This window comes from Pseudomonas sp. S36 (assembly GCF_016647875.1).
Taxonomy (GTDB): Bacteria; Pseudomonadota; Gammaproteobacteria; order Pseudomonadales; family Pseudomonadaceae; genus Aquipseudomonas; species Aquipseudomonas parafulva.
This window is the reverse complement of record NZ_JACVVG010000002.1, coordinates 1-57,671: the sequence shown is the minus strand read 5'-3', so window position 1 is coordinate 57,671 and position 57,671 is coordinate 1. Positions and strand designations below refer to the sequence as shown.

General features: G+C 62.2%; 47 protein-coding genes and 2 tRNA genes (1 of these 49 running past the window's edge). 33 read left to right on the top strand and 16 right to left on the bottom strand.

All coding sequences use genetic code 11. The features are described from left to right. Positions 1–88, top strand: partial view of a serine hydroxymethyltransferase gene (locus IAE36_RS01315; RefSeq protein ID WP_201209796.1) — the end only. The gene continues 1,211 nt to the left of window position 1, outside the view; only the last 88 of its 1,299 coding nucleotides appear in the window; the start codon falls outside the window, past its left edge; the stop codon is at positions 86–88. A 9-nt stretch (positions 89–97) separates the two neighbouring features. On the opposite strand, the gene pdxR is transcribed toward IAE36_RS01315, so the two are convergent. Further along, positions 98–1,594 carry a MocR-like pyridoxine biosynthesis transcription factor PdxR gene (gene pdxR / locus IAE36_RS01310; RefSeq protein ID WP_201209795.1) on the bottom strand — a complete coding sequence of 499 codons (1,497 nt, stop codon included), beginning with the start codon at positions 1,592–1,594 and terminating at the stop codon, positions 98–100. Between the two features lie 117 nt (positions 1,595–1,711). Here pdxR and serC point away from each other — a divergent pair, with 117 nt between their 5' ends. The 5 genes from serC to glyA all read left to right on the top strand — a co-directional run bounded on the left by serC (position 1,712) and on the right by glyA (position 7,505). After that, positions 1,712–2,794, top strand: coding sequence for a 3-phosphoserine/phosphohydroxythreonine transaminase (serC, locus tag IAE36_RS01305; RefSeq protein WP_201209793.1), 1,083 nt, complete (start codon positions 1,712–1,714; stop codon positions 2,792–2,794). Positions 2,795–2,914: 120 nt separating this feature from the next. Continuing rightward, the gene (locus IAE36_RS01300) at positions 2,915–4,168 is read left to right on the top strand and encodes a benzoate/H(+) symporter BenE family transporter (protein WP_201209791.1); all 1,254 of its coding nucleotides are present in this window, start codon (positions 2,915–2,917) and stop codon (positions 4,166–4,168) included. Beyond that, positions 4,168–5,010, top strand: a complete 843-nt coding sequence (locus IAE36_RS01295; protein WP_201209789.1) for a YggS family pyridoxal phosphate-dependent enzyme — start codon at positions 4,168–4,170, stop codon at positions 5,008–5,010. Before IAE36_RS01300 ends, IAE36_RS01295 begins: the two co-directional genes overlap by 1 nt. 24 nt (positions 5,011–5,034) lie before the next feature. Beyond that, on the top strand, positions 5,035–6,216 hold the full coding sequence (locus IAE36_RS01290) for an aspartate aminotransferase family protein (protein WP_028632648.1): 1,182 nt from the start codon (positions 5,035–5,037) through the stop codon (positions 6,214–6,216). 23 nt (positions 6,217–6,239) lie between these two features. Continuing rightward, positions 6,240–7,505 carry a serine hydroxymethyltransferase gene (glyA, locus tag IAE36_RS01285; protein WP_060481632.1) on the top strand — a complete coding sequence of 422 codons (1,266 nt, stop codon included), beginning with the start codon at positions 6,240–6,242 and terminating at the stop codon, positions 7,503–7,505. A gap of 57 nt (positions 7,506–7,562) precedes the next feature. Here the strand turns inward: glyA and IAE36_RS01280 are convergent, their stop codons facing one another. The 3 genes from IAE36_RS01280 to IAE36_RS01270 all read right to left on the bottom strand — a co-directional run bounded on the left by IAE36_RS01280 (position 7,563) and on the right by IAE36_RS01270 (position 13,319). After that, complete coding sequence (locus IAE36_RS01280; RefSeq protein ID WP_201209788.1) at positions 7,563–10,367, bottom strand: FAD-binding and (Fe-S)-binding domain-containing protein; 2,805 nt, start codon at positions 10,365–10,367, stop codon at positions 7,563–7,565. 73 nt (positions 10,368–10,440) lie between these two features. After that, complete coding sequence (gene lldD, locus IAE36_RS01275) at positions 10,441–11,586, bottom strand: FMN-dependent L-lactate dehydrogenase LldD (RefSeq protein ID WP_028632645.1); 1,146 nt, start codon at positions 11,584–11,586, stop codon at positions 10,441–10,443. 62 nt (positions 11,587–11,648) lie between these two features. Continuing rightward, positions 11,649–13,319, bottom strand: coding sequence for a lactate permease LctP family transporter (locus tag IAE36_RS01270; RefSeq protein ID WP_201209786.1), 1,671 nt, complete (start codon positions 13,317–13,319; stop codon positions 11,649–11,651). A gap of 254 nt (positions 13,320–13,573) precedes the next feature. Between IAE36_RS01270 and IAE36_RS01265 the strand changes: the two genes are divergently transcribed. Next, entirely contained in the window at positions 13,574–14,341 is a 768-nt protein-coding gene (locus tag IAE36_RS01265; protein WP_201209784.1) for an FCD domain-containing protein, read from the top strand. Between the two features lie 51 nt (positions 14,342–14,392). On the opposite strand, the gene smpB is transcribed toward IAE36_RS01265, so the two are convergent. Further along, positions 14,393–14,875: an SsrA-binding protein SmpB gene (gene smpB / locus IAE36_RS01260; protein WP_028632642.1), complete on the bottom strand. Its 483-nt coding sequence runs from the start codon at positions 14,873–14,875 to the stop codon at positions 14,393–14,395. A 164-nt stretch (positions 14,876–15,039) separates the two neighbouring features. Here smpB and IAE36_RS01255 point away from each other — a divergent pair, with 164 nt between their 5' ends. Further along, on the top strand, positions 15,040–15,474 hold the full coding sequence (locus IAE36_RS01255) for a type II toxin-antitoxin system RatA family toxin (RefSeq protein ID WP_028632641.1): 435 nt from the start codon (positions 15,040–15,042) through the stop codon (positions 15,472–15,474). 60 nt (positions 15,475–15,534) lie between these two features. Here IAE36_RS01255 and IAE36_RS01250 read toward each other — a convergent pair whose 3' ends face one another. Then, a complete protein-coding gene (locus IAE36_RS01250; protein WP_028632640.1) occupies positions 15,535–16,062 on the bottom strand; it encodes an outer membrane protein assembly factor BamE in 528 nt (175 codons plus the stop codon). Positions 16,063–16,159: 97 nt separating this feature from the next. On the opposite strand from IAE36_RS01250, the gene fur reads away from it, so the two are divergent. Beyond that, positions 16,160–16,564, top strand: a complete 405-nt coding sequence (fur, locus tag IAE36_RS01245) for a ferric iron uptake transcriptional regulator (protein WP_028632639.1) — start codon at positions 16,160–16,162, stop codon at positions 16,562–16,564. An 83-nt stretch (positions 16,565–16,647) separates the two neighbouring features. Here fur and recN read toward each other — a convergent pair whose 3' ends face one another. Beyond that, positions 16,648–18,321 (bottom strand): DNA repair protein RecN, encoded by a 1,674-nt coding sequence (gene recN, locus IAE36_RS01240; protein WP_201209782.1) that lies wholly within the window; start codon positions 18,319–18,321, stop codon positions 16,648–16,650. A gap of 193 nt (positions 18,322–18,514) precedes the next feature. Here recN and grpE point away from each other — a divergent pair, with 193 nt between their 5' ends. The 8 genes from grpE to IAE36_RS01200 all read left to right on the top strand — a co-directional run bounded on the left by grpE (position 18,515) and on the right by IAE36_RS01200 (position 28,853). Further along, a complete protein-coding gene (grpE, locus tag IAE36_RS01235) occupies positions 18,515–19,072 on the top strand; it encodes a nucleotide exchange factor GrpE (RefSeq protein WP_028632637.1) in 558 nt (185 codons plus the stop codon). A 101-nt stretch (positions 19,073–19,173) separates the two neighbouring features. Beyond that, positions 19,174–21,099 (top strand): molecular chaperone DnaK, encoded by a 1,926-nt coding sequence (gene dnaK, locus IAE36_RS01230; protein WP_028632636.1) that lies wholly within the window; start codon positions 19,174–19,176, stop codon positions 21,097–21,099. A gap of 191 nt (positions 21,100–21,290) precedes the next feature. Continuing rightward, positions 21,291–22,415, top strand: a complete 1,125-nt coding sequence (gene dnaJ / locus IAE36_RS01225; protein ID WP_028632635.1) for a molecular chaperone DnaJ — start codon at positions 21,291–21,293, stop codon at positions 22,413–22,415. 13 nt (positions 22,416–22,428) lie between these two features. Beyond that, positions 22,429–23,232 carry a 4-hydroxy-tetrahydrodipicolinate reductase gene (gene dapB / locus IAE36_RS01220; RefSeq protein WP_028632634.1) on the top strand — a complete coding sequence of 268 codons (804 nt, stop codon included), beginning with the start codon at positions 22,429–22,431 and terminating at the stop codon, positions 23,230–23,232. Between the two features lie 261 nt (positions 23,233–23,493). Beyond that, complete coding sequence (gene carA / locus IAE36_RS01215; RefSeq protein ID WP_028632633.1) at positions 23,494–24,630, top strand: glutamine-hydrolyzing carbamoyl-phosphate synthase small subunit; 1,137 nt, start codon at positions 23,494–23,496, stop codon at positions 24,628–24,630. 104 nt (positions 24,631–24,734) lie between these two features. Next, positions 24,735–27,956, top strand: coding sequence for a carbamoyl-phosphate synthase large subunit (gene carB, locus IAE36_RS01210; protein WP_201209780.1), 3,222 nt, complete (start codon positions 24,735–24,737; stop codon positions 27,954–27,956). Next, on the top strand, positions 27,953–28,435 hold the full coding sequence (greA, locus tag IAE36_RS01205) for a transcription elongation factor GreA (protein ID WP_174435883.1): 483 nt from the start codon (positions 27,953–27,955) through the stop codon (positions 28,433–28,435). The genes carB and greA overlap by 4 nt, the downstream gene beginning before the upstream one ends. Then, entirely contained in the window at positions 28,413–28,853 is a 441-nt protein-coding gene (locus IAE36_RS01200; RefSeq protein ID WP_201163613.1) for an MFS transporter, read from the top strand. Before greA ends, IAE36_RS01200 begins: the two co-directional genes overlap by 23 nt. A gap of 100 nt (positions 28,854–28,953) precedes the next feature. Here the strand turns inward: IAE36_RS01200 and yhbY are convergent, their stop codons facing one another. Beyond that, complete coding sequence (gene yhbY / locus IAE36_RS01195; protein WP_028632629.1) at positions 28,954–29,262, bottom strand: ribosome assembly RNA-binding protein YhbY; 309 nt, start codon at positions 29,260–29,262, stop codon at positions 28,954–28,956. A 102-nt stretch (positions 29,263–29,364) separates the two neighbouring features. Here yhbY and rlmE point away from each other — a divergent pair, with 102 nt between their 5' ends. From rlmE to IAE36_RS01115, 16 genes are all read left to right on the top strand, one after another. Further along, a complete protein-coding gene (gene rlmE, locus IAE36_RS01190; protein ID WP_028632628.1) occupies positions 29,365–29,991 on the top strand; it encodes a 23S rRNA (uridine(2552)-2'-O)-methyltransferase RlmE in 627 nt (208 codons plus the stop codon). A gap of 204 nt (positions 29,992–30,195) precedes the next feature. Beyond that, the gene (ftsH, locus tag IAE36_RS01185) at positions 30,196–32,103 is read left to right on the top strand and encodes an ATP-dependent zinc metalloprotease FtsH (RefSeq protein ID WP_028632627.1); all 1,908 of its coding nucleotides are present in this window, start codon (positions 30,196–30,198) and stop codon (positions 32,101–32,103) included. Between the two features lie 8 nt (positions 32,104–32,111). Continuing rightward, a complete protein-coding gene (gene folP / locus IAE36_RS01180) occupies positions 32,112–32,963 on the top strand; it encodes a dihydropteroate synthase (RefSeq protein WP_201209774.1) in 852 nt (283 codons plus the stop codon). 16 nt (positions 32,964–32,979) lie between these two features. Continuing rightward, positions 32,980–34,320 (top strand): phosphoglucosamine mutase, encoded by a 1,341-nt coding sequence (glmM, locus tag IAE36_RS01175; RefSeq protein ID WP_201209773.1) that lies wholly within the window; start codon positions 32,980–32,982, stop codon positions 34,318–34,320. Between the two features lie 65 nt (positions 34,321–34,385). After that, positions 34,386–35,141: a triose-phosphate isomerase gene (tpiA, locus tag IAE36_RS01170; RefSeq protein WP_028632624.1), complete on the top strand. Its 756-nt coding sequence runs from the start codon at positions 34,386–34,388 to the stop codon at positions 35,139–35,141. A 4-nt stretch (positions 35,142–35,145) separates the two neighbouring features. Then, complete coding sequence (gene secG / locus IAE36_RS01165; protein WP_201209772.1) at positions 35,146–35,544, top strand: preprotein translocase subunit SecG; 399 nt, start codon at positions 35,146–35,148, stop codon at positions 35,542–35,544. Between the two features lie 18 nt (positions 35,545–35,562). After that, positions 35,563–35,648 (top strand) — tRNA-Leu (locus IAE36_RS01160). A gap of 100 nt (positions 35,649–35,748) precedes the next feature. After that, positions 35,749–35,825, top strand: a tRNA-Met gene (locus IAE36_RS01155). Between the two features lie 129 nt (positions 35,826–35,954). Beyond that, a complete protein-coding gene (rimP, locus tag IAE36_RS01150; protein WP_033694237.1) occupies positions 35,955–36,413 on the top strand; it encodes a ribosome maturation factor RimP in 459 nt (152 codons plus the stop codon). Positions 36,414–36,472: 59 nt separating this feature from the next. After that, entirely contained in the window at positions 36,473–37,954 is a 1,482-nt protein-coding gene (gene nusA, locus IAE36_RS01145; protein ID WP_060481626.1) for a transcription termination factor NusA, read from the top strand. Positions 37,955–37,981: 27 nt separating this feature from the next. Next, positions 37,982–40,507 carry a translation initiation factor IF-2 gene (gene infB / locus IAE36_RS01140; protein WP_201209771.1) on the top strand — a complete coding sequence of 842 codons (2,526 nt, stop codon included), beginning with the start codon at positions 37,982–37,984 and terminating at the stop codon, positions 40,505–40,507. Positions 40,508–40,625: 118 nt separating this feature from the next. Continuing rightward, positions 40,626–41,024 carry a 30S ribosome-binding factor RbfA gene (gene rbfA / locus IAE36_RS01135; protein WP_028632620.1) on the top strand — a complete coding sequence of 133 codons (399 nt, stop codon included), beginning with the start codon at positions 40,626–40,628 and terminating at the stop codon, positions 41,022–41,024. Positions 41,025–41,027: 3 nt separating this feature from the next. Continuing rightward, entirely contained in the window at positions 41,028–41,945 is a 918-nt protein-coding gene (gene truB, locus IAE36_RS01130; protein ID WP_028632619.1) for a tRNA pseudouridine(55) synthase TruB, read from the top strand. A 149-nt stretch (positions 41,946–42,094) separates the two neighbouring features. Beyond that, positions 42,095–42,364 (top strand): 30S ribosomal protein S15, encoded by a 270-nt coding sequence (gene rpsO / locus IAE36_RS01125; protein WP_023533188.1) that lies wholly within the window; start codon positions 42,095–42,097, stop codon positions 42,362–42,364. A 249-nt stretch (positions 42,365–42,613) separates the two neighbouring features. Next, positions 42,614–44,719 (top strand): polyribonucleotide nucleotidyltransferase, encoded by a 2,106-nt coding sequence (gene pnp / locus IAE36_RS01120; protein ID WP_028632618.1) that lies wholly within the window; start codon positions 42,614–42,616, stop codon positions 44,717–44,719. Positions 44,720–44,983: 264 nt separating this feature from the next. Continuing rightward, on the top strand, positions 44,984–45,334 hold the full coding sequence (locus IAE36_RS01115; protein WP_028632617.1) for a BON domain-containing protein: 351 nt from the start codon (positions 44,984–44,986) through the stop codon (positions 45,332–45,334). Positions 45,335–45,442: 108 nt separating this feature from the next. Here the strand turns inward: IAE36_RS01115 and IAE36_RS01110 are convergent, their stop codons facing one another. The 8 genes from IAE36_RS01110 to IAE36_RS01075 all read right to left on the bottom strand — a co-directional run bounded on the left by IAE36_RS01110 (position 45,443) and on the right by IAE36_RS01075 (position 57,108). Then, entirely contained in the window at positions 45,443–48,382 is a 2,940-nt protein-coding gene (locus tag IAE36_RS01110; RefSeq protein WP_201209770.1) for a DUF748 domain-containing protein, read from the bottom strand. Positions 48,383–48,460: 78 nt separating this feature from the next. Next, complete coding sequence (locus IAE36_RS01105; protein ID WP_201209769.1) at positions 48,461–49,330, bottom strand: oxygenase MpaB family protein; 870 nt, start codon at positions 49,328–49,330, stop codon at positions 48,461–48,463. Between the two features lie 37 nt (positions 49,331–49,367). Then, positions 49,368–51,302 (bottom strand): acetate--CoA ligase, encoded by a 1,935-nt coding sequence (gene acs / locus IAE36_RS01100; RefSeq protein WP_201209766.1) that lies wholly within the window; start codon positions 51,300–51,302, stop codon positions 49,368–49,370. A 147-nt stretch (positions 51,303–51,449) separates the two neighbouring features. Next, on the bottom strand, positions 51,450–53,114 hold the full coding sequence (gene pgi, locus IAE36_RS01095; protein WP_028632613.1) for a glucose-6-phosphate isomerase: 1,665 nt from the start codon (positions 53,112–53,114) through the stop codon (positions 51,450–51,452). Positions 53,115–53,316: 202 nt separating this feature from the next. Beyond that, positions 53,317–54,180 carry a pantoate--beta-alanine ligase gene (gene panC, locus IAE36_RS01090; RefSeq protein WP_028632612.1) on the bottom strand — a complete coding sequence of 288 codons (864 nt, stop codon included), beginning with the start codon at positions 54,178–54,180 and terminating at the stop codon, positions 53,317–53,319. After that, positions 54,177–54,977 carry a 3-methyl-2-oxobutanoate hydroxymethyltransferase gene (gene panB / locus IAE36_RS01085; RefSeq protein ID WP_201163602.1) on the bottom strand — a complete coding sequence of 267 codons (801 nt, stop codon included), beginning with the start codon at positions 54,975–54,977 and terminating at the stop codon, positions 54,177–54,179. The genes panC and panB overlap by 4 nt, the downstream gene beginning before the upstream one ends. Before the next feature lie 272 nt (positions 54,978–55,249). Next, positions 55,250–55,729, bottom strand: coding sequence for a 2-amino-4-hydroxy-6-hydroxymethyldihydropteridine diphosphokinase (folK, locus tag IAE36_RS01080; RefSeq protein WP_201209763.1), 480 nt, complete (start codon positions 55,727–55,729; stop codon positions 55,250–55,252). Beyond that, positions 55,726–57,108 carry a polynucleotide adenylyltransferase PcnB gene (locus IAE36_RS01075; RefSeq protein WP_201163600.1) on the bottom strand — a complete coding sequence of 461 codons (1,383 nt, stop codon included), beginning with the start codon at positions 57,106–57,108 and terminating at the stop codon, positions 55,726–55,728. Before IAE36_RS01075 ends, folK begins: the two co-directional genes overlap by 4 nt. Positions 57,109–57,671 lie beyond the last annotated feature (563 nt).

Sequence of the window (57,671 nt, the reverse complement as noted above, 5' to 3'; positions counted from 1 at the left end):
GCGCAGTGGCTCGCTGGACATCCGCACCGAACACGCCATTCGTGAAGGCATCAGCGACCTGACCCGGCGCTTCAGGTTGCCCTACTGAGCCCGCCAGTCAGATTTTCAGGGCGTTGGCCAGGCGCAACATGGCGGCTTCGATCTCGTAGGCGGTCAGTGAGGAATAGCCCAGCAGCCAACCCTGCTGCTTCGGCTCGCCCACGTACAGGCCGCTGAGGCCGGACAGCTGAACACCGGCAGTGGCGGCCTGGCGGATGGTCTTTTCCTCGGACCAGCCGGCCTTGAGCAGGCAGGGGATCTGCAGCCCGCCTGGCGGCAGTTCGGCGGTGACCACTGCACTGAGGTACTTGCCGATGGCGTCGAACATGATCGACCGACGCCCGGCATACAGCTTGCGCATGGCCCGCACATGGGCGTTGTAATGGCCGTCCTCCATGAAGCGCGCCAAGGTCAGCTGCAGTGTCTGCGGGGTGTGGCCGTCCATCATGCTGCGTGCGTAGGCGAAGGGTTTGACCAGCTCGTTGGGCAGCACCATGTAGCCCATGCGCAGGCCGGGGTAGAGGGTCTTGCTGAAGGTGCCGATGTAAAGCGTGCGCTGGTACTTGTCCAGGCCCTGCACGCAGGCTGTGGGTTGCCCGTCGTAGTGGAACTCGCTGTCGTAGTCATCTTCGATGATCCACTTGCCTTTCTGCGCCGCCCAGTTGATCAGCTCAAGGCGCCGCTCCAGCGGCAACGTCGCGCCGGTGGGGTACTGGTGTGACGGTGTGACGTACACGCAACTGGCACCGCTGCGGTCGTCGTGCAGCAGGTCGGTGCGGATACCCCGTTCGTCCACGTCGATGGGCAGTACCCTGGTTTCGGCAATCTGGAACGCCTTGCGTGCGCCATAGTAGCCGGGGTTTTCCAGCAGGATCGGCTTGCCAGCGTCCACCAGCAACTGTGCGCACAGGTACAACGCCTGGCGGGTGCTGCTGAGCACCAGCACTTGGTCGGGCGAGCACTTGGCGCCGCGCTCAAGGTTCAGGTAGGTGGCAATGGCCTTGCGCAGGGGCTCGGCCCCTTGAGGGTCGCCGTGCAGCAGCACGCTGGCGCGGTAGTCCTTGACCACCTGGCGTTGCAAGCGCTCCCACACGTCGGTGGGGAAGCTGCGGGTTTCTGGCAGGCCGGTGGCAAAGGCCTTGATCACTTGCTGGTCACGCACGCCACCGGTGTCGAGGATCATCCGCCCGCGCTGGCTGAGGCCTGCGCCAGGGTCCGTGACGCTGCGCCGAACCTCCTGCGCCTTCAGGCGGCGAGGGTTGGCACCGCGCAGTTCCATGCCCAAGGTGTCGCAGACGTAGCTGCCAGCGCCTTCACGGCGCACCACGAAGCCGTCCCGGTGCAGCTGTACGTAGGCGTTTTCGACGGTGTCGCGGGCACAGCCTAGGGATTTGGACAGCACCCGGGTAGACGGCAACTTCAAGCCTGGGCTCAGGGCCCCGTCCAGAATCAGCGCACGCAAGGCCCGCTGGATGCGTTGATGCAGGTCCAGCAGCTGAAACTCGGCGTCGTTCAGCCGCATCTTCAGCGTTTCCAGCTCGAAGGTCTTTGCCATGTGGTCTGCTCTGTATCCTTGAACTGGCCGGTAGTAGCAGGCCAGTCTACCCTTAGACTCTGGCCCTCGCCACTCCAGGCCCGGCCTGGTCACCGCTTGCACAGGAGCCCCTTCGACATGGCACGATCACACAACTTCAGTGCAGGGCCCACCGCCGTGCCGCTGGAAGTGCTCACCCAGGCGCACGACGAGTTTTTCGACTTTGCCGGCACCGGCATGTCGGTGATGGAAATCAGCCACCGCTCGCCGCTGTTCACTGCCGTGGCAGAAGAGGCAGAGCAGGACCTGCGCGAACTGCTCGAGGTGCCTGCCGCCTACCGCGTGCTGTTCCTGCAGGGCGGCGCCTCGCTGCAATTTGCGCAGGTGCCGATGAACCTGGCAGGTGAAAGGGGCACGGCAGACTACGTGCACACCGGCCTGTGGTCGGGCAAGGCCATCGAGGCGGCGCGGCGCTACTGCGACGTACGCGTGGTTGCCAGTGCCAAGGCCAGCGGCTTCGACCACATTCCCCAGCCTGCACACTGGCAGCTCAATGCCAACGCCGCCTACCTGCACTACACCGAAAACGAGACCGTGCATGGCGTGCAGTTCAGCGACCCGCCGGCGAGCGCCGCGCCGCTGGTGTGCGATGCCTGTTCCAGCCTGCTGTCCAAGCCGATCGACATCGCCAGGCACGGACTGGTGTACGCCGCAGCCCAGAAGAACATGGGGGTGGCTGGGCTGACAGTGGTGATCGTTGACCCGGCGCTGCTGCAGCGTGCCCATGCGTTTACCCCGGACATTCTCAACTATGCGCGTATCAGCGATGCGCGCTCGATGCTCAATACCCCGGCCACCTACCCGTGGTACCTCACCGGCCTGACGCTCAAGTGGATCAAGCGCAGCGGCGGCTTGCACGCCTTGCATCAGCGCAACCAGACCAAGGCGAGCCTGCTGTACAGCGTGATCGATGCCAGTGAAGGGTTTTACCGCAACCCGGTGCAGGCGCCGTATCGCTCCATCAACAACGTGCCGTTCCGCCTGGCCGACCCGGTGCTGGAAGCGGCCTTTCTGCGCCAGGCCGAGGAGGCCGGCCTGCACGGCCTCAAAGGCCACGCCAGCGTGGGCGGCCTGCGCGCCAGCCTGTACAACGCCGTGTCGGTGGACGCGGTGGCTGCCTTGTGCGCGTTCATGCAGGCGTTTGCGCGCCGTCAGGGTTGATGCACCTGAAAAGTGGTCTGGTCTGCCGCTTTGAAGTGTAGGGGTAAAGCCTGCCAATCAATGGCTATAAATAACCGCCCAGCGTGGCCGGATACATCGTCTAGCAAGGAGCCAAGACCTATGTCATCTACTCAACCTCTCTCGTCCCTGCGCCTGCGGGACCTGCTGCACCCGGTCGTCGCCGGGCTCATCTCGGTGATCGTCAATTATGGGGGCACCTTCATCCTGGTCTTCCAGGCCGCCAAGGTGGCCGGGCTAAGCCCCGAGCTGACGGCATCGTGGGTGTGGTCGGTGTCGATCGGGGTGGGGGTGACCGGCCTGTTCCTCAGCTGGGTGAGCCGTGAGCCGATCATCACCGCCTGGTCGACCCCCGCAGCAGCCTTTCTGATCGTTGCCCTGGCGACCACGCCTTATGCGCAGGCGGTGGGGGCGTACATGATTTCGGCAGCCGCGTTCGTGGTGCTGGGCGTATCGGGTTACTTCGAAAAGGCCGTGCGGTTGATCCCCCCGGGGGTAGCGGCTGGCTTGCTGGGTGGCATCCTGCTGCAGTTCGGTATCGGTGCGTTTGCCAGCATGAGCGTCGACCCGGTACTGGTCGGTGTGCTGATCGGCGCCTACATCGTGTTCAAACGCTTCAGTGCGCGCTATGCGGTGGTCGGCATCCTGGTGTTGGGGCTTGTGTTCCTGGTGATGCAGGCGCGGGTGGATTTTTCTGGCCTGGCACTGGAGTTTGCGACGCCGGTGTTCACCCGGCCCGAGTTTTCGCTCAATGCGCTGTTGAGCGTGGCGTTGCCGTTGTTCCTGATCACCCTCACCGGGCAGTACATGCCGGGCATGCTGGTGTTGCGCAATGATGGGTTCAACACCAGTGCCAACCCGATCCTTGGCGTGACGGGGCTGGGCTCGCTGCTGATGGCGCCGTTCGGCTCGCACGCGTTCAATATCGCAGCCATCACGGCGGCCATCTGCACGGGCAAGGAAGCCTCCGAAGACCCGTCCAAGCGTTGGATCGCAGGGGTAGCCGCCGGCATCTTCTACATTCTGGTGGGTGTTTTCGGTGTCACGCTGGCAGCGGTGTTCATGGCGTTCCCGGCCACCTTCATCACCACCCTGGCGGGGCTGGCACTGCTGGGCACCATTGGCGGGAGCCTGGCCAATGCCATGGCCGATGTGAAAGCCCGCGAAGCGTCCCTGATCACCTTTCTGGCCTGCGCGGCCAACATTACCCTGCTCGGGATTGGCGGTGCCTTCTGGGGCCTGGTGATCGGCCTGGTGGCCTACGCCGTGCTCAACGGCAAGCTGCCACGGCGGGGCAAAACCCCTATCGCCCAGCCAGAGCACGTTGCAGTCCCCAGCAAAGGAGCAACCCATTGATGACCCCGCACGCCGAAGACCTCACGACCTTGCATGAGCGCCACGGCCGTTACCCACAGGCCAACAGCGTGGAAGACTTCCGCCGCAACCTGGCAGCGGTGCAGCAACGCATTGCCCACGCGTGCCAGCGGGTTGGCCGCGACCCGGCCAGCGTACGCCTATTGCCGGTCAGCAAGACCTTCGATGAAGCCCACCTGCGCCTGGCATATGCCGCTGGCTGCCGGCTGCTGGGCGAAAACAAGGTGCAGGAGGCGCAGCGCAAGTGGGAAGCCATGGCCGACCTGCAAGACCTGCAATGGTCGGTGATTGGCCATCTGCAGACCAACAAGGCCAAGCAGGTGGCGCGTTTTGCCAGCGAGTTCCAGGCTCTGGACAGCCTGCGCGTGGCCGAGGCGCTGGACCGTCGCCTGCGTATCGAAGGCCGGGAAATGGACGTGTTCGTGCAGGTGAACACCTCGGGTGAGGCCAGCAAGTACGGCCTGGTGCCGGATGACGTGGCAGCGTTTTTACAGGCGCTGCCCGCCTTCCCTACCTTACGGGTGCGCGGGCTGATGACCCTGGCGCTGTTTTCTGCCGACGTTACCCGCGTGCGGCCCTGCTTCGTGCGCCTGCGGGAGTTGCGCGACCGGCTGCTGCCAAGCGCCCCGGCAGGTGTGTCGCTGCAGGAGCTGTCGATGGGCATGTCAGGGGACTTCGAAGTCGCCATCGAGGAGGGCGCGACGGTGGTTAGGGTTGGCCAGGCGATCTTCGGCGCGCGCGCCATGCCCGATGCGTATTACTGGCCGACCGCCGATGCACGCCCGCTTGTAGATGACACGGTAGCGGCCACCGCCAGCCATTGATCCCCCTGTTAAGGAAAACCCGCAATGTCCGCTGCACTTGCTTACCTCATGAATACCTCTGCCCGGCAGCCGGTTGCCTTCAGCCGTGGCCAGGGCGCCTTGTTGTGGGACTCGGAGGGCGTGGAGTACCTGGATGCCATCGCCGGTGTGGCGGTGACCAGCCTGGGGCATGCCAACCCGGAAATCGCGGCGGCCATCGCCGAGCAGGCCGGCGTGCTGCTGCACACCACCAACATGTTCCGCATTCCGTGGCAGGAACAGCTGGGCGAGCGGTTATGCCGGCTCTCGGGCATGCAGCGGGCCTTCTTCTGCAACTCTGGCGCGGAAGCCAACGAAGCGGCGCTGAAGCTGGCGCGCCTGCACGGCAACGCCCGCCAGGTGGCGCAACCCCAGGTGCTGGTGATGGAAAACAGTTTTCACGGGCGTACCCTGGCCACGCTGGCCGCCACCGGTAACCCGGCTGTGCAGCGTGGCTTCGAGCCCTTGATGCCGGGCTTCATCCGTGTGCCTTACGACGACATCGACGCCGTGCGCCAGGTAGCGGCGCAATCGCCCAATGTGGTGGCGGTACTGGTCGAGCCGGTGCAGGGTGAAGGGGGCGTGCACGCGGCCTCCTTGGGCTACCTGCAGGCCCTGCGCCAGGTGTGTGACGAGCACGACTGGCTGATGATGATCGATGAAGTGCAGACCGGCCTGGGCCGCACTGGCACCTGGTTCGGCTTCCAGCACGCGGGTATCGAACCGGACGTGATCACCCTGGCCAAGGCCTTGGGCAACGGCTTCCCCATTGGTGCCTGCCTGGCACGTGGCAAGGCGGCCGAGTTGTTCTCGCCGGGCCACCACGCCTCCACCTTCGGGGGCAACCCGCTGGCATGCCGGGTGGGTTGCACGGTGCTCGACATCATGCAGCGCGACCACCTGCCGCAACGTGCCGCCGCTTCGGGCCGCCGCCTGTTGGCCGCGTTGAAGCTGGCGCTGGGCAGCCACCCGCAGGTGGTGTCCATCCGTGGGTTGGGCCTGATGGTCGGGATCGAACTCGACCACCCCTGTGCCGACCTGGTCAACAAAGCCCGTGACGAGCAACGCATGCTGATCACCGTGACCCGGGGCAACACCGTGCGCCTGTTGCCGCCCCTGATCTGCGACGACGCACAGATCGACGATATCGCCGCGCGCATGGCGCGCTTGTTGTCCCCTCAAGCCTGAATACCCGTAAAGGACCTACGCACATGTACGACGCCTCGCTTACCCTCAACGCTTTCGATCCCGAACTGAACAAAGCCATTCACAATGAAGTGCATCGCCAGGAAGACCATATCGAGCTGATCGCCTCGGAAAACTACGCCAGCCCCCTGGTGATGCAGATCCAGAGCACGGTGCTGACCAACAAGTACGCCGAAGGCTACCCGGGCAAGCGCTACTACAGCGGTTGCGAATACGTCGATGTGGCCGAGCAACTGGCCATCGACCGGGTCAAGGCCCTGTTCAAGTGTGACTACGCCAACGTGCAACCCCACGCTGGCGCCCAGGCCAATGCGGCGGTGTTCCTGGCGTTGATCAGCCCGGGTGACACGGTGATGGGCATGAACCTGGCCCAGGGCGGCCACCTTACCCACGGTAACCCGGCCAACTTTTCCGGCCGCCACTACAACATCGTGCCCTACGGCCTGGACCCTGAAACCGGGCTGCTGGACTACGACGAGATGGAGCGCATCGCACTGCGCACCCGCCCCAAGATGCTGATCGGCGGTTTCTCGGCCTATTCGCGTTACAAGGACTGGGCGCGCATGCGCACCATCGCTGACAAGGTCGGGGCGATTTTCTGGGTGGACATGGCCCACGTTGCCGGCCTGGTGGCTGCCGGTGAATACCCGGACCCGCTGCCCCATGCCCACGTGGTCACCAGCACCACCCACAAGACCCTGCGCGGGCCACGGGGTGGCTTGATCCTGTCCAAAGGCCAGGATGAAGCCTTCTACAAAAAGCTCGACTCTGCGGTGTTCCCGGGCGTCCAGGGCGGCCCCCTGATGCACCAGATCGCCGCCAAGGCGGTGGCATTCAAAGAGGCACTGTCGCCTGAGTTCAGCACTTACCAGGCCAAGGTGGTGACCAATGCGCGGGCCATGGCCAAGGTGCTGCAGGCGCGGGGGTACAAGATTGTGTCGGGCGGCACCGACAACCACATGATGCTGATCGACCTGTCTGCCAAGCCCTACACCGGCAAGGAAGCCGATGCGGCCCTGAGCAGTGCCTATATCACTGCCAACAAGAACTCGGTACCCAACGACCCGCGCTCGCCGTTCGTGACCTCCGGTTTGCGTATCGGCACCCCGGCGGTGACTACCCGTGGTTTCGACGTCGAGGCTTGCGAGCAGGTGGCTGGCTGGTTGTGCGATGTGCTGGATGCCCTGGAAAGCGGTCGCAGTGAAGAGGTGGGCCACCATGTGCGTGAACAGGTGGTTGCCTTGTGCCGTCGTCACCCGGTGTATGGCTGAACCGGCTGCCGGCGAGGGGCCGCCAGGCGGCCCCACAATCCCTGCTCTGCACAGGCCCTACCGCGCCTGAGTCACCCGGTCCACCAGATAAACCAGGCTGTGGTAATCGATGCCGCTGTGGGTCGATAGCCCGATCTCGCAGGTGCGGCTGGTGGAAATGCCTTCACCACAATACTGCACGGCGTCCTTGAGGCTGCGCAGGGAGTGGGCATTGAGTTCAGGTGTGGTGAAGCCCTTGTCGCCGGCAAAACCACAGCAATGAATGCCTTCTGGTATCACCACCTGTTTGCTGCAAAGCCGGGCCAGGTCGATCAGTGCCTGGCTCTCGCCCAGGTGCTGGGTACTGCAGGTGACATGCACGGCGACGGGGGCGTCCTGGGGGGTGAACGCCAGGCGGTCTACCAGGTGCGTGCGGATGAAGCGTACCGGGTCGTACAGGTCCAGGCGCGATTCCCCCAGGTCCTGCACCAGGCGCAAGGTGCAGGGGCTGGTGTCGCAGTAGATCGGGTCCAGGCCGCCACGGCTGGCGTGCAGCAGGGCGTTGATCAATTCCTGGCGCTTGTGTTCGGCCTGTTCCGGGTAGCCTTTGGACGCGAACGGCTGGCCGCAGCACAGGCTGTCGGCATTGTCGGGGAACACCACTTGGTAGCCGGCCTTTTCCAGCAGGGCGCGGGTCTTGTCCAGCAGCGGGGTTTGCTCCTGGTCGGCGAAGGCCGGGCCCATCACCCGTGAAACACACGCGGCCAGGTACACCACCCGCGGGCGGGCGTCGTTGCTGGCCGGGCCCAGGCTGAACGCGCGCAAGGGCTGCGGCATGGCCGGGGTCCATTGCGGCAAACGGCCCTGGCTGGCTTTGCTCAGCGAGGCGCTCAGGCGGCGCAGCCGGGGGGCGCCCAGCAGCTTGCGCGCAGTGTTGGCGGCAAGCAGGGTGAGGCGGGCGCCGCTCAGGGCGGTGTGAAAATGCTCGGCCAGCCAGTCGGCGGCCTTGCGGTGGTCTGCGGCCTGGCTGCGCAGTTTCTTCACCAGCTCACCGGTGTTGATACCCACCGGGCAGCGCTGGGCGCACAGGCCGGTGGCGGCGCAGGTGTCGATGCCCTGGTACTGGAAGGTTTCGCGCAACTGGCGGGTATCCAGCCCTGCGCGTTGCCTGGCCTGGATGTCCCGCCACATCACGATGCGCTGGCGCGGGCTGAGGGTCAGGCCTTTGGAGGGGCACACCGGCTCGCAGAAACCACACTCGATGCACTTGTCGACGATCGCGTCGGCGGCAGGTAGCGGCTTGAGGTTTTTCAGGTGGATGCTTGGGTCTTCACTCAGCACCACGTCGGGGTTGAGGATGCCGTTTGGGTCCAGCAGGCGCTTGAGCTGCCACATCAGCTGGTAGGCGTCCTGGCCCCATTCCAGCTCGACGAAGGGCGCCATGTTGCGGCCAGTGCCGTGCTCGGCCTTGAGCGAGCCGCCAAACTCCACCGCCACCAGTTGCGCCACGTCGTCCATGAACGCCTGGTAGCGGGCCACTTCTTCGGAACTGTTGAAGCCCTGGGTGAAGACGAAGTGCAGGTTGCCTTCCAGGGCATGGCCAAAAATGATCGCTTCGTCGTAACAGTGCTTGTCGAACAGCTGGATCAGCCGGTTAACGCCTTCTGCGAGCTGCTCGACGGGGAACGTCACGTCTTCGATGATCACGGTGGTGCCGGTCTGGCGCACGGCGCCGACGGCGGGGAAGGTGTCCTTGCGGATTTTCCACAGCTGGTTGTACACCGCCGGGTCTTCACTGAAGTTCACCTGCTGCTCCAGGGGGAACTCGGCGATCGAAGCCATCACCTGCTGCAGTTGTTCATGCAGCAGGCTCTGGCTGGCGGCACGGGACTCGATCAGCAGGGCGCAGGCGTTGGCTGACAGGCCCTTTACCCACAGCGGCATGCCTGGCATGCCCTGCACCGAGCGCAGGCTGCGGCGGTCGAGCAACTCCACGGCCGATACTGGCTGGCGCTTGAGAATAGGCACAGCGTGGCAGCAGCTCTCGACACTGGGGAACACCAGCAGGGCGCTGGCTTTGTGCGGGTGGTCGGGCACGGTGTTGTAGGTGACCGCACTGATGAAGCCCAAGGTGCCTTCAGACCCCACCAGCAGGTGCTGCAGGATGTCCAGCGGCTGGTCGTAATCCACCAGCGCATTGAGTGACAGACCGGTGGTGTTCTTCAGCCGGTATTTGTGGCGGATGCGCTCGGCCAGCGCTGTGTTGGCGCGGGTTTCCCGGCCCAGGCGGGCGAGTGCCTCCAGCAGCGGTGCGTGGCTTTGCTCGAAGGCGGCGATGCTGGTGGGGTCTTCGCTGTCCAGGCGCGTGCCGTCGGCCAGCACCAGGCGCAGGCCGGCCAGGGTGTGGTAGGTGTTCTGAGCCGTGCCGCAGCACATGCCACTGGCGTTGTTGGCGACGATGCCGCCGATTTTGCAGGCATTGATCGACGCCGGGTCGGGGCCGATCTTGCGGCCGAACGGCGCCAGCCAGGCATTGGCCTGGGCACCGATTACACCCGGCTGCAGGCGGATCTGCTCGCCGTGGCCACGGATTTCGCGGCCATTCCAGTTGTCGCCCAGCACGATCAGCACCGAGTCGCTGATGGCCTGGCCCGACAGGCTGGTGCCGGCGGCACGGAAGGTGACCGGCACGCGGTCGCGCTGGGCCAACCGCATAAGGCCCACCACTTCATCCTCGGACTCCACCCGTACCACCAGTTTGGGGATCAGGCGGTAGAAGCTGGCATCGGTGCCGAAGGCCAGGGTGGCGGTGGGGTCGTCGAAACGGCGCTCGGCCGGTATCAGGCGCTCGGCATCTCGCAGAAACGCAGCGGGCAGGCTCATGCAGTCTCCTCGCGGGGCCGCGGCATCGGGTGCGCCGCGTGCCCCGTTATTCAGGCGGTGTGTCGGCAGGCGCTCAGGCGCCCAGTTCGCGCACCAGCGAGTCGCGGGTGATCTCGCTGATGGACTTGGTACCGGTCAGCACCATGGCGACGCGCATTTCCTTCTCGAACAGCTCCAGCAGGTTCTTCACCCCGGCCTGGCCGTGCACGGCCAGTGCATACAGGAAGGCGCGGCCGATCAGCACGGTGTCGGCGCCCAGGGCGATCATGCGCACCACGTCCAGGCCACTGCGGATGCCCGAATCGGCCAGGATCTTCAGGTCACCTTTCACGGCGTCGGCGATGGCCGGCAGCGCACGGGCGCTGGACAGCACGCCATCAAGCTGGCGGCCGCCGTGGTTGGAGACCACGATGCCATCGGCACCGAACTTGACTGCGTCGCGCGCATCGTCGGCGTCCAGGATGCCCTTGATGATCATCGGGCCGTCCCAGAATTCGCGGATCCATTCCAGGTCACGCCAGGATATGGACGGGTCGAAGTTGTTGGCCAGCCAGCCGATGTAGTCGGCCAGACCTGTTGGGTTGCCACGGTAGGCAGAGATGTTGCCCAGGTCGTGCGGGCGGCCCATCACGCCGACGTCCCATGCCCACTCGGGGTGGGTCATGGCTTGCAGCACGCGGCGCAGCGGGCCGTTTCTGCCGCTCATGCCCGAGTGGGCATCGCGGTAGCGGGCGCCGGGGGTGGGCATGTCGACGGTGAACACCAAGGTGCGCACGCCAGCGGCCTTGGCACGCTCCAGGGCGTTGCGCATGAAGCCACGGTCCTTGAGTACATACAGCTGGAACCACATGGGCCGGTCGATGGCCGGGGCCACTTCTTCGATCGGGCACACAGACACCGTGGACATCGTGAACGGAATGCCGTGGGCCGCTGCGGCGCGGGCAGCTTGCACCTCGCCACGGCGAGCGTACATGCCGGTGAGCCCGACCGGGGCCAAGGCCACGGGCATGCTCAGGGTTTCACCGAACAGCTCGGTTTGCAGGCTGAGTTCGGACATGTTCTTCAGCACGCGTTGACGCAAAGCAATGCTGGCCAGGTCCGAAACGTTGTGGCGCAGGGTGTGCTCGGCGTAGGCGCCGCCGTCGGCATAGTGGAACAGAAACGGCGGCAGCTTGCGTTGCGCGGCGGCGCGGTAGTCGGTAGAGGCAGAAATGATCATGGGCTCTCGCAGCGTGGCTTGTGAGGTTTGCCGGGCGCACCAGGCGCCCGGCCCCTTTCACTTTAGTGATGAACCAGCATGCCGGTCAGCCAGTAGGCCTGCACCAGGGTGATCAGGCCGACGATAGTGGCGAAGAACAGGCTGTGCTTGACGGTGAAGCGGAACAGGTCGGACTCCTTGCCTACCAGGCCGGTGGCGGCGCAGGCCACGGCGATGGACTGTGGCGAGATCATCTTGCCGGTCACGCCGCCGCTGGTGTTGGCGGCCACCAGCAGGGTGTCGTTGACCCCGATCTGGTGCGCGGTGGTGGCCTGCAGCGAGCTGAACAGGGCATTGGACGAGGTGTCCGAGCCGGTCAGGAATACGCCCAGCCAGCCCAGGAACGGCGAGAAGAACGGGAACGCTGCGCCAGTGCCGGCCAGTACCAGGGCCATGGTCGACGACATGCCCGAATAGTTGGTGACGAAGGCGAAGGCCAGCACCATGCCGATGGACAGGATCGGCCAGCGCAGCTCCCACAAGGTTTCCTTGAAAGTGGTAAGACCAGTTTTCGGGCTGATCTTCAGCACCGCCATGGAGATCAGCGCTGACAGGAAGATCGCCGTGCCGGTGGCCGAAATCGGGTCGAGCTTGAACACCGCCGGCATGGGCGTGGCGGCTGCGACGATGGGCGCGGTCTTGATCACCAGCTGGTCAAGGTGCGGGATGGCGAAGTTGAATACGAAGTTGTACATCGCGCCGCCCGGTGCGAATGCCGCCTTGAACGGCTTCAGGGTCCAGATCGTGACCAGCACGGTAAGGATCAGGAACGGCGACCAGGCCTTGAAGATTTCGCCCAGGCTGTAAGGGCTTGGCTGGCTGCCGGTGGACTGCACCACGGCAGCGCCAACGCTGCCATCTGCCTGGACCATTGCGCGTTTGGGTTGCCATACCTTCAGGAACAGGGTCAGGGCGATCAGGCTGGCCAGGGCCGAGGTGATGTCCGGCAGTTCGGGGCCAATGAAGTTGGAGGTGAAGTACTGGGTAACGGCGAAGCTCAGGCCGGCCACCAGGGCGGCAGGCCAGGTTTCCTTGACGCCGCGCAGGCCATCCATCATGAACACCAGCCAGAACGGTACGAACAGCGACAGCAGTGGCAGTTGGCGGCCGGTCATGGCGCCGATATGGAAGGCGTCGATGCCGGTGACCTGCCCGGCCACGATAATCGGGATACCCAGGGCGCCGAACGCTACGGGTGCGGTGTTGGCGATCAGGCACAGGCCGGCGGCGTACAGCGGGTTGAAACCCAGGCCCACCAGCAGGGCGGCCGTGATGGCCACCGGTGCGCCGAAGCCCGCCGCGCCCTCGAGAAAGGCCCCGAAGCAAAAGCCGATCAGCAGCACCTGCAGGCGCTGGTCGTCGGTGATCGACAGCACCGAGCTGCGGATCACTTCGAACTGGCCGCTCTTGACCGTGAGTTTGTACAGGAACACCGCGGCAACGATGATCCAGGCAATCGGCCAGAGGCCGTAGAGGAAGCCATACCCCGCAGCAGCCAGGGCCATGTCGACGGGCATGTGGAAGGCGAAGATCGCCACCAGAATCGACAGTGCGAGCGTGATGCTGCCGGCCACGTGGCCTTTGAGGCGGAACACGGCCAGGGCAAGGAAGAAGAATACGATCGGGATGACCGCCGCCAGTGCGGACAAGCCAAGACTGCCCAGCGGGCTGTAGATTTGTTGCCAGGTTTGCATATGGGGTGGCCCCTAATTGTTGTTGGTTTCGCACTGGCCTTGGTTAATTGGTAATACCAATTTACAACGGCTGGTCGCTAGGTTAAAAGCGTGCTCAGGGGTGTGTCAATTTGTCCGATGCAAAACTTTGGTCGAGTGCCGATGAGCGGGCTGTTGATCCGGCGCAGAAAACCGCTGTTGGTGGGTGTTTGCCCGGTGTGGATCGGCGAGAATAGGGGCCCCGGATTTCTGCCGGGGTTTGTGGAGAGCATGTGATGGTTTTTGATCAGGTCCGCCAGCGGCGCCTGTCCGACGACATCGTCGATCGGTTGGAAGGGATGATTCTGGAAGGTACGCTGACCTCGGGGCAGCGGTTGCCAGCCGAGCGCGCCCTGGCCGAGCAGTTCGGTGTATCGCGCCCGTCACTGCGTGAAGCGATCCAGAAGCTGGTGGCCAAAGGGCTGCTGATCAGCCGGCAGGGCGGTGGTAACTACGTGGCGGAAACCTTGGGGTCCACTTTCAGCGACCCGCTGCTGCAGTTGCTTGAACACAGCCCTGAAGCCCAGCGCGACCTGCTGGAGTTCCGGCATACACTGGAAGCGTCATGCGCCTACTATGCGGCCCAGCGCGCCACCGAGCCTGACCGTGAGCGGCTGAAGGCGGCGTTCGATGTGCTGCAGGATTGCTACACGCGGGTGGGTGAAGTTACCCGCGCCGAGGAGGGCGCAGCCGATGCGCGCTTTCACCTGGCCATTGCCGAGGCCAGCCATAACGCGGTGCTGCTGCACACCATCCGTGGCCTATTCGATTTGCTCAAGCGCAATGTGGTTACCAATATCGGCGGCATGTACCAGCAGCGCAGCGAAACCCGCGACATGCTGATCAGTCAGCACCGCGAGTTGTACCGGGCGATTGTCGAAGGCAGGGCGGACGATGCCCGGGACGTATCCAGCCGGCACATTCTGTATGTGCAGGAAGTGCTGGAAGAGGCGCATCAGGAAGCCCAGCGGGTGGCCAGGGCCGAGCGGCGCAGCGGGCGCTAGGCCACGCTGCGGCTCGGGCATTCGCCGTTACCCGCGAATGGGCGGGTAGGGCTAGTCTTCCTTGCCCTTGTTCCGCACGGCGCGCTGCAGCTCGCGGTTGGAATCACGTTCGCGCACCGTATCGCGCTTGTCGTATTCCTTCTTGCCCTTGCCCAGTGCGATTTCGCACTTGATCAGGTGCTTGCTCCAGTACAGCGCCAGCGCCACGCAGGTGTAACCCTTTTGCGCCACGGCGGCTTCGACGCGCTCGAGTTCACGCTTGTTGAGCAGCAGCTTGCGCGAGCGAATAGGGTCGGCAATGACGTGGGTGCTGGCGGTGGTCAGCGGGGTGATGTGGCTGCCGAACAGCCAGGCTTCACCGTCCTTGAGCAGCACGTAGCTGTCGGTCAGGTGTGCCTTGCCGGCCCGCAGGCTTTTTACTTCCCAGCCGGACAGGACCAGCCCGGCCTCGAACTTGTGTTCGATGAAGTAATCGTGTCGCGCTTTCTTGTTTTGCGCGATGGTCCCGGTCGGATGTTTTTTTTGCTTAGCCATAGGGGCCGCATTATAGGCAAGTCCGTGGGTGATCCGCCATGGGATTTCAGTGTGCTTGAGCCACTGGAATGAATACCGGACAATGCAAACACTGTCATAGCTACAGAACCTGTTTTCGGCATGCTGCTCAAGCACCGCCACCCAGCCTTGGAAGTGACGCCTGGATGACTACCCATATTCAACGCTCCGCCCTGCTGCCATACCCCGCCCAGGCGCTGTACGACCTGGTAAACGATGTGGCCAGCTACCCGGAATTCCTGCCTTGGTGTTCCGATTCGACGGTGCTCGAAGCCAGCGAAACCCACATGCGTGCCAAGCTCGAAGTGGCCAAGGGTGGTATCAGCCAGCACTTTGTCACGCGCAATGTGCTGGTGCCTGGGCAGTCCATCGAGATGAACCTGGAGGAGGGGCCGTTCACCCAGTTGCATGGTGTGTGGGTGTTCAAGGCCTTGGGCGAAAAAGCCTGCAAGATCAGCCTGGACCTGTCGTTCGACTACGCAGGGCCGATCGTGCGCGCCACGTTGGGCCCGTTGTTCAATCAGGCCGCCAACACCTTGGTGGACGCGTTTTGCCAGCGGGCCAAGCAGTTGTACGGCTGACGGTTCGTCAGGCATTAAAAAGCCCGGACAGTGTCCGGGCTTTTTTGTGGCTGCGAGCCCTTAGCGGGTTTCGAGCGGGGCCGGGGTCGGCACTGGCGTGGTTTCGATGGTATCGATTTCGCGCTGGATGGACTCTTCGACCGAGCCTGGCTTGGCCGGGGTTTCTGCAGGCTGGGTGGCCGGCTGCTGACCTTGTTCGCCAGGGCTGACAGTGGTGTTGCTGCTGCCCCCGAGAATTTCCTGGTCGCGGCTGACACCTGGCATGAAGTCGCCGGACAGGTTGACCAATTGGTCGTTCTCGTTGAAGAACACGCTCATGCGTTCCTGCTGGCGTTGACCGCCACCGGGCTGAAGGCTGTAGAGGTAATCCCACCGGTTGGTGTGGAAGGTATCCTGGATCAGGGGGTTGCCCATGATAAACCGCACTTGCCGTCGGGTCATTCCCGGACGCAATTGGTCTATCATGTCCTGCGTGACGACATTGCCCTGCTGGATGTCGATTTTGTAAACCCCGGGAAACGAGCAACCGGCGAGTGCGAGCAGTCCCACGAAGGTGAGGCTGGTTAGCAAGAGCTTGGTGTTTTGCATCGGTGGGCGACTTCCACTATCTTGGCTGGACAACGTAAACCCCGATCATACCCGTATTAAGAGAAGCTGCGAAGCAGCATCGGCGAGAAAGCTGACCATGGTTGAAAATAGCGAATTGCGCAAAGCCGGTCTCAAGGTGACCCTGCCTCGAGTCAAGATCCTCCAGATGCTCGACTCTGCCGAGCAGCGCCACATGAGTGCCGAGGACGTATACAAGGCCCTGATGGAAGCGGGCGAAGACGTGGGCCTTGCCACTGTCTACCGTGTTCTGACCCAGTTCGAAGCAGCAGGTCTGGTGGTTCGCCACAACTTCGACGGCGGTCATGCGGTGTTTGAACTGGCAGATGGCGGTCACCACGACCATATGGTCAACGTGGAGACCAGCGAGGTCATCGAGTTCATGGATGCCGAAATCGAGAAGCGCCAGCGTGAAATCGTGGCCGAGCATGGTTACGAGCTGGTGGACCACAATCTGGTCCTGTATGTGCGTAAGAAAAAGTAACGATTCTTAGCGTGCAGACGACAAAGGCGACCTTAGGGTCGCCTTTGTGCTTTATGGCTGCGCTTATGATGAGGTGCGGCGGCTCAGACCTTACCGCTCACCACCATCTTGCGCGCATGGGCCAGGGACTCTTTGGTCAGGTCGATGCCGCCCAGCATGCGCGCCACTTCCTCGACCCGTTCGCGCTTGCCGAGGCTGGCCACGGCGGTATGGGTGGTGTCGCTGTGGCGCACCTTGTGCACGAACAGGTGATGATGGCCTTGCGCCGCAACCTGGGGCAGGTGCGTGACGGTGAGGACCTGGCCGCGTTCGCCCAGCCGACGCAGCAACTGGCCGACGATTTCTGCGGTAGGCCCGCCGATGCCGACGTCAACTTCGTCGAACACCAGCGTGGGGATACGCGAGGTCTGGGCGGTGATCACCTGTATCGCCAGGCTGATTCGGGACAGTTCACCGCCAGAGGCAACCTTGGCCAAGCCCTTGAGCGGTTGCCCGGGGTTGGCGCTGACCAGCAGTTCAATCTGCTCCAGCCCGTGTGGCGACAGCTCGCTGCCCTCATTGGGCGTGAGCTGGATGCAGAAACGCCCACCCGGCATGCCCAGGCGCTGAATTTCCTGCTCGACCGCCACCGCCAACTGCTTGGCGGCATGCTGCCGTAGCCCGCTCAGCTCACGCGCCTTCTCTTTATAGTGCTGGGCAAATGCGGCGAGCTCATCACCCAGGCGCTCCACCGACTCATCGCTGGCATTCAGGCCCTCGAGCTCTTCCATTAACTGCTGTTGCAGGTGTGGCAGTTCGGTGGGGTGAACCCGGTGCTTGCGCGCGAGGGTGTAGATGGTGTCCAGGCGCTCTTCCAGCGCCTGCAGGCGCATGGGGTCGGCGTCGAAGTTGTCGAGGAAACGGTTGAGCTCGCCCACGGCTTCTTCTACCTGTATCTGCGCGCTGGCGATCAGGTTGGCAGCCTCTGTCAGCGCCTTGGGGGCATTGCTGGCAGCACCCAGCCGGTTGAGGCTGGAGGTGAGGACGCCGAGTACGTTGCCCGAGTCGCTCTCGCTGCACTGCTCGATGACCTGGCGGCAAATGCCGAACAGCGCTTCGGCGCTGGTCAGGTTCTTGTGCTCCTGCTCCAGGTGCTCCAGCTCGTTTTCGCCCAGGCCCAGGTTGTCCAGCTCTTCGAGCTGGTAACTGAGCAACTGGTGGCGGGCACGCTGCTCGTCGCCGGAGTTGGACAGCCGCTCCAGCTCTAGGCGCGTCTGGTTCCAGCGTTTGGCGGCCAGTTGAACCTGCCGGGCCAGGTCGACGGCGCCGGCATACTCGTCCAGCAGCCGGCGATGGGTGTCGGCCTTCAAAAGCGACTGGTGCTCGTGCTGGCTGTGGATGTCGATGAGCAACTCGCCCAGCGCCTTGAGGTCGCCGAGCGGGCAGGGCGTGCCGTTGATGTAGCCACGGCTGCGGCCTTCGGCGGTGATGACCCGGCGCAGGATGCAGGGGCCGTCGGTGGCCAGGTCGCGGTCGGCCAGCCAGGTGTGGGCCTCGGGGATGTCCACCAAGTCGAAGGTGGCGAGGATGTCTGCCTTGTCGGTGCCGGGGCGCACCACGCCACTGTCGGCGCGGTCGCCCAGGGCCAGGCCCAGGGCATCGAGCATGATCGACTTGCCCGCACCGGTTTCACCCGTGATCACGGACATGCCGCGGGCGATTTCCAGGTCAAGGTGTTCGACGATGGCGTAGTTGTGAATGGACAGGTGCACCAGCATGAGGGCAGCTCCCGAAAGTCATGTCTGGTTATTTATACAGTAGTTTTTTTGGGTCTGCCAATGCCCTTCGGCAGATTTTGCCTGTTAGGCAAAAACGCCGCCTGGCCCTTGAAGCTGTTTTTTCCGGCCCCATATAGGCGACATCACCGGCGAGCCTGGCTCGCAGTCCCCAAAATTGCGCAGGAGAGACCCCATGGCTGATGAGCAGCTGAACGAGAAAGACCTTAACGTCGAGGAAACCGGTGCAGGCAACGCTGCCGACGCCCGTGTTCTGGAGCTCGAGGAGCAGCTGGCTGCAGCCAAGGACCAATCGCTGCGCTCGGTTGCCGAACTGCAGAATATCCGCCGGCGCGCCGAGCAGGACGTGGAAAAAGCCCACAAGTTCGCGTTGGAAAAGTTCTCCAGCGACCTGTTGCCGGTCATCGACAGCCTGGAGCTGGCCCTGGCTCACTCCAGCGCCGAAGACGAGCACGTCAAGCAGATCCGCGAGGGCGTCGAGCTGACGCTGAAAATGTTCCAGGACACCCTCAAGCGCTACAACCTCGAGGCGGTCGACCCGCATGGCCAGCCATTCAACCCTGAGCATCATCAGGCAATGGCCATGCAGGAAAGCGGCGATGTCGAGCCCAACAGTGTGCTGAACGTGTTCCAGAAAGGTTACCTGCTGAACGGCCGCCTGCTGCGCCCTGCCATGGTGGTGGTCAGCAAGGCGCCGAGCGCGGCGCAACCGTCTATCGACGAAAAGGCTTGAAATCCGTCCGGGCATCCCCATCTAGGTGTCAAGCCTTCAAGTATTACCGCAGTTGGCCAAAGTAGTCGCTGCTACCAAATTCAAGTTTCGGGAGAATCAACATGGGTAAAATCATCGGTATCGACCTGGGGACCACCAACTCGTGCGTCTCCGTACTGGAAAACGGTAACGTCAAGGTCATCGAGAACGCCGAGGGTGCACGTACCACCCCATCGATCGTTGCCTACGCCAACGACGGCGAAATCCTGGTCGGTCAGTCGGCCAAGCGCCAGGCTGTGACCAACCCGCACAACACCCTGTTCGCAGTGAAGCGCCTGATCGGCCGTCGCTTCGAAGAAGACGTCGTGCAGAAAGACATCAAGCTGGTGCCTTACAAGATCGTCAAGGCCGGCAACGGTGACGCCTGGGTGCAGGCCAGCGGCAAGGACATGGCGCCGCCGCAGATCAGCGCCGAAGTGCTGAAAAAAATGAAGAAGACCGCCGAAGACTACCTCGGCGAGACCGTTACCGAAGCGGTCATCACCGTGCCGGCCTACTTCAACGACAGCCAGCGTCAGGCCACCAAAGACGCCGGCCGCATCGCCGGTCTGGATGTTAAGCGCATCATCAACGAACCGACTGCCGCTGCACTGGCCTACGGCATGGACAAGGCCAAGGGCGACCACACCGTAATCGTCTACGACCTGGGTGGTGGTACCTTCGACGTATCGGTCATCGAAATTGCCGAAGTCGACGGCGAGCACCAGTTCGAAGTGCTGGCCACCAACGGTGACACCTTCCTGGGTGGCGAAGACTTCGACATGCGCCTGATCGACTACCTCGTCGACGAGTTCAAGAAAGAGTCCGGCATGGACCTGAAGAACGATCCGCTGGCCCTGCAGCGCCTGAAAGAGGCGGCTGAAAAAGCCAAGATCGAGCTGTCTTCCGCCCAGTCGACCGACGTCAACCTGCCGTACATCACTGCAGATGCCACCGGTCCCAAGCACCTGAACGTGAAGATCTCCCGTGCCAAGCTGGAGTCGCTGGTAGAAGACCTGGTCAACCGTACCATCGAACCGTGCCGCATCGCCCTGAAAGACGCCGGCATCGACGCCAGCAAGATCGACGACGTGATCCTGGTTGGTGGTCAGACCCGTATGCCGATGGTGCAAAAAGCCGTTGCCGACTTCTTCGGCAAGGAAGCGCGCAAGGACGTCAACCCGGACGAAGCCGTGGCCATGGGTGCTGCCATCCAGGGTGCCGTACTGGCCGGTGACGTGAAGGACGTGCTGCTGCTGGACGTCAGCCCGCTGACCCTGGGTATCGAAACCATGGGCGGCGTGATGACCTCGCTGATCGAGAAGAACACCACCATCCCGACCAAGAAGTCGCAGGTGTTCTCCACTGCCGACGACAACCAGGGCGCTGTGACCATTCACGTGCTTCAGGGTGAGCGCAAGCAAGCCACGCAGAACAAGTCGCTGGGCAAGTTCGACTTGGCTGACATTCCGCCAGCGCCACGTGGTGTGCCGCAAATCGAAGTGACCTTCGACATCGACGCCAACGGCATCCTGCACGTCAGCGCGAAGGACAAGGCTACCGGCAAGTCGCAGTCCATCGTCATCAAGGCCAACTCGGGCCTGTCGGACGAAGAAATCGAGCGCATGGTGCGTGACGCCGAGGCCAACGCCGAGGAAGACCGCAAGTTCGAAGAGCTGGCCGCTGCCCGTAACCAGGGTGACGCGCTGGTGCACTCGACCCGCAAGATGGTCGCCGATGCCGGTGACAAGGTTACCGCCGACGAGAAAACGGCCATCGAAGCGGCTGTCGTTGCCCTGGAAGCCGCCGTCAAAGGCGACGACAAGGCCGCGATCGACGCCAAGGTCGAAGAGCTGTCCAAGGTCTCTGCCCCGGTTGCCCAGAAGATGTACGCCGAGCAGTCGGCTGAACAGCCTCAGGGTGGCGCGCAGCAGGCCGAGCCGGAAGCCAAGCACGATGACGTGGTGGATGCCGAGTTCGAAGAAGTGAAAGACAACAACAAGCAGTAAACCCTGCATGTTGTCGGCCAGCCCACCGCCGCTTGGTGGTGAGCTGGTAGGATGTCGCCGCGCGGGGGCTTGCTCCCGCGTTGGCGTATCTGGAATTCGAGAATTTTTACAGCATCTGTCAGCCCTTGGGGCCGTGCAGGTGCTGACGGCGCGGCGCAGATGCCGACCGCCCAACAAGGTGCAAATGACCTATGTCCAAGCGTGATTATTATGAGGTGCTGGGTGTCGAGCGCGGCGCCACCGATGGCGACCTCAAGAAGGCTTACCGCCGTCTGGCGATGAAGTACCACCCGGACCGCAACCCCGGTGACAAGGAATCGGAAGACAAATTCAAGGAAGCCAACGAGGCCTACGAAGTACTGTCCGATGCCAGCAAACGTGCGGCGTTCGACCAGTATGGCCACGCCGGTGTTGACCCAAGCATGGGTGGCGGCGGTGCAGGGTTCGGCGGCGCCAACTTCTCCGATATCTTCGGTGACGTATTCAGCGACTTCTTCGGCGGAGGCCGTGGTGGCGGCCGCGGTGGTGCCCAGCGCGGCAGCGACCTGCGCTATACCCTCGAGCTGAACCTGGAAGAAGCCGTGCGTGGCACCACGGTGAGCATCCGCGTACCCACCCTGGTCAACTGCCAGCCGTGCGATGGCACGGGTGCCAAGAAGGGCTCTACGCCGTCCACCTGCCCGACCTGTGGCGGTATTGGCCAGGTGCGCATGCAGCAGGGCTTCTTCTCGGTGCAGCAGACGTGCCCGCGCTGCCATGGCCAGGGCAAGATCATCACCGACCCGTGCAACGCCTGCCATGGCGAAGGCCGGGTTGAAGAATACAAGACGCTGTCGGTCAAGGTGCCGGCGGGTGTCGATACCGGTGACCGCATTCGCCTGTCGGGTGAAGGCGAGGCCGGTAGCCACGGCGGGCCAACCGGTGACCTGTACGTGGTCATCAACGTGCGCGAGCACGAAATCTTCCAGCGCGATGGCAAGCACCTGTACTGCGAAGTGCCTATCAGCTTCACCGACGCCTCCCTGGGTGGTGAGCTGGAAGTGCCAACGCTCGATGGCAGGGTCAAATTGCGCATTCCCGAGGGCACCCAGACCGGCAAGCAGTTCCGCCTGCGCGGCAAGGGCGTGGCGCCCGTGCGCGGGGGTGGTGCTGGTGACCTGCTGTGCCGTGTGGCGGTGGAAACGCCGGTCAACCTCAGCCGCCGTCAGCGCGAACTGCTCGAAGAATTGCGTGACTCGCTGGAAGGTGACAGCTCCCATTCGCCCAAGGCCAGCGGTTGGTTCGATGGCGTGAAGCGCTTCTTCGGCGATCTCTGACAAGGAAAAGGCTATGCGACGTATTGCAGTGATGGGCGCGGCAGGGCGTATGGGCAAGACCCTGGTCGAAGCGGTGCAGCAAACCGCGGGTGCCGGGCTGACGGCAGCCATCGACCGCCCTGACAGCTCCCTGGTCGGGGCCGATGCAGGCGAGCTGGCGGCCCTGGGCCGCATTGGCGTGCTGCTGTCTGACGACCTGGCCAAGGTTGCCGATGACTTCGATGTGCTGATCGACTTCACTCACCCTTCGGTGACCCTGAAAAACCTCGCGTTCTGCCGCAAGCACGGCAAGGCGATGGTGATTGGCACCACCGGCTTCACCGTGGAAGAAAAACACCTGCTGGCCGAGGCGGGCAAGGACATCCCTATCGTCTTCGCGGCCAACTTCAGCGTCGGCGTAAACCTCAGCCTCAAGCTGTTGGACATCGCCGCGCGCGTGCTGGGTGATGACGTGGACATCGAGATCATCGAGGCGCACCACCGGCACAAGGTGGATGCGCCGTCGGGCACTGCGCTGCGCATGGGTGAAGTGGTTGCCAGTGCGCTGGGCCGTGATCTGCAGGAAGTGGCGGTGTACGGCCGTGAGGGCCAGACGGGCGCCCGCGACCGCAAGACCATCGGTTTTGCCACCGTGCGTGCCGGTGATGTGGTGGGTGACCACACCGTGCTGTTCGCTGCCGAGGGTGAGCGCCTTGAAATCACCCACAAGGCTTCAAGCCGCATGACCTTTGCCAAGGGAGCTGTGCGTGCGGCCCTGTGGCTCGATGGGCGTGAAGCCGGGCTGTATGACATGCAGGATGTGCTTGAGCTGCATTGAGTTGCAGGCGGTGTCGGGTTCACCTTGTGGTGAGCCCGCTCCCACATTGCGGCTACTGGCCTGTCGCATTCTTGTGTTTTAGAGGCACATCTGCGGTAGACCGAAAACGCACTTTTCTGTAAGCTACAGCTTTAGTGTGTCCACTAAAAGCGCGCAGCGAATTGAATTCAGCACATGAAAGCGGGGTGACGTGTCCATACGTCACTCCGCTTTTTTGCAACCTGCGATCGCCCCTTCATGCTTGATTTACGGGAGGTCTTCTTGACAAAGCCAGCCATACTCGCCCTTGCCGACGGCAGTATTTTTCGCGGTGAGGCAATCGGTGCCGACGGTCAGACCGTTGGTGAAGTGGTTTTCAACACCGCTATGACCGGCTACCAGGAAATCCTTACAGACCCTTCCTATGCGCAGCAAATCGTCACCCTGACCTACCCGCACATCGGCAACACCGGTACCACCCCGGAAGACGCCGAGTCGAACCGTGTATGGTCCGCCGGCCTGGTCATCCGTGACCTGCCGCTGCTGGCCAGCAACTGGCGCAACACCCAGTCGCTGCCGGAGTACCTCAAGGCCAACAATGTGGTAGCCATCGCCGGCATCGACACCCGTCGCCTTACCCGTATCCTGCGTGAGAAGGGCGCCCAGAACGGCTGCATCCTGGCCGGTGACGACATCAGCGAAGAAGCCGCCATCGCCGCCGCGCGTGGTTTCCCAGGCCTCAAGGGCATGGACCTGGCGAAGGTCGTTTCTACCAAGGAACGCTACGAGTGGCGCTCCAGCGTGTGGGAACTGAAAACCGACAGCCACCCCACCCTTGACGCTGCCGACCTGCCGTACCACGTGGTGGCCTTCGACTACGGCGTCAAGCTGAACATCCTGCGCATGCTGGTTGCCCGTGGCTGCCGCGTCACCGTGGTGCCGGCCCAGACCCCGGCCAGCGAAGTGCTGGCGCTCAACCCCGATGGCGTGTTCCTGTCCAACGGCCCTGGCGACCCCGAGCCTTGCGACTACGCCATCCAGGCCATCAAGGAAATCCTTGAAACCGACATCCCGGTCTTCGGCATCTGCCTGGGCCACCAGCTGCTGGCCCTGGCCTCCGGCGCCAAGACCGTGAAGATGGGCCATGGCCACCACGGTGCCAACCACCCGGTCCAGGACCTGGATACCGGCGTGGTCATGATCACCAGCCAGAACCATGGCTTTGCCGTTGACGAAGCGACCTTGCCCGGCAATGTGCGCGCCATCCACAAGTCGCTGTTCGACGGTACCCTGCAGGGTATCGAGCGCACCGACAAGAGCGCGTTCAGCTTCCAGGGCCACCCTGAGGCAAGCCCGGGCCCGACCGATGTCGCGCCACTGTTCGATCGTTTCACCGATGCCATGGCCAAGCGCCGCTGAGCATCCTGCTTCAAGGCCCCGGGCCCGCTCTGCTGCGCCCGGCAGCGCCTGACCCAGATTGTTCAAAGCGGCTTGCCGACTGACCCCGGATTTGAGTGACCACCATGCCAAAACGTACAGACATCAAAAGCATCCTGATTCTCGGCGCTGGCCCGATCGTGATCGGCCAGGCCTGCGAATTCGACTACTCCGGCGCCCAGGCGTGTAAAGCCCTGCGCGAAGAGGGTTTCCGCGTCATCCTGGTGAACTCCAACCCCGCCACCATCATGACCGACCCGGCCATGGCCGACGCCACCTACATCGAGCCGATCAAGTGGCAGTCGGTGGCCAAGATCATCGAGAAGGAACGCCCGGACGCGGTATTGCCGACCATGGGTGGCCAGACCGCACTGAACTGCGCCCTGGACCTGGAGCGCCACGGCGTGCTGGAAAAGTTCGGCGTGGAAATGATCGGTGCCAACGCTGACACCATCGACAAGGCCGAAGACCGCTCGCGCTTCGACAAGGCCATGAAAGACATCGGCCTGGAGTGCCCGCGCTCGGGCATCGCCCACAGCATGGAAGAGGCCAACGCGGTGCTGGAGAAGCTGGGCTTCCCTTGCATCATTCGCCCCTCGTTCACCATGGGCGGCACCGGTGGCGGCATTGCCTACAACCGTGAAGAGTTCGAAGAAATCTGCACCCGTGGTCTGGACCTGTCGCCAACCAAGGAACTGCTGATCGACGAATCGCTGATCGGCTGGAAGGAATACGAGATGGAGGTGGTCCGCGACAAGAAGGACAACTGCATCATCGTCTGCTCGATCGAGAACTTCGACCCGATGGGCGTGCACACCGGTGACTCGATTACCGTAGCCCCGGCGCAGACCCTCACCGACAAGGAATACCAGATCATGCGCAACGCCTCGCTGGCGGTGTTGCGTGAGATCGGTGTGGAAACCGGCGGTTCCAACGTCCAGTTCGGTATCTGCCCGAACACCGGCCGCATGGTCGTCATCGAGATGAACCCGCGGGTTTCCCGTTCGTCGGCGCTGGCCTCCAAGGCTACCGGCTTCCCGATCGCCAAGATCGCTGCCAAGCTGGCCATCGGCTACACCCTTGATGAGCTGCAGAACGACATCACCGGCGGCCGCACCCCGGCGTCCTTCGAGCCGTCGATCGACTACGTTGTCACCAAGCTGCCACGCTTCGCCTTCGAGAAATTCCCGAAAGCCGACGCCCGCCTGACCACCCAGATGAAGTCCGTGGGTGAAGTCATGGCCATCGGCCGTACCTTCCAGGAGTCCCTGCAGAAAGCCCTGCGCGGCCTGGAAGTCGGTGCCTGCGGTCTGGACCCGAAAGTCGACCTGGCCAGCCCGGAAGCTGCCGGTATCCTCAAGCGCGAACTGACCGTGCCGGGCGCCGAGCGTATCTGGTACGTGGCTGACGCTATGCGTTCGGGCATGACCTGCGAAGAAATCTTTGCCCTGACCGGCATCGACATGTGGTTCCTGGTGCAGATGGAAGATCTGATCAAGGAAGAAGAGAAGGTCAAGACCCTTGCCCTGTCGTCGATCGACAAGAACCTGATGCTGCGCCTCAAGCGCAAAGGCTTCTCGGACCAGCGCCTGGCCAAGCTGCTGGGCATCACCGACAAGAACCTGCGCCGTCACCGCCACAAGCTGGAAGTGTTCCCGGTGTACAAGCGCGTCGACACCTGCGCCGCCGAGTTCGCCACCGACACCGCCTACCTGTACTCCACCTATGAGGAAGAGTGCGAGGCCAACCCGTCGACCCGCGACAAGATCATGATTCTGGGTGGCGGCCCTAACCGTATCGGCCAGGGTATCGAGTTCGACTACTGCTGTGTGCACGCGGCACTGGCGCTGCGCGAAGACGGGTACGAGACCATCATGGTCAACTGCAACCCGGAAACCGTCTCCACCGACTACGACACCTCGGACCGCCTGTACTTCGAGCCGCTCACCCTGGAAGACGTGCTGGAAGTATGCCGCGTCGAGAAACCGAAAGGCGTGATCGTCCACTACGGTGGCCAGACCCCGCTGAAACTGGCCCGCGCCCTGGAAGAGGCCGGCGTACCGATCATCGGTACCAGCCCTGACGCCATCGACCGCGCCGAAGACCGTGAGCGCTTCCAGCAGATGGTTCAGCGCCTGAACCTGCTGCAGCCGCCAAACGCGACCGTGCGCAGCGAAGAAGAGGCCATCAGCGCAGCTGGCAGCATCGGTTATCCACTGGTGGTGCGCCCGTCCTACGTACTGGGTGGTCGCGCCATGGAGATCGTCTACGAACTGGACGAGCTCAAGCGCTACCTGCGTGAAGCGGTGCAGGTGTCGAACGACAGCCCGGTACTGCTGGACCACTTCCTCAACTGCGCCATCGAGATGGATGTGGATGCCGTGTGCGACGGCACCGACGTTGTCATAGGCGCCATCATGCAGCACATCGAACAGGCCGGCGTTCACTCCGGTGACTCGGCGTGCTCGCTGCCACCTTATTCGCTGAGCAAGGAAGTGCAGGACGAAGTTCGCGTACAGGTTGCCAAGATGGCCCTTGAGCTGGGTGTTGTCGGCCTGATGAACGTGCAGCTGGCCCTGCAGGGCGACAAGATCTACGTGATCGAAGTCAACCCGCGCGCCTCGCGTACCGTGCCGTTCGTGTCCAAGTGCATCGGCACTTCCCTGGCCATGATCGCGGCCCGCGTCATGGCCGGCAAAACCTTGAAGGAGCTGGGCTTCACTCAGGAAATCATCCCGAACTTCTACAGCGTCAAGGAAGCCGTCTTCCCGTTCGCCAAGTTCCCGGGGGTTGACCCGATCCTCGGCCCTGAGATGAAATCGACCGGTGAGGTCATGGGTGTTGGTGATACCTTCGGTGAAGCGTTCGCCAAAGCCCAGATGGGTGCCAGCGAAGTGCTGCCGACCGGTGGTACCGCGTTCATCAGCGTGCGTGACGACGACAAGCCACAGGTGGCTGGCGTTGCCCGCGACCTGATCGCCCTGGGCTTCGAAGTGGTTGCAACGGCGGGTACTGCCAAGGTTATTGAAGCGGCGGGCCTTAAAGTGCGCCGCGTGAACAAGGTAACCGAAGGTCGCCCGCACGTGGTCGACATGATCAAGAACGACGAGGTGTCGCTGATCATCAACACCACCGAAGGCCGGCAGTCGATCGCCGATTCCTACTCGATTCGTCGCAATGCGCTGCAGCACAAAATTTACTGCACCACGACCATTGCGGCCGGTGAAGCCATCTGTGAAGCGCTGAAATTCGGTCCGGAAAAGACCGTTCGTCGCTTGCAGGATCTGCATGCAGGAATGAAAGCATGAGCATTATCAAGTACCCGATGACCGTCCAGGGCGCACGTGCCCTGGAAGAGGAACATCTGTTTCTGAGCAAGACCGAGCGCCCGCGCCTGAGCCAGGCCATTGGTGAAGCGCGCGAGCTGGGCGACCTGAAGGAAAACGCCGAATACCATGCCGCGCGCGAAGAGCAGGGCATGGTTGAAGCGCGTATCCGCGATATCGAAGGCCGCCTGCAGAACGCGGTCATCATCGACGTGAAGACCATCCCGCACACCGGCAAAGTCATCTTCGGCACTACCGTCGAGCTGGCCAACACCGAGACCGACGAGCGAGTGAAGTACCAGATCGTCGGTGAAGATGAAGCTGACGTGAAACAGGGCAAGCTCTCGAGCGGCGCCCCGATCGCCAAGGCCATCATCGGCAAGGAAGAAGGCGACGTCGTCGTCATCAAGACGCCAAGCGGCACGGTCGAGTACGAGATTGTCGAAGTCCAGCACATCTGACCGGCGCCTGCGGGCGCCATCCCTGGAGGGGATCCTCTGGCAGCTGGCCCAGGTGTTCTGGGTTGGCGGCCTGTGGGTGTTTCATGTAGGGCTGGTGCCTGCGCTGAAGGTCAGTGGCCTGGCGCCTCTGCTGGTGCAGGATATCGCCGGCCAGATCGACCGTTGGTTGATCGGGGTGGCGTTGCTAGGCTTGTTGACCCAGCTGGCGGTGCTGGCGAGGGTGGACGGCCTGCCGGCCTGGTGGCGGCAGTTCCGGGGCCAGATGCTGTTGCTCGGCCTGGGGGCGTGCGTGGGGTACTACACCCTGCGCTACGGCATCTCGGTGGGCGAGCGCTGGCAGATGTTCTGTTTTCTGGTATTGGGTTTTTCCGGCATCGTGCTGGTGGCCCAGCCCGTTCCGGTCAGGCCGCGCCGCTAGGCGCAGCCCGCTGCCGGGCTTTTGTGGGGGCCGGCTCGCCGGCGATGCGCGAAGCGCCAACGCGTTGGGAAGACGCTTGTTCCCACAAGCAACCTTGCCGTTACTTGTAACGGTGGATGTTGGACAGCTGCTTGTTCGGCTGTGGGTTCTTGCGGTAGATCAGGGCTTTCTTGCCGATGGTCTGCACCAGTTCGGCACGGCCGGCCTTGCACAGCGCGGCGATGGTTTCGGCGCGTTCTTCGCGGTCTTCCGAACGAATCTCGACCTTGATCAGCTCATGGTCGACCAGCGCGCGCTCAAGTTCGGCTACCACGCCTTCATTCAAACCGTTGCCAGCAACGATCAGGACCGGCTTCAGGTCATGACCAATGGACTTGTATTGCTTCTTCTGCTCGTTATTGAGCGGCATAATCTGACCCTTTCCGTCTGATTCTGTAAAATTGACAGGCATTTTACCCGAGGGCCCCCGGCTCCGCCCAGTCAATCACGACGCATATCATCGAGGTGCCCCGTGGTACAACGTTCCAAAAGCAGCGCCAACTGGCTGCGCGAACATTTCAACGACCCTTTCGTCAAACAGGCGCAAAAGGATGGCTACCGTTCGCGGGCCAGTTACAAACTGCTCGAGATCCAGGAAAAGGACCGGCTGATCCGCCCTGGCATGAGCGTAATCGACCTGGGGGCCGCCCCGGGTGGCTGGTCGCAGGTGACCAGTCGTCTGATTGGTGGCCAGGGCCGGTTGATCGCCTCTGACATCCTGGAAATGGACTCCATCCCCGATGTCACCTTCATTCACGGCGATTTTACCGACGATGAAGTCTTGCAGCGCATTCTCGAGGCCGTCGGCGATTCGCACGTGGACCTTGTGATTTCCGATATGGCCCCCAATATGAGTGGTACGCCCGAAGTGGACATGCCACGTGCCATGTTCCTCTGCGAGCTGGCCCTGGATCTGGCGACCCGCGTGCTCAAGCCCGGTGGGGACTTCCTGATCAAGATCTTCCAGGGTGAGGGCTTCGACGTGTACCTCAAGGACGTGCGCAGCAAGTTCGACAAGGTGCAGATGCGCAAGCCGTCGTCGTCGCGGGACCGCTCGCGCGAACAGTACTTGCTGGGCAAGGGTTTCAAAGGAGCATGACAAGGTTTGAAGCGGGGTGGCCGATAGTTAATTCCAATCGGCCACTGCGTCAGGATCGTCCGAACTTCGTGTAGTCTGGATTTCACAAAGGGTTACAGACGGTGCCTGCGGTTGCGTAGGTAATGTAGTAAGTTAGGGCGATGAATATCATGCGAGGCACGGCTGCGTCGTGCGCCGGCCTCAGAGGGTAGCGAATTGAACGACATGGCAAAGAATCTGATCCTCTGGTTGATCATCGCAGCCGTCCTTGTGACGGTGATGAACAACTTCTCAAGCCCTAACGAGCCGCAGACCCTCAACTATTCCGACTTCATCCAGCAGGTCAAGGATGGCAAGGTCGAGCGAGTGACCGTCGACGGCTACATCATCACCGGCAAGCGCTCCGACGGCGACAGCTTCAAGACCGTGCGCCCGGCCATTACCGACAATGGCCTGATCGGCGACCTGGTCGACAACCACGTCACTGTCGAAGGCAAACAGCCTGAGCAGCAGAGCATCTGGACGCAATTGCTGGTTGCCAGCTTCCCGATCCTGGTCATCATTGCCGTGTTCATGTTCTTCATGCGCCAGATGCAAGGCGGTGCGGGCGGCAAGGGCGGCCCCATGAGCTTCGGCAAAAGCAAGGCACGCCTGCTGTCCGAAGACCAGGTCAAGACCACCCTGGCTGACGTCGCGGGTTGCGACGAGGCCAAGGAAGAGGTCGGCGAGCTGGTCGAATTCCTGCGTGACCCGGGCAAGTTCCAGCGCCTTGGCGGCCGCATTCCTCGCGGCGTGCTGATGGTCGGCCCACCCGGTACCGGTAAAACCCTGTTGGCCAAAGCCATCGCCGGCGAAGCCAAGGTACCGTTCTTCACCATTTCCGGTTCGGACTTCGTGGAGATGTTCGTGGGTGTCGGCGCCAGCCGTGTGCGCGACATGTTCGAGCAGGCCAAAAAGCACGCCCCGTGCATCATCTTCATCGACGAGATCGACGCTGTCGGCCGCCACCGTGGCGCCGGTATGGGCGGCGGTCACGACGAGCGTGAGCAAACCCTCAACCAGTTGCTGGTCGAGATGGACGGCTTTGAAATGAACGATGGCATCATCGTCATTGCCGCCACCAACCGCCCGGATGTGCTGGACCCTGCACTGTTGCGCCCTGGCCGCTTTGACCGCCAGGTGGTGGTTGGCCTGCCGGATATCCGTGGCCGTGAACAGATTCTCAAAGTGCACATGCGCAAGGCGCCGATTGGCGACAACGTCAACCCGGCCGTGATTGCCCGCGGTACACCTGGGTTCTCCGGTGCAGACCTTGCCAACCTGGTCAACGAAGCTGCGCTGTTCGCCGCGCGCGCCAACAAGCGCCTGGTGGACATGAAAGAGTTCGAACTGGCCAAAGACAAGATCATGATGGGCGCCGAGCGCAAGACCATGGTCATGTCCGAGAAAGAAAAGCAGAACACGGCCTACCACGAAGCGGGTCATGCCATCGTCGGTCGCCTGGTGCCTGAGCACGACCCGGTTTACAAGGTGTCCATCATCCCCCGTGGCCGCGCCTTGGGTGTGACCATGTTCCTGCCGGAAGAGGACCGCTACAGCCTCTCCAAGCGCGCGCTCATCAGCCAGATCTGCTCCCTGTACGGTGGCCGTATCGCTGAAGAGATGACCCTGGGCTTCGACGGTGTTACCACCGGCGCGTCCAACGACATCATGCGCGCCAGCCAGATCGCCCGGAACATGGTCACCAAGTGGGGCCTGTCCGAGAAGCTGGGCCCGCTGATGTATGCAGAGGAAGAGGGCGAGGTGTTCCTGGGCCGCAGTGCAGGTAGCCAGCAGGCCAGCGTCTCCGGCGAAACGGCAAAGTTGATCGACTCTGAAGTGCGCAGCATCATCGATCATTGCTACGCCACCGCCAAGCAGATACTGACCGAAAACCGCGACAAGCTCGATGCGATGACCGAAGCGCTGATGAAGTACGAGACCATCGACGCCGAGCAGATCGATGACATCATGGCCGGCCGTACTCCGCGCGAGCCGCGTGACTGGGATGATGACTCCACGTCGGGCACCCCGGCAGCGCCACAGGGTGACCGCCCCGAGTCGCCAATCGGTGGTCCGGCGGCACAAAACTAAGGGCAGCTATGAGCTCAGTGCAGTACCCGACCCGGTTGCCTTGCGGCAACCGGGTTCTTGATTTGTCGCGTACCCATGTCATGGGTATCCTCAACATCACCCCTGACTCCTTTTCCGACGGCGGCCGGTTCAGCCAGCGTGACGAAGCCCTGCGCCATGCTGAAGCCATGGTCGCGGCCGGCGCCACGCTGATCGACATCGGCGGTGAGTCGACCCGGCCCGGTGCACGCCCGGTATCGGTTACCGAGGAGCTTGAGCGGGTGGCACCCATGGTCGAGGCCATCAACAGCCGGCTGGACGTGGTGGTGTCAGTGGATACATCCACCCCGGCAGTGATGCGCGAAGCCGCGCGCCTTGGTGCCGGGCTGATCAATGACGTGCGTGCCCTGGAGCGCGATGGCGCACTGGATGCTGCCGCCGATACCGGCTTGCCTGTTTGCCTGATGCACATGCGCGGCGAGCCCGGTAACATGCAGGACGACCCCCATTACCACAATGTGACCGAGGACGTCGCGCGCTACCTTGAACAGCGCATGGCAGCCTGCGCGGCCGCTGGCATCGATGCCAGCAGAATCATCCTTGACCCGGGCTTTGGCTTCGCCAAGACGCTGGCGCACAACCTCAGCCTGTTCAAACATATGGAAGCGCTCTATCGCCTGGGCCGCCCACTGCTGGTGGGTGTGTCGAGAAAGAGCATGATCGGCCTGACGCTGGAGCGTCCGGTCGGCGAGCGCTTGTACGGCAGCCTGGCGCTGGCGGCGTTGGCCATGACCAAGGGTGCAAGCATCCTCCGGGTCCATGATGTGGCCGAAACCGTCGATGTGGTGCGCATGATCGCTGCGGTGCAAGGCGCCGAATAAGAATTCTGGAGTTTCTATGAGCAGAAAATACTTTGGTACCGACGGCATTCGTGGCCGCGTCGGGGAATACCCGATCACCCCTGACTTCATGCTGAAGCTTGGCTGGGCCGCTGGCATGGCCTTCCGCAAGCAGGGCAATTGCCGTGTACTGGTCGGCAAGGACACGCGCATTTCCGGTTACATGTTCGAGTCCGCGCTGGAGGCCGGGCTGTCTGCCGCCGGCGCTGATGTGATGCTGCTGGGCCCCATGCCAACGCCTGCCATCGCCTACCTCACGCGCACGTTCCACGCCGAGGCCGGTATCGTCATCAGTGCTTCGCACAACCCGCATGACGACAACGGCATCAAGTTCTTCTCCGGCCAGGGCACCAAGCTGCCCGATGAGGTCGAGCTGATGATCGAGGAACTGCTCGACCAGCCCATGACCGTGGTCGAGTCGAGCAAGCTCGGCAAGGTATCGCGCATCAACGATGCCGCCGGGCGCTACATCGAGTTCTGCAAGAGCAGCGTGCCCAGCAGCACCAGCTTTGCCGGCCTCAAGCTGGTGGTGGATTGCGCCCACGGGGCTACCTACAAGGTGGCGCCCAGCGTATTCCGCGAACTGGGTGCCGATGTGACCGTGCTGCATGCCCAGCCCGATGGCCTGAACATCAACGAAGGCTGTGGCTCGACCCACATCGAATCGCTGCAGGCTGCGGTGCTGGTGGGGCATGCCGACCTGGGTATCGCGTTCGACGGCGACGGCGATCGCGTGCTGATGGTTGACCACACCGGTGCTATCGTCGATGGCGACGAGCTGCTGTTCATCATTGCCCGTGACCTGCAGGACCGCGGCAAGCTGCAGGGCGGGGTGGTAGGCACGCTGATGAGCAACCTGGGCCTGGAACTCGCGCTCAAGGACCTGGACATTCCGTTCGTACGGGCCAAGGTCGGCGACCGCTATGTCATGGCCGAACTGCTTGAGCGCGAGTGGCTGGTGGGGGGCGAGAATTCCGGCCACGTGGTGTGCTGCAACTACACCACCACGGGCGATGCGATCATTGCCGCGCTGCAGGTGCTGATGGCGCTCAAGCGCCGCGGCGAAACCCTGGCCCAGGCGCGTCAGGCGCTGCGCAAATGCCCTCAGGTGTTGATCAACGTGCGCTTCGGTGCAGGCCAGGTCGACCCGCTGGAGCACCCGGCAGTAAAAGAGGCCGCTGCGCAGGTCACCGAGGCCCTGGCGGGGCGCGGGCGGGTGCTGTTGCGCAAGTCCGGCACCGAGCCGCTGGTGCGGGTGATGGTCGAGGGCGAGGACGAGGCGCAGGTGCGTCAGCATGCCGAGGCGCTGGCGAAATTGGTCAGCGAAGTTTGTGCCTGAAGGCGCTTGCCAGCGTGGATCTGGTTGGGTAAGATCTGCGCCCACTTTGACCGACGAGGTAAAGCATGCGTCGCCCTATGGTAGCTGGTAACTGGAAGATGCACGGTACCCGCGCCAGCGTCGCTGAGCTGACCGAGGGCTTGAGTAATCTCGCCCTGCCGAGCGAAGTGGAAGTCGCGGTATTTCCGCCAGCCTTGTTCATCCACCAAGTGGTTGATGGCCTGGCGGGTACACACATTATCGTCGGCGCACAGAATTCTGCAGTACTGCCCGAACAGGGCGCGCTGACCGGGGAAGTTGCTCCGGAACAGCTGGTTGAAGCAGGTTGCAAGTTGGTATTGGTGGGTCATTCAGAGCGTCGCCAAGTAATGGGCGAAGGTGATGAAGTACTCAACCGCAAGTTTGCAGCGGCCCAGGCCAAAGGTTTGAAGCCCGTGCTGTGCATAGGGGAAACCCTGGAAGAGCGCGAAGCTGGCAAAACGCTCGAAGTTGTCGGGCGTCAACTAAGCAGTATCATCGAAGCTTTCGGTGTTGCCGCTTTTGCCAATGCAGTAATTGCCTATGAGCCTGTATGGGCCATTGGTACTGGCCTTACGGCCACGCCTCAGCAGGCTCAGGATGTGCACGCCGCCATCCGCGGTCAGCTGGCGGCGGAAGATGCTGAAGTAGCTGCGAAGGTGCAGTTGCTCTACGGCGGCAGCGTGAAGGCGGCCAATGCGGCCGAACTGTTCGGCATGCCGGATATCGATGGGGGCCTCATTGGTGGCGCTTCCCTGAACGCAGACGAATTCGGTGCAATTTGTCGCGCCGCAGGAAACTGAAAAAATGCTGGAAACAGTCATCGTCGTTTTTCATCTGTTGGCAGCGCTGTCGCTCGTAGTGCTGGTGCTGTTGCAACAGGGCAAGGGGGCGGAAGCAGGTGCATCGTTTGGTGCCGGCGCTTCCAATACCGTCTTCGGAAGTCAGGGCTCTGCCACCTTCCTAAGTAAATTAACTGCTATACTCGCTGCCACTTTCTTTTTGACAGCACTTGGGTTAGGATACTTCGCGAAGCAACAAGCTCACCAGCTTAGCCAAGCAGGTCTTCCAGATCCGGCAGTGCTAGAAGTGAAAGAGCAGCCAAAACCGGCAATCAATGATGATGTACCGGTGCTCCAACAACAGAAGAGCGAAGCCACTCCGAATTCGGGTGATGTACCTCCTCCGGCAGAAGAGCAGAAGTAACGGGTTTCAAGTAGTATTGCCGAGGTGGTGGAATTGGTAGACACGCAACCTTGAGGTGGTTGTGCCCATAGGGTGTAGGGGTTCGAGTCCCCTTCTCGGTACCAATTAAAGCTTGAGAGCCCGCTTTAGCGGGCTTTCTTGTAGGCGACGGTTTGGAATTGACCCTCAAGCGGGTTAGGTCTTATACTTTCGCCCCAGCTTTGTCGCGGGGTGGAGCAGCTTGGTAGCTCGTCGGGCTCATAACCCGAAGGTCGTTGGTTCAAATCCAGCCCCCGCAACCAGCTTCAGCGGAGCCCCTTTTCAGGGGCTTTTTGCTAACCGAACAGTTCAGGCGTCGTTGTCCAACGGCGCTTTCAGGGATGGGCGCTTCGCCCATTTTTTATTTGCACAGCATGCACGAGGGGGTTCAGGTGTCGAGCAAGCTAGAACAGTTGCAGGCCTTGTTGGCCCCGGTTGTCGAGGGTCTGGGCTATCAATGCTGGGGGATCGAGTACGTTTCCCAAGGCAAGCATTCGGTACTGCGCATCTACATCGACAAGGAAGACGGCATTTTGGTGGATGACTGCGAAGCGGTCAGCCGTCAGGCCAGTGCCATCCTCGATGTGGAAGATCCAATCAGCAGTGAGTACACCCTCGAGGTGTCTTCTCCCGGCATGGATCGCCCACTGTTCACTCTGGAACAGTTTGCCTCGCATGCCGGCGAACAAGTGAAGATCAAGCTGCGCTCACCCTTCGAGGGTCGTCGTAACTTCCAGGGCCTTCTCCGTGGTGTGGAGGAGCAGGATGTGGTGGTCCAGGTGGACAACCAGGAGTTCCTTTTGCCGATCGATTCGATCGACAAGGCCAATATTATTCCCAGTTTTGACTGAGACGTGCCGGGCCCGACGGATTATCCGGGCCTAATGGCTTGCGCAAGGCGAGGCGTACGATGAGCAAAGAAGTACTGCTGGTTGTTGAATCGGTATCCAACGAAAAAGGTGTACCCCCCGGCGTCATTTTCGAAGCGCTGGAGGTGGCCCTGGCTACCGCAACCAAAAAACGTTTTGAAGACGAAGTGGATCTGCGTGTGGAAATCAACCGCCACACCGGTAGCTACGAGACGTTCCGCCGCTGGACCGTGGTCGACGAAGCCGACCTGGACGACCCGGCCATCGAAACCTGGCTCGACAAGATCAAGGACACTCACCCGGCTGCCAAGGTCGGTGACGTGATCGAGGAAAAGATCGAGTCCATCGAATTCGGCCGTATCGCCGCCCAGACCGCCAAGCAGGTCATCGTGCAGAAGGTCCGTGAGGCCGAGCGCGCCCAGGTGGTGGATGCCTATCGCGAGCGCGTTGGCGAAATCATCTCCGGCACCGTGAAGAAGGTGACGCGCGATAACGTCATCGTCGACCTTGGCAACAACGCCGAGGCGCTGCTGGCCCGCGAAGACATCATTGCCCGCGAAACCTTCCGTGTCGGTGTGCGCCTGCGTGCACTGCTGAAGGAAATTCGCACCGAAAACCGTGGCCCTCAGCTGATCCTGTCGCGTACTGCGCCACAGATGCTGATCGAGCTTTTCCGCATTGAAGTGCCGGAAATCGCTGAAGGCCTCATTGAAGTCATGGCTGCTTCCCGTGATCCGGGTTCGCGAGCCAAGATCGCCGTCCGCTCCAAGGACAAGCGTATCGACCCGCAAGGCGCCTGTATCGGCATGCGTGGGTCGCGCGTCCAGGCTGTATCCGGGGAGCTGGGTGGTGAGCGTGTGGATATCGTCCTGTGGGATGATAACCCGGCGCAGTTCGTCATCAACGCCATGTCGCCGGCTGAAGTCGCGGCGATCATCGTTGATGAAGATGCCCATGCCATGGACATCGCCGTTGCCGAAGACAACCTGGCCCAAGCCATTGGTCGTGGTGGTCAAAACGTTCGCCTGGCCAGTCAGTTGACCGGCTGGACCCTGAACGTGATGACCGAGAAGGACATCCAGGCCAAGCAGCAGGCCGAAACCGGTGACATCCTGCGCAATTTCATTGACGAGCTGGAAGTCGACGAGGAGCTGGCCCAAGTGCTGGTCGACGAAGGCTTCACCAGCCTCGAAGAAATTGCCTACGTACCGTTGGAAGAAATGCTCAACATCGATGGCTTTGACGAAGATATCGTCAATGAGCTCCGCGCTCGGGCCAAGGACCGTTTGTTGACCAAGGCCATCGCTACCGAAGAAAAACTGGCAGACGCACATCCAGCTGAAGACCTGCTCTCCCTTGAGGGCATGGACAAGGACCTGGCAGCGGAACTGGCGGTGCGCGGCGTGGTTAACCGCGAAGACCTGGCCGAGCAGTCGATCGACGATCTGCTCGACATCGACGGCATCGACGAAGAGCGTGCCGGCAAGTTGATCATGGCCGCCCGAGCCCACTGGTTCGAGTAATTAGGCGCGGCCTGAGGAGAGAAGTGCATGACGCAAGTCACGGTGAAAGAACTGGCCCAAGAGGTCGAGGCACCGGTAGAGCGCCTGCTGCAGCAGATGCGTGAGGCAGGTCTGCCGCACACCGACGCCGGTCAGGTAGTGACCGACAATGAGAAGCAGACCCTGCTGACTCATTTGAAGAGCAGCCACAAGAGCAAGGCGGAAGAGCCGCGCAAGATTACCTTGCAGCGCAAAACCACCAGCACGCTGCGTGTCGCCGGTAGCAAGAGCATCAGCGTAGAAGTACGCAAGAAGAAAGTATTCGTGCAGCGCAGCCCGGAAGAAATCCAGGCTGAGCAGAAGCGTGAGCTGGAAGAGCGCCGTGCGGCTGAAAACGCTGCACGTGACAAGGTCGAGGCCGAAGTCCGTCAGCGCAACGAGGAGCAGGCACGCCGCCAGGCCGCTGAGGCGCCTGCCGCTGCACCTGCACCGGCCGCCAAACCGGCACCGGCACCGGCCGCTGCTGCACCGGCAGTTGCCGACGCCCCTGCGTCCGAAGACGCCGCAGCCCGTGCTGCCGAGCGCAAGAAGGACGAGACCCGTCGCAACGAAAGCCGTACCCGTGATGACGACCGTCGTCGTGGCGAGGCGCCGCGTGTGTCGATCAAGGTCAAGGTAAAAGAGAAGGAAAAGGCGCCTACGCCGCGTGCAGCGCCGCGCACCACCGACGAAGAGAGCGATGGCGCTCGTCGTGGCCGTGGTGGCAAAGGCAAGCTGAAGAAGCGTAACCAGCACGGCTTCCAGAACCCGACTGGCCCCGTCATCCGTGACGTAACCATCGGCGAGACCATCACCGTCTCCGAGCTGGCCAACCAGATGTCCGTCAAGGGCGCTGAGGTGGTCAAGTTCATGTTCAAGATGGGTACCCCGGTTACCATCAACCAGGTGCTCGACCAGGAAACCGCACAGCTGATCGCTGAAGAGCTGGGCCACAAGGTCACCCTGGTCAGCGATACCGCCCTGGAAGACTCCCTGGCCGAATCGCTGAAGTTCGAAGGCCAGTCCGAGTCGCGTGCGCCGGTGGTTACCGTCATGGGTCACGTCGACCATGGCAAGACCTCGCTGCTCGACTACATCCGTCGTGCCAAGGTTGCCGCTGGCGAAGCTGGTGGTATCACCCAGCACATCGGTGCCTACCATGTGGAAACCGACCGCGGCATGGTCACCTTCCTCGATACCCCGGGCCACGCAGCGTTCACCCAGATGCGTGCCCGTGGTGCCAAGGCCACCGACATCGTCATCCTGGTGGTGGCGGCGGACGACGGCGTGATGCCTCAGACCCGCGAAGCCGTTCAGCACGCCAAGGCTGCTGGCGTACCGCTGGTGGTTGCGGTGAACAAGATCGACAAGCCAGGTGCTGACCTCGATCGCATCCGTAACGAACTGGCCGTCGAAGGCGTGACCTCCGAGGACTGGGGTGGTGACACTCCGTTCGTCAAGGTTTCGGCGAAGATGGGTACTGGTGTCGATGAACTGCTCGAAGCCGTCCTGCTGCAGGCCGAGATCCTCGAACTGACCGCAACCCCGACCGCGCCAGGTCGTGGTGTAGTCGTCGAATCGCGCCTGGACAAGGGCCGCGGCCCGGTGGCCACCATCCTGGTTCAGGACGGTACCCTGCGCCAGGGCGACATGGTGCTGTGCGGCTCCAACTATGGCCGCGTGCGTGCCATGCTCGACGAGAACGGCAAGCCTGTTAAGGAAGCCGGCCCGTCGATCCCGGTCGAAATCCTGGGCCTGGACGGTACCCCGGAAGCCGGTGACGAGCTGTCGGTGGTGGCTGACGAGAAGAAAGCCCGCGAAGTTGCCATGTTCCGTCAAGGCAAGTACCGCGAGGTCAAGCTAGCCCGCGCTCACGCTGGCAAGCTGGAAAACATCTTCGAGACCATGGGTCAAGAAGAGAAGAAAACCCTCAACATCGTGCTCAAGACCGATGTGCGTGGTTCGCTCGAAGCGTTGAACGGCTCGCTTGGCGGCCTGGGCAACGACGAAGTGCAGGTTCGCGTGATCGGTGGTGGTGTCGGTGGTATCACCGAAAGCGACGCCAACCTGGCGCTGGCTTCGAATGCAGTACTGTTCGGCTTCAACGTGCGTGCCGATGCCGGTGCGCGCAAGATCGTCGAGCAGGAAGGTCTGGATATGCGTTACTACAACGTGATCTACGACATCATCGAAGACGTCAAGAAAGCCCTGACCGGCATGCTCGGCAGCGATGTTCGCGAGAATATCCTGGGCGTTGCCGAAGTGCGTGACGTGTTCCGCTCGCCGAAGTTCGGCGCCATCGCTGGCTGTATGGTCATCGAGGGTACCGTGTACCGCAACCGCCCTATCCGCGTACTGCGCGAGGACGTTGTGATCTTCGAAGGCGAGCTGGAATCGCTGCGTCGCTTCAAGGACGATGCTGCCGAAGTGCGTAACGGCATGGAGTGCGGTATTGGCGTGAAGAGCTACAACGACGTCAAGGTCGGCGACAAGATCGAAGTCTTCGAGAAAGTCCAGGTGGCTCGTACCCTTTAAGGGCGGGCACGTTGCGGGCAGCCCTTCTACGGGGTGGCTTGCAGCACCTCTTCAGGTAGCGCCCGGTCAGGCATTGGTCTGACCGGGCGTTTGCCGCTTTAAGTTACAGGTAACAAGAATGGCCAAAGAATATAGCCGTACCCAACGCATTGGCGATCAGATGCAGCGCGAGCTGGCCGAGCTGATCCGCCGTGAAGTCAAGGACCCGCGCGTCGGTCTGGTCACCATCACCGCTGTTGACGTCAGCCGCGACCTGGGCCATGCCAAGGTGTTCATCACCGTGATGGGCGAGGAAACCCCCGACGCCGTGCAGCAGTCGCTGAAGGCGCTGAACAGCGCAGCCAGCTTCCTGCGCCTGCACCTGGGCCGCTCCATGCAACTGCGCAGCGTGCCGCAGCTGCATTTCCATTTCGATGAAAGCGTCAGCCGTGGTGTTCACCTGTCGGCGCTGATCGAACGTGCAGTGGCCGAAGACCGCCTGCACAAGGATGCCGACGAGCCGGACACCAAGGAGTAAGCGGTGGCCCAGGTCAAACGTATCCGCCGCAATGTCAGCGGCATCATTCTGCTGGACAAGCCTTTGGGCTTTACGTCCAACGCCGCCTTGCAAAAGGTGCGCTGGTTGCTCAATGCCGAGAAGGCCGGCCACACGGGCAGCCTCGATCCACTCGCAACTGGTGTGCTGCCGCTGTGCTTTGGCGAAGCCACCAAGTTTTCGCAGTACTTGCTCGATTCCGACAAGGGCTACGAAACCGTCATGCAGATGGGCCAGACTACCAACACCGGCGACGCCGAAGGTGAGGTACTGCAGACCCGCGAGGTAACCGTTGGTCGTGCCGATATCGAAGGCGTGCTGCCGCGTTTTCGCGGGCCGATCAGCCAGATACCGCCGATGTACTCGGCGCTCAAGCGTGACGGGCAACCCCTTTACAAGCTGGCGCGTGCAGGAGAGGTAGTGGAGCGCGAGGCGCGTTCTGTTACTATTGGCCGGCTTGAGTTGCTCGAGTGCGAAGGCACCCGTGCACGGCTGAGCGTAGGTTGCAGCAAGGGCACTTATATCCGCACCCTGGTGGAGGATATCGGTGAGGCCCTGGGTTGCGGTGCCTATGTCGCCGAACTGCGCAGGACCCAGGCCGGGCCGTTTGCCCTGGCCCAGACGGTAACCCTCGAGCAGCTCGAACAGGCCCACGCCGAAGGCGGTAACGAAGCGCTCGACCGCTTCCTGATGCCATCGGACAGCGGCCTGCTGGACTGGCCATTGGTGTGCTTGTCCGAGCACAGCGCGTTCTACTGGCTGCACGGCCAGGCAGTACGCGCTCCGGACGCGCCACAATTCGGCATGGTCCGGGTACAGGATCACAATGCCCGCTTCATCGGTATCGGTGAGGTGAGCGAAGACGGGCGCATTGCGCCGCGTCGGCTGATTCGGTCGGAATGACCGAAACCACAGGCCAGGGCATGTGCCCGAACCTGCGGAACCGAGGTTGGCTGTCAGTAGGCACGGTCACACCTCTTTTATTGATACAGGGAGCAGTCCCTGGCCTATTGGAACCCGTTCGCGGGGTCCGTTTAATCAGGAGAAGCCTCATGGCCCTCAGCGTTGAAGAAAAAGCTAAGATCGTTGCCGAACACCAGCAAGCCGCCGGCGATACCGGTAGCCCGGAAGTGCAGGTTGCTCTGCTGACCGCCAACATCAACAAGCTGCAAGGCCACTTCAAGGCCAACGACAAAGACCACCACTCCCGTCGTGGTCTGATTCGTATGGTTAACCAGCGTCGTAAGCTGCTGGACTACCTGAAGGGCAAAGACACCACCCGTTACAGCGCGCTGATCGCTCGCTTGGGCCTGCGTCGTTAATAACGGCCTGGTTGGTGGTGTGCATGGCGTGCCGCAGGCCTCGGCAAGGCTGTTGTCCAGCCTTGCCGAGGGGCACGCCGTGCGTATATTCGAGGTTGGCAGCCTGGCAATGCTGAGCGGTTATCCGCTTGGCGCCAGGCTCCCAGCCTCGTGTTGTATCTGGACGGTCGACGGGGCCGATTCCCCCTGCTGCCCAAGCATTCGCAAGAAACCAGTTCCCCCAAGAGCCACTGAAGAAGGTAGGAAACCGTGAACCCGGTAATCAAGACATTCCAGTTCGGTCAATCGACCGTTACTCTCGAAACGGGCCGCATTGCCCGTCAGGCAACCGGCGCCGTGCTGGTTACCGTCGACAACGACGTCACCGTGCTGGTGACCGTGGTCGGTGCCAAGCAAGCCGACCCAGGCAAGGGCTTCTTCCCGCTCTCGGTTCACTACCAGGAAAAGACCTACGCCGCTGGCAAGATCCCAGGCGGTTTCTTCAAGCGTGAAGGCCGTCCTTCCGAGAAAGAAACCCTGACCTCGCGCCTGATCGACCGCCCGATCCGTCCGCTGTTCCCGGAAGGCTTCATGAACGAAGTGCAGGTTGTCTGCACCGTGGTTTCCACTAGCAAGAAGACCGACCCGGACATCGCTGCGATGATCGGTACCTCGGCTGCCCTGGCCATTTCCGGCATTCCGTTCGAAGGCCCGATCGGCGCTGCCCGCGTTGCCTTCCATGAAAGCACCGGCTACCTGCTGAACCCGACCTACGAGCAACTGGCTGCCTCGAGCCTGGACATGGTCGTTGCCGGTACCTCCGATGCCGTACTGATGGTTGAATCGGAAGCCCAAGAGCTGACCGAAGACCAGATGCTGGGCGCCGTACTGTTCGCCCACGATGAATTCCAGGCTGTGATCCAGGCAGTCAAGGAGCTGGCTGCAGAAGCCGGCAAGCCGACCTGGGACTGGAAACCTGCGGTTGCCAACACTGCACTGCTCAATGCCATCCGCGCCGAATTCGGCGAAGCGGTTTCGCAGGGTTACACCATCACCGTCAAGGCCGACCGCTATGCGCGCCTGGGTGAGCTGCGTGACCAGGCTGTGGCCAAGTTCTCCGGTGAAGAAGGCCAGCCTTCGGCGTCTGAAGTAAAAGACATCTTCGGCGAAATCGAATACCGCACCGTTCGCGAGAACATCGTAAACGGCAAGCCACGCATCGACGGCCGCGACACCAAGACCGTGCGCCCGCTGAACATCGAAGTTGGCGTGCTGCCGAAAACTCACGGTTCGGCGCTGTTCACCCGTGGCGAAACCCAGGCCCTGGTCGTTGCCACGTTGGGTACTGCCCGTGACGCCCAGCTGCTGGATACCCTCGAAGGCGAGAAAAAAGACCCCTTCATGCTGCACTACAACTTCCCGCCGTTCTCGGTAGGTGAGTGTGGCCGCATGGGGGGTGCTGGCCGTCGTGAAATCGGCCACGGCCGCCTGGCCCGTCGTTCGGTTCAGGCCATGCTGCCTGCTGCTGACGTGTTCCCGTACACCATCCGGGTGGTGTCGGAAATCACCGAGTCCAACGGTTCCAGCTCCATGGCGTCGGTCTGCGGTGCCTCCCTGGCCCTGATGGACGCCGGTGTGCCGATGAAGGCGCCGGTTGCCGGTATCGCCATGGGCCTGGTCAAGGAAGGCGAGAAGTTCGCCATTCTGACCGACATCCTGGGCGACGAAGACCACCTGGGTGACATGGACTTCAAGGTAGCCGGTACCGCCAAAGGCGTTACTGCGCTGCAGATGGACATCAAGATCAACGGCATCACCGAAGAGATCATGGAAATCGCCCTGGGCCAGGCCCTGGAAGCGCGCCTGAATATCCTCGGCCAGATGAACCAGATCATTGGCCAGTCGCGCACCGAACTGTCGGCCAACGCCCCGACCATGATCGCGATGAAGATCGACACCGACAAGATCCGTGACGTCATCGGTAAAGGCGGCGCCACCATCCGCGCCATCTGCGAGGAAACCAAGGCTTCGATCGATATCGAAGACGATGGCTCGATCAAGATCTTCGGCGAAACCAAGGAAGCGGCAGAAGCTGCCAAGCAGCGCGTCCTGGGTATCACTGCCGAGGCCGAGATCGGCAAGATCTACGTGGGCAAGGTTGAGCGCATCGTCGACTTCGGCGCGTTCGTGAACATCCTGCCTGGTAAGGACGGTCTGGTTCACATCTCGATGCTGAGCGATGCCCGCGTCGAGAAAGTGACCGACATCCTCAAGGAAGGCCAGGAAGTTGAAGTACTGGTACTGGACGTGGACAACCGCGGCCGTATCAAGCTGTCGATCAAAGACGTGGCTGCGGCAAAAGCCTCCGGCGTCTGAGTAGCGACAACGCGGTAGAAGAGGGCCCCGATCGGGGCCCTTTTTTTATGGCCGCTACGGAACCTTTAGCGGACTTGCATCTTGCATGCAGTTTTATCGTGCAGATTGCAGAATGCACGATCCAGGTGACCTGTTACTTTATGTAAGTAATTGATATATAAGCAAAAATAACAATTCTGAAAGCTGGCACAGCCCCTGCAAATAGTCTTGTATCTGCCGCCAGGACACAGGGCGCAGACCTTTCGAAAAACAGGAGTGACTCACATGAAGAAGTTCGCCATCGCTGCCGCTACTGCTACCGCTCTGACCCTGACCATGGCTAACGCCGCTTTCGCAGCCCAGGCCACTCAAGCGCCAATGATGCTTGCAGCTGGTGAGGCTACCAAAGCCAAAGAAGCTACTTCCGACACCTGGATCACCACCAAGGTCAAAGCTGATCTGCTGACCGAAAAAGGCATTCCAGGTAGCGACATCAAAGTGGAAACCAACAAGGGTGTGGTATCGCTGTCTTCGGACGTAGCGGTAACCGATTCCCAGAAAGAGATGGCCGTTGCCATCACCAAGAAAATCAAAGGCGTCAAGGCAGTCTCTGCCGACGGCCTGAAAGCAGAATAAGGATTGTCCCGCTGGCCAAATGGATTTGGCCAAACAAAAAATCCGATACCAGCTGCTGGTATCGGATTTTTTTTGCCTGCTTGGCTTACGGTCTAGTTGGCCAACCCGTTACTCCGCATCCAGATGCAGCGGTGTCACAACCCGCCCATCCTGCTCCGGCTTGCCAAGGCTGGTATCAATGAAATACACCCGGTCATCTTGCAGCTTGCCCTTGTCCACCAGGTAATCCTTGATACTACTGGCTCGCTCCTGGCCCAACGTGCGCAGTAATGCGGTGCTTTCCGACCACGACTTGATCACCGCCTCGCGCAGCCGTGCCGCCCGCTCGTCACGCCCAAGCTGTTCCCACTCGGCGGGTGGCTGCTGTTTCAGGCGGGTGCGGTAGATGCCTTCAAGCATTGCCGGCTTGTCGCCATCGTCTACCGCCAGCATCGAGGCGTTGGCCGGTACCTTGTCGCCGCGCCGCTGCAGGATCTTGTACCAGGTTGCCTGGTACTCACGCTCCAGGCGCTGCTGGGCAATCAACGGCCCGTCACTGGCCTGGGCGCTGGTACCCTCGATCTCAAGGCGCAGCTCGGGGCGCTTTTTCAACGCTTCGGCCAGCTTGTCCAGCGACGCCTGGGCATCACCGCCCAATTCGCTGGAGCCGGGTGCGAAGGCCACGGTGCCGAGGTCTTGCGAACCGCCGCCGGCGATCAGCCCGCCGATGAACTTGAACGGCGCCTGGGCCGCGCGCAGCACCAGATTACGCAGGGTCTGCCAGACGATGGGCATTACACTGAACTGTGGGTTGTTCAGGTCGCCCGACACCGGCAGCTCGATGGAGATCTTGCCCTGGGTGTCTTTCAATAGCGCTACCGCCAGCCGGATTGGCAGGTCGACGGCATCCGGGCTGTCGACCTTCTCCCCAAGCTGCAATTGCTCCACGACCACCTTGTTCTCGGCCTTCAGTTGGCCCTTGGTGATCAGGTAATGCAGGTCCAGGTTCAGCCGGCCCTTGCGAATGCGATAGCCTGCGAACTTGCCCGAGTAGGGGGTGAGGGTGGTCAACTCCACGCGCTTGAAGCTGGTGGCGATATCCAGGCTTGCGAGTGGATCGAACGGGTTGAGGGCACCTTTGATGGTGACCGGTGCGTAGCGGTCGACCTTGCCCTGGACTTCCACCTTGGCCGGCAGCGGTTTACGGTTATCAATGGTGCCAATTTGCCCGTTCAGCTGTTGCGCAGCCGTGGCGAAGTTGGGCGTGAGGGAGAGGTCGGCGAAATTCGCCGAACCGTCGTTGATCACGATCTGGCCAATATGTACACCCAGCGGCTTGTCGCCTTTGCTGGCAGCAGCAGGCTTGGCCTGTACCGTCGCCGGGGCGCTGGCTGGCTGTGGAATCAGCAGGTCGTTGATATTGGTAGTGCGGTCCTCGTTGATGATGAAGCGCGCATAAGGCTGTTGCAGGGTGACCTTGTCGATCGACAACGCATCACCGTGCACGTAAGAGAGCCCATCTACGTCGACTTCTTGCCATTTCACGAAGTCACGGCTCTTGATGGTATCCAGCGTGTGCAACTGGCTCACCTGCGCCTTGCCCGTGACCGTCAAGGCCAGCGGGGCAGTGTTCTTCAGATCCACCTTGAGGTCGCTGGCTAGCATGCCGCTGCGCAGCTCCAGCAGGATGTAAGGGCTGATGTAGGCTTGCGCAAGGCGCAGGTCGATATCGTGGGTGTTCACGTCCAGTTTTGCCCATACCGGCGCCAGGTTCACCTGCCCGCTGGCCTGCAGCTTGCCTTGCTTGCCGACCCCGGTGTCGAGCCTGACCTTGAAGGGCGTCTTGTTGAGGCTGTCGAACCCTTGCAGGTCGGCATTGAGCGGGCCTAGGTCGAGAGCCACCGGTTCCTTCTGGGTACGGTCCGCCAGGTGCACCAGGTAATTGCGCAACTGCACGTCCTTCAGAAGCACCTGCCAAGGCGTGCTGGGCTGGGTAGCGGCCGGCTGTTCCGGGGCAGGCCCGGCAGCCGCCGGTTCGGCCTTTTCCTTGGGCGTGGCCTTGGCCGGCTGGCTGGCGAACAGCTTCTGCCAATCGAGCTGGCCGTCCTTTTCCAGGGCGGCCCAGGTTTCCAGCTTGTCGCTGCGGACCTTGCCAACGGTCACCCGCTGCTTGACCAGGTCGACTGTGGTTTCACTCAATTCCAGGTTGGCCAGGCGCGCCAGGGGGCGCCCATCGGGGGCCTTGATGGCGAACGGTGCAATCCGCAGCGAGGCGTTTTCCAGCACCAACTCGGTCTTTTTTGCCAGGTTCAGGCGGTAGTGCGTATTCAGGCTCAGCTTGCCGTCCTCAAGCACAAGTGGCACAGCATCGCGCACGTAAGGCCAGAACAACTTCATCTTGCCATCGGCGACCTTCAATGTGCCTTCGGAAGCGATGGGGGACAGGCTGAGGGTGCCTTGCCAATCGATGCGTCCGCCGTTGGGGCCGTTCGCAACCAAGGTCATGTCGGCATTGTCGTCGGGCAGGGTGCTGAGGTTCTTCAGCTCCAGGTTCATGTTGTCGTAGAGAAACTCGATGGGCTCGCTTGGGCGCTGGTCCTCGAAGCGAAGGTAGCCTTGTTCAAGCTTGATGCTGCCGACACGCAGTGGGAACGGCTTGCCCGGTGGGTCATCTGCCTTGGCGCTGCTGGGGGGTAGCTTGAACAGGCTCGCCAGGTTGAGTGTGCCGTCCTTGGCGAACAGCACCTCGTTGCGCAGCTTGGCCAGTTCCACTGCCTCCAGGTGCAGGGCGCCGGTCCACAGGCTGTCCAGTGACAGGTTGGCGTAGAGCTTCTCGAAGGCCAGCTGTTCCTTGCCCGGTTCACCGATTTGCAGGCCCCACAGGGTCAGTTCCAGGCTGAATGGGTTGAATTCGACCCGCTGCAGGTGCGCCGGCACGGTGGCGTACTGGGCCAGTTGTTGATTGGCGATACGCAAAGCTACACCGGGGAGGATGAAGAAGCCGAGCAGGCTGTAGAGGGCGACCAAGGCCAGCAGTGCGCCAGCGGCGCGCATCAATCCTTTGTACATGTATCGCTTCGTCTGTGCGGGCAGGGGGTGGTTGGAGTATGGCACGTTAAATCAGTTCCGCTGAGCGGGCGGCAGCGCTTACTCAATGCCCATGCGCCTGCGGGCGCGGTGGGCCGAGCCATCGCGCATCGCCCAGCGCAGCACTGGCGCGGTGCGTTGCAGGCCCAGCCGGATCATGCGCTGTTGCAGGGGGCCGTGCCCCAGGCCCAATAATTGCTGCGCCCAGGCAGGCATCAGGTCGATGCCGGCGTGCAGCATCAGCTTGCCCACCGGTTGCGCCAGGCGGCTAGGGGCCGGGGCATCGAGCAGGATGCGGACCACCTCGTGGCTGCGTGCATCGCAGCTGAGCTGAGGGCGCATATGCTGGAGATAATCCTCCACCTGCCGGCAGGTGCGTGGTACGTCGCGGGCCCCTAGGCGTTCTGCGACCAGTGCGATTTCGCCGTAGTACGCGTCCTGGTCAGCAACTGACAGGTGCGGGTCGCGGTAGCGCAGGTGCGCCGCCAGAAAGCTGCTCACTTCGGCCACGTGCACCCAGGTCAGCAGTTGTGGGTCGCTGGCGGCGTAAGGGCGGCCATCAGGCGCATGGCCTGTGACCTGCAGGTGAATCTGGCGCACCTTCTCTATCAGCCATTCGGCATCGGCGGTGGCACCGAACGTAGTGCCAGAAATGAACTGGCTGGTGCGCCGCAGCCGGCCCAGCAAGTCATGACGGAAATTGGAATGGTCCCACACGCCGGCCAGCGCCAGAGGGTGCAGCAATTGCAGCATCAGGGCGCTGATACCGCCCACCAGCATGCTCGGGAAGTCGCCATGCACCCGCCAGCAGAGGCTGTGCGGGCCGAACAGGCCAGGGTCGCCCTTGGGCGACTCCAGGTCGAGCTGGCCCAAAGCCAGCCCGGTAAGGCTCATGACCTGTTTTTCAATGCGGCGGCGTAGGGCTTCCATGGCGACCTGGGGTGCAGGGCGGCCAGATGGCCGCCGGTTACTGATTGAGACGGGTGTCGATCAAGCCCTGTACAACGCCAGGGTCGGCCAGGGTGGAGGTATCCCCCAGGCTATCCAGTTCGTTGCAGGCGATCTTGCGCAGTATACGCCGCATGATCTTGCCCGAGCGGGTCTTGGGCAGTGCGGGTGCCCACTGGATCAGCTCGGGCTTTGCGAAGCTGCCGATCTCCTTGCTGACCAATGCCAGCAGTTCTGCCTTCAATGCATCACTCGGTGTAACCCCGTTCATGGTAGTGACGAAGGCATAAACGCCCTGGCCCTTGAGGTCATGGGGGTAGCCGACCACGGCGGCTTCGGCAACGCTGTCATGCAGCACCAGCGCGCTCTCCACCTCGGCAGTGCCAATGCGGTGCCCCGAGACGTTGATCACATCATCGATGCGCCCGGTGATCCAGTAGTCACCGTCGGCGTCGCGGCGGGCGCCGTCGCCGGTGAAGTAGTAACCCGGTATCGGTTTGAAGTAGGTCTCGACCATGCGTGTGTGGTCGCCGTAGACGCTGCGGATTTGCGCCGGCCAGCTGGCCTTGATGACCAGCAGGCCCGCCCCGGGCCCTTCGATGACCTGGCCCTGCTCATCCAGCAGCACAGGTTGCACGCCGAACATGGGCTGAGTGGCGCAACCCGGTTTGAGGGTGGGGTTGCCGGGCAGCGGGGTAAGCATGATGCCGCCGGTCTCGGTTTGCCACCAGGTGTCGACGATGGGGCAGCGCTGCTGCCCGACGTCCTCGAAGTACCACTGCCAGGCCTCCGGGTTGATCGGCTCGCCAACGGTACCCAGCAGCCGCAGGCTCTGGCGTGAGGTGCCTTGCAACGGCGCTGAGCCTTCGCGCATCAGGGCGCGCAAGGCCGTAGGGGCGGTATAGAAGATATTCACCTGGTGCTTGTCCACCACCTGCCAGAACCGTGAGCTGTCCGGGTAGTTGGGCACGCCTTCATACATCAGCGAAATGGCACCGTTGGCCAGTGGGCCATAGACAATGTAGCTGTGGCCGGTCACCCAGCCGACATCGGCCGTGCACCAGAACACCTCGCCGTCGCGGTAATCGAACACCACCTTGAAGGTCAGGGCCGCCTGCAGCAGATAGCCGGCGGTGGTATGCAGTACACCCTTGGGTTTACCCGTGCTGCCGGAGGTGTAGAGGATGAACAGTGGGTCCTCCGCATCCATGGCTTCGGGCTGGCACTGGTCACCGGCGTGCTCGGTAGCCTGGTGGTACCAGAGGTCACGGCCCTCGCTCCAGTCAACCTTACCCCCCGTGCGCCGCACCACCACCACTGTGCCTACGTCGGGGCAACTGGCCAGGGCCTTGTCGACGTTGTGTTTCAGGGGGATGCGTTTGCCACCGCGCACGCCTTCGTCGGCGGTGATGACGGTGCGGCAGTCGGCATCCAGAATACGGTCACGCAATGCATCCGGGGAAAAGCCGCCGAATACCACCGAATGCACTGCGCCGATGCGCGTACAGGCCAGCATGGCAAAGGCCGCTTCGGGGATCATGGGCATATAGATGCACATGCGGTCGCCCTTTTTCACGCCGCGCGCTTTCAAGGCATTGGCCAGGCGGCACACATGCAGGTGCAGTTCGCGGTAGGTGATAGCCTTGGCATCGGCCGGGTCGTCACCCTCCCACAGCAGGGCCGTCTGATCCCCGCGCTGGGCCAGGTGGCGATCAATGCAGTTGTAGCTGACGTTGAGCTGGCCGCCTGCAAACCAGCGGGCATCGCCCGTGTTCAGGTCACACTGCTGCACCTGCTGCCAGGGTTTGATCCAGTGCAGGCGCTTGGCTTGTTCGGCCCAGAAGGTGTCTGGGTCGTCGACCGACTGGCGGTAGAGGCGGCGGTAATCGTCTGGGGATAAAGCGGCTGCCTGGCTGACGGCCAGGGCTTGTGGGTATTTGCGCAGATCGAACATGGCGGTGGTCCTGCTCTTGTAAGGGGCGATGGACGGCAACGGCTATTCGATAAGACAGTGTAGTGGAAGGGGGTGTTCAACCTGCTCCCACCGGTTGCAACACACAGCTGCAAAAGCCTGTGGGATACCGGTGGGAACAGGTAGGGACTAACCGCGATGGCGGCCGCGGAAGTAGTTGATCAGGCCCTGAGTGGAGCCATCGTCAGCGGTGGTTTCAGTGCTGCCGACCAGGCGCTCGTAAACACCCTTGCCCAACTCTTTACCCAGCTCCACGCCCCACTGGTCGAAGGCGTTGATACCCCAGACCACGCTCTGCACGAACACCTTGTGCTCGTACATGGCTACCAGCGCACCCAGGCGGCGAGGGCTGATGCGTTCAACCACCAAGGTGTTGCTTGGGCGGTTGCCCGGGATGACCTTGTGTGGCGCCAGTTTGGCGATGTCTGCTTCGTCCATGCCCTTGGCTCGCAGTTCTGCTTCGGCTTCTTCACGGGTTTTGCCGAGCATCAGGGCCTGGCTCTGGGACAGGCAGTTGGCGTACAGCCATTGATGATGGTCGGCGACCGGGTTGAAGCTCACCACCGGGACAATGAAATCGGCGGGGATCAAGTGGGTGCCCTGGTGCAGCAACTGGTGATAGGCATGCTGGCCGTTGCAACCCACGCCACCCCAGATCACCGGGCCGGTTTCAGTCTTCACCGGTGAGCCGTCCTGCAGCACGCTCTTGCCGTTGGACTCCATGTCCAACTGCTGCAGGTGCTTGGTGATATTACGCAGGTAGTGGTCGTACGGCAGGATCGCGTGGCTGCTGGCGCCCCAGAAGTTGCCGTACCACACGCCAAGCAAGGCCAGCAGCACCGGCATGTTCTTCTCGAACGGCGCGGTCTGGAAATGCTGGTCCATGGTGTAGGCGCCAGACAGCAGTTCCTTGAAGTTGGCAGTGCCGATGGCCAGTGCAATGGGCAGGCCGATGGCCGACCACAGTGAATAACGCCCACCCACCCAGTCCCACATCGGGAAGATGTTTTCTTCCCGGATACCGAAGGCCACGGCCGCAGCCTTGTTGCTGGATACGGCGATGAAGTGGCGGTAGAGCTCGGCTTCCGAGCCGCCCTGGGCCAGGTACCAAGTACGCGCCGCCATGGCGTTTTTCAAGGTTTCCAGCGTGTTGAACGACTTGGACGAGACGATGAACAGGGTGGTTTCGGCACGCAGGCTGGCCGACAGCTCGTGGAATTCGCTGCCGTCGATATTGGCCAGGTAATGGCAGCGTACCCCCCGCTGGGCGTAGGGCAGCAACGCTTCGGACACCAGCTCCGGGCCGAGGAAGGAGCCACCGATACCGATGTTGACCACATCGGTGATCGGTTTTTCGCTGTAGCCGCGCCACAGGCCGTCGTGGATGCGGCCGACCAGTTCGGTGATCTGGTTGAGCACTTTGTGCACTTCCGGCATGACGTTCACGCCGTTGACGCTCAGCTTGTCGCCGACCGGGCGGCGCAGTGCGGTGTGCAACACCGGGCGGCCTTCGGATGCGTTGATGATCTCGCCATTGAACATCGAGGTGATGGCGTCCTGCAGGCCCACTTCCTTGGCCAGGTTCACCAGCAGGTCGCGGGTTTGCTCGGTGATCAGGTTTTTCGAGTAGTCCAGGAACAGGCCACAGGAGCTCAGGGAAAACTGCTCGAAACGCTGGGGATCGGCGGCGAATGCCTCACGCATGCTGAAACCTTGCATGGCATCGCGGTGTTGCTGAAGCGCCTGCCAGGCGGGCAGTGCCGTGACATCGTGTGGGTTACGGTAATACGCCATTGCGCGGGGTCCCTTGTGCATTGTGTTGCCTTGGACACGGCAGTCATTGCCGCGTTCAGACTGGCACCATTATAGGCAAAGGCCTCGCGCAGGGAATGGGTATCACCGGGGGATTTGGATGAAGCTTTTGCAGTGCCAGCAGCGGGTCAATGCGGCTGTAGGAATGGCCCTACCCAGGTGTAAGGCCGATCCGAAAAGATACCTACGCGGTTTTGTCTTCAACATGCAGGTAGAGGTTATCGATCAGCCGGGTTGTGCCCAGGTAAGCGGCGGCGATCAGCACCAGGTCGCGGTCATCGGGCAGCGCCGGGCGCAGGCTCACGGCATGACGCACTTCCAGGTAGTCCGGCCGTAGGCCGGCCGCGTTCAATTGCGCTTGCCCGTCGGCTGTCAGCGTCGCGAAATCGCGCTGGCCACGCGCGATGGCCGCGCCCAGGTGCTGCAGAATACGGTACAGGGCGGGGGCTTGAGCCCGCTGCTCCGGCGTGAGGTAGCCATTGCGTGAGGACAGTGCCAGGCCATCCTCGGCGCGTACGGTTGGCTGGCCGATGATCTGGATCGGCATGTTCAAGTCGCGGACCATGGCGCGTATCACCGCCAACTGCTGGTAGTCCTTTTCGCCGAAAACAGCGAGGTCCGGCTGCACCATGTTGAACAGCTTGCTGACCACGGTGGCCACACCTTCGAAGTGGCCTGGCCGGCTGGCGCCGCACAGGCCTTCGGACAGCTGCGGTACGCTGACCCGGGTCTGCACGCTGGCGCCGTCGGGGTACATTTCCTGAACGGCTGGGGCGAACAGCAGGTTGCAACCCGATTCCACCAGCAGTTGCTGGTCTGCAGCCAAGGTGCGCGGGTACGTGTCCAGGTCTTCATTGGCGCCGAATTGCAGCGGGTTGACGAAGATGCTCGCCACCACGAAGTCGGCGCACTGCGCGGCCTTTACCACCAGCGCGGCGTGGCCACTGTGCAGGTTGCCCATGGTGGGCACGAACCCGACACGCTTGCCTTCGCTGCGGGCCCTGGCCACGGCTGCGCGCAGTTCGCGAACGGTCTTGACTGTATTCATGCGCTGAACCCGTGTTCGCTGGCTGGGAAGCTGACCTGTTTGACTGCCTGTACATAGGCTGCAAGGGCGCTGTCGATATCTGGCTGGCCATGCATGAAGTTTTTAACGAACCTGGCCACCCGGCCACTGAGCGACAACCCCAGCATATCGTGCAGCACCAGCACCTGCCCGTCAGTGGCGCTGCCCGCACCAATGCCGATAACCGGCACGCCGGCGGCCTGGGTGATCTGCGCAGCCAGTTCGCTGGGCACACACTCGAGCAACAGCATGGCGGCGCCTGCCTGCTCCAGGGCTTTGGCATCGGCCCGCAGTTGGGCCGCCTGGGCTTCCTGACGGCCTTGCACTTTGTAGCCGCCCAGAACGTTGACGGTCTGCGGCGTCAGACCCAGGTGGGCGCACACCGGCACGCCCCGTTGGGCCAGCTGGGTGATGGTTTCGGCCAGCCATGCGGCGCCCTCGATCTTGACCATATGCGCACCGGCCTGCATCAGGGCGGCGCTGTTGGTAAAGGCCGCTTCCGGGGTGGCATGTGCCATGAACGGAAGGTCGGCGAGGATCAGCGCGCCGTGGTTGCCCCGCTTCACGCAGGCTGTGTGATAGGCCATGTCTGCGGTGCTGACCGGCAGGGTGCTGTCGTGGCCTTGCAGGACCATGCCAAGGGAGTCGCCCACCAGCAGCACTTCGACACCGGCCTGGCTGGCGGCCTTGGCGAACGTCGCGTCGTAGCAGGTCAGCATGGTGATTTTTTCACCCTTGGCTTTCAGGCCATTGAGGGTGGAAAGGGTTACTTCAGGCATGTAGAAAATTCCTCGTTCAGGCGCTGTAGGAAACGACTGCGTTCAACCTGTGTAGTCATTTTCCGGAGCGGCACATCATCGCGTGTGATGTTCGGGCACAGGTCCGTCCGGGCCTAGATACGGGTTTATACGGGTGCGCGGCATCAGGGTGCCACACGGGACGCCTATAGTCGTGAGCGAGGTGGGGGAAGTCAATCACCCTGTTACCGCATTGTTACGATCAGGGTGTTACTGGCGTTACCGGGCCGCGTATGGGCGGCGAAGGGCACTGGTTACAGGCGTTCCAGCCCCGCGTACGGGCACGCCTCAAGCAGTTGTGCAAGGCGGCGGCCATCGGCCAGCTGAAAATCGGCGGGTACCAGCTCAGCCAAGGGGTACAGCACGAAAGGCCGTGCGTGCATGTGGTAGTGGGGTACTTGCAGGCGCGGCAGGTCGAGCACCTGGTCGCCGAACAGCAGGATATCCAGGTCCAGCGTACGCGGGCCCCAGCGTTCCTTGCGTACGCGGCCCTGGTCGTTCTCGATGGCCTGCAACGCATCGAGCAGGGCCAGGGGCGCCAGGGCAGTGTCCAGCGCGGCAACGGCGTTGGTGTAACGCGGCTGGCCGGGCAGCAAGGAGTCGCTGGTGTACAACGCCGAGGCCGAGACCAGGCGACTTGTCGCGATCTCGCCAAGTGCCTGCAACGCACTGCGCAACTGTTGTGCGGGTGCGTCCAGGTTACTGCCCAGGCCGATGTAGGCGCGAACTGTCACTCGAATGCCTCTTCGCCACCACGCTTGCGTTTGCTGCCGCTACGTTTGCGTTTGCGCGTACCGCCGGCTTCGTCCCGGCTGCCAAGGTCGCGGATCATGTCGCGACGTTCGCTGTCGTTGGCGTCCTGGTAGTCAGTCCACCACTGGCCGAGCTCGTCGGTTTCTTCACCGGCACTTTCCCGCAGCAGCAGGAAGTCGTAACCGGCGCGGAAGCGCGGGTTGTCCAGCAGCATGTCGGCACGCTTGCCACTGCGTCGCGGCAGGCGCTCCTGCATGTCCCAGATTTCGCGAATAGGCAGGGTGAAGCGCTTGGGGATGGCAATGCGCGCGCACTGCTCGGCGATCAGGTCGTGGGCCGCGCCGTTCATGGCCGGAATAGGCGGCACACCCTGGCTTTGCAGGTGCAGTACACGGGCTGGCAGGGCAGGCCACAACAGCGCGGCGAACAGGAACGCCGGGGTGACCGGTTTGCCTTGTTTGACGCGCAGGTCGGTATTGTTGAGTGCCTGGCTGATCAGCGTGTGGGTGTAGGTGGGCCGTTCGTCCAGGGCATGCGCGCTGGCAGGGAACAGCGGCTCGAACAGCTGCAGGTCCACCAGCATTTCGAAGGCGAGCGCACCGTGGCCGGACAGGAACAGCTTCAGGCTTTCTTCGAACAGGCGCGCTGGCGGGATTTCTCGCAGCAGCGGTGCCAGTTCGCGGATAGGCTGCACCGTGTGTTTTTCGATGCCAAAGTCGAGCTTGGCTGCGAAGCGCACAGCACGCAGCATGCGTACAGGGTCTTCCTGGTAGCGATGGGTGGGGTCGCCGATCAGGCGCAACAGGCGATTGCGCACATCGTGCACGCCGTTGGCGTAGTCCAGGATACGCTCGCTGACCGGGTCGTAGTACAAGGCATTGATGGTGAAGTCGCGGCGCTGCGCGTCTTCCTCCAGGGTGCCGTATACGTTGTCGCGCAGAATGCGGCCGTTGGCGTTATGCGACGAACGGTGGCTGTCACCCTGGTCATCCTCGGAGTGCGGCGCACGGAACGTGGCTACCTCGATGATTTCACGGCCAAAGTGCACGTGAACCAGCTTGAAACGCCGGCCGATGATGCGCGCATTGCGGAACTCGGCCCGCACCTGCTCGGGCGTGGCGCTGGTGGCGACGTCGAAGTCTTTGGGTGTGATGCCCAGCATCAGGTCGCGGACACAGCCACCCACCAGATAAGCCTGGTAGCCGGCGCTTTGCAGGCGCTCCACGATATTGACCGCGTGGCGACTGAACTGGTGGCGCTGCAGCGAATGCTGGCTCTTGTTGATCACCTCAGGCGTGGTGCGCCTGTGATGCTGGCCCGTCACGGGCGGGCGGAACGACTGGAACAGCTTCTTCAGCATGGGATGCACTGTTTGAAGGAATGTTCGGCCAAGGATAAGAGAATGGCCGCATGATGGGCGGGGATTCTAGCATTTACTGACGGGATGGTGTAGGCGGTCGAAGAATGCCTGCCAGAAGGGTAGAAACGACAAGGGGAGCCTAAGCTCCCCAAGAAGTCGTTGCGTGCTCTTATTGTTTTTGTACGGGCTTCTTGTTTTTGTTGAGTGCCCTGCCATCAAGCTCGAAGCTTGTGGACCACCCCCAAACCAGGGGTAAAGAGCAAACGGATTGCTTTGGTCGCTGATGCCATGTTGATCTGTCGATCCAATCAGTTCAGGCGCTGCTTTTTAGTGCAGTTTTTGTTGTTCTCTGCCTGATCGTGGGGCAAACCCCAAACATCCATCCTCTCCAAAAGAATCAGTTAGCTGCGCCTCCGCCGTCTTGTTCTTATTGTGCGTGAGCCGTTTCGTCTTGTTCTTATTGTGGGTTGCAGTGCTTGTTATTGTTTTTGTACTAAGCATATAGCAGAAGCCGTGCCAACTTTGGCAGCGCCAGTAAATACGGGGGGTTGGGGGTTTTACGG

Coding starts and splice junctions, on each gene's coding strand:
- infB (WP_201209771.1), top strand. CDS start 37,982: ATGACGCAAGTCACGGTGAAAGAACTGGCCCAAGAGGTCGAGGCACCG.
- IAE36_RS01105 (WP_201209769.1), bottom strand. CDS start 49,330: ATGGAAGCCCTACGCCGCCGCATTGAAAAACAGGTCATGAGCCTTACC.
- glmM (WP_201209773.1), top strand. CDS start 32,980: ATGAGCAGAAAATACTTTGGTACCGACGGCATTCGTGGCCGCGTCGGG.
- IAE36_RS01255 (WP_028632641.1), top strand. CDS start 15,040: ATGACTACCCATATTCAACGCTCCGCCCTGCTGCCATACCCCGCCCAG.
- ftsH (WP_028632627.1), top strand. CDS start 30,196: ATGGCAAAGAATCTGATCCTCTGGTTGATCATCGCAGCCGTCCTTGTG.
- glyA (WP_060481632.1), top strand. CDS start 6,240: ATGTACGACGCCTCGCTTACCCTCAACGCTTTCGATCCCGAACTGAAC.
- dnaJ (WP_028632635.1), top strand. CDS start 21,291: ATGTCCAAGCGTGATTATTATGAGGTGCTGGGTGTCGAGCGCGGCGCC.
- serC (WP_201209793.1), top strand. CDS start 1,712: ATGGCACGATCACACAACTTCAGTGCAGGGCCCACCGCCGTGCCGCTG.
- IAE36_RS01280 (WP_201209788.1), bottom strand. CDS start 10,367: ATGAGCCTGCCCGCTGCGTTTCTGCGAGATGCCGAGCGCCTGATACCG.
- yhbY (WP_028632629.1), bottom strand. CDS start 29,262: ATGCCGCTCAATAACGAGCAGAAGAAGCAATACAAGTCCATTGGTCAT.
- rpsO (WP_023533188.1), top strand. CDS start 42,095: ATGGCCCTCAGCGTTGAAGAAAAAGCTAAGATCGTTGCCGAACACCAG.
- panC (WP_028632612.1), bottom strand. CDS start 54,180: ATGAATACAGTCAAGACCGTTCGCGAACTGCGCGCAGCCGTGGCCAGG.
- dnaK (WP_028632636.1), top strand. CDS start 19,174: ATGGGTAAAATCATCGGTATCGACCTGGGGACCACCAACTCGTGCGTC.
- IAE36_RS01295 (WP_201209789.1), top strand. CDS start 4,168: ATGACCCCGCACGCCGAAGACCTCACGACCTTGCATGAGCGCCACGGC.
- secG (WP_201209772.1), top strand. CDS start 35,146: ATGCTGGAAACAGTCATCGTCGTTTTTCATCTGTTGGCAGCGCTGTCG.
- folP (WP_201209774.1), top strand. CDS start 32,112: ATGAGCTCAGTGCAGTACCCGACCCGGTTGCCTTGCGGCAACCGGGTT.
- grpE (WP_028632637.1), top strand. CDS start 18,515: ATGGCTGATGAGCAGCTGAACGAGAAAGACCTTAACGTCGAGGAAACC.
- recN (WP_201209782.1), bottom strand. CDS start 18,321: ATGCTGGTGCACCTGTCCATTCACAACTACGCCATCGTCGAACACCTT.
- IAE36_RS01075 (WP_201163600.1), bottom strand. CDS start 57,108: ATGCTGAAGAAGCTGTTCCAGTCGTTCCGCCCGCCCGTGACGGGCCAG.
- IAE36_RS01265 (WP_201209784.1), top strand. CDS start 13,574: ATGGTTTTTGATCAGGTCCGCCAGCGGCGCCTGTCCGACGACATCGTC.
- IAE36_RS01115 (WP_028632617.1), top strand. CDS start 44,984: ATGAAGAAGTTCGCCATCGCTGCCGCTACTGCTACCGCTCTGACCCTG.
- IAE36_RS01300 (WP_201209791.1), top strand. CDS start 2,915: ATGTCATCTACTCAACCTCTCTCGTCCCTGCGCCTGCGGGACCTGCTG.
- acs (WP_201209766.1), bottom strand. CDS start 51,302: ATGTTCGATCTGCGCAAATACCCACAAGCCCTGGCCGTCAGCCAGGCA.
- greA (WP_174435883.1), top strand. CDS start 27,953: ATGAGCATTATCAAGTACCCGATGACCGTCCAGGGCGCACGTGCCCTG.
- IAE36_RS01290 (WP_028632648.1), top strand. CDS start 5,035: ATGTCCGCTGCACTTGCTTACCTCATGAATACCTCTGCCCGGCAGCCG.
- tpiA (WP_028632624.1), top strand. CDS start 34,386: ATGCGTCGCCCTATGGTAGCTGGTAACTGGAAGATGCACGGTACCCGC.
- rbfA (WP_028632620.1), top strand. CDS start 40,626: ATGGCCAAAGAATATAGCCGTACCCAACGCATTGGCGATCAGATGCAG.
- panB (WP_201163602.1), bottom strand. CDS start 54,977: ATGCCTGAAGTAACCCTTTCCACCCTCAATGGCCTGAAAGCCAAGGGT.
- pdxR (WP_201209795.1), bottom strand. CDS start 1,594: ATGGCAAAGACCTTCGAGCTGGAAACGCTGAAGATGCGGCTGAACGAC.
- pgi (WP_028632613.1), bottom strand. CDS start 53,114: ATGGCGTATTACCGTAACCCACACGATGTCACGGCACTGCCCGCCTGG.
- fur (WP_028632639.1), top strand. CDS start 16,160: ATGGTTGAAAATAGCGAATTGCGCAAAGCCGGTCTCAAGGTGACCCTG.
- carB (WP_201209780.1), top strand. CDS start 24,735: ATGCCAAAACGTACAGACATCAAAAGCATCCTGATTCTCGGCGCTGGC.
- IAE36_RS01110 (WP_201209770.1), bottom strand. CDS start 48,382: ATGTACAAAGGATTGATGCGCGCCGCTGGCGCACTGCTGGCCTTGGTC.
- lldD (WP_028632645.1), bottom strand. CDS start 11,586: ATGATCATTTCTGCCTCTACCGACTACCGCGCCGCCGCGCAACGCAAG.
- dapB (WP_028632634.1), top strand. CDS start 22,429: ATGCGACGTATTGCAGTGATGGGCGCGGCAGGGCGTATGGGCAAGACC.
- IAE36_RS01250 (WP_028632640.1), bottom strand. CDS start 16,062: ATGCAAAACACCAAGCTCTTGCTAACCAGCCTCACCTTCGTGGGACTG.
- IAE36_RS01270 (WP_201209786.1), bottom strand. CDS start 13,319: ATGCAAACCTGGCAACAAATCTACAGCCCGCTGGGCAGTCTTGGCTTG.
- smpB (WP_028632642.1), bottom strand. CDS start 14,875: ATGGCTAAGCAAAAAAAACATCCGACCGGGACCATCGCGCAAAACAAG.
- nusA (WP_060481626.1), top strand. CDS start 36,473: ATGAGCAAAGAAGTACTGCTGGTTGTTGAATCGGTATCCAACGAAAAA.